Annotated in this window: 53 protein-coding genes (2 of these 53 only partly in view); 27 read left to right on the plus strand and 26 right to left on the minus strand. The window is 65.6% G+C overall.

The genetic code is table 11. The features are described 5' to 3' along the window. Together DFR50_RS08930 and DFR50_RS08935 are read right to left on the minus strand one after the other, a co-directional pair. A protein-coding gene (locus DFR50_RS08930; RefSeq protein WP_113888851.1) for a cytochrome b/b6 domain-containing protein crosses the window boundary here: on the minus strand, positions 1–152 show its 5' end (the start). It extends 730 nt beyond the left edge of the window; only the first 152 of its 882 coding nucleotides appear in the window; its start codon is at positions 150–152; its stop codon lies off the left edge, out of view. Positions 153–223: 71 nt separating this feature from the next. Next, the gene (locus DFR50_RS08935; protein WP_113888852.1) at positions 224–475 is read right to left on the minus strand and encodes a pentapeptide MXKDX repeat protein; all 252 of its coding nucleotides are present in this window, start codon (positions 473–475) and stop codon (positions 224–226) included. 366 nt (positions 476–841) lie between these two features. On the opposite strand from DFR50_RS08935, the gene DFR50_RS08940 reads away from it, so the two are divergent. The 3 genes from DFR50_RS08940 (at position 842) to acs (ending at position 3657) form a co-directional block, all read left to right on the plus strand. Continuing rightward, the gene (locus DFR50_RS08940) at positions 842–1132 is read left to right on the plus strand and encodes a YciI family protein (RefSeq protein ID WP_113888853.1); all 291 of its coding nucleotides are present in this window, start codon (positions 842–844) and stop codon (positions 1130–1132) included. Positions 1133–1139: 7 nt separating this feature from the next. Continuing rightward, complete coding sequence (locus DFR50_RS08945; RefSeq protein ID WP_113888854.1) at positions 1140–1553, plus strand: EVE domain-containing protein; 414 nt, start codon at positions 1140–1142, stop codon at positions 1551–1553. A gap of 157 nt (positions 1554–1710) precedes the next feature. Further along, positions 1711–3657: an acetate--CoA ligase gene (gene acs, locus DFR50_RS08950; RefSeq protein ID WP_245427499.1), complete on the plus strand. Its 1947-nt coding sequence runs from the start codon at positions 1711–1713 to the stop codon at positions 3655–3657. 75 nt (positions 3658–3732) lie between these two features. Here acs and DFR50_RS08955 read toward each other — a convergent pair whose 3' ends face one another. Next, complete coding sequence (locus DFR50_RS08955; RefSeq protein WP_113888856.1) at positions 3733–4398, minus strand: response regulator; 666 nt, start codon at positions 4396–4398, stop codon at positions 3733–3735. A 112-nt stretch (positions 4399–4510) separates the two neighbouring features. Next, positions 4511–4987: a tRNA (cytidine(34)-2'-O)-methyltransferase gene (locus tag DFR50_RS08960; RefSeq protein ID WP_113888857.1), complete on the minus strand. Its 477-nt coding sequence runs from the start codon at positions 4985–4987 to the stop codon at positions 4511–4513. Positions 4988–5276: 289 nt separating this feature from the next. Here DFR50_RS08960 and petA point away from each other — a divergent pair, with 289 nt between their 5' ends. The 5 genes from petA to DFR50_RS08990 all read left to right on the plus strand — a co-directional run bounded on the left by petA (position 5277) and on the right by DFR50_RS08990 (position 9676). Next, the gene (gene petA / locus DFR50_RS08970) at positions 5277–5798 is read left to right on the plus strand and encodes a ubiquinol-cytochrome c reductase iron-sulfur subunit (protein WP_113888941.1); all 522 of its coding nucleotides are present in this window, start codon (positions 5277–5279) and stop codon (positions 5796–5798) included. A gap of 65 nt (positions 5799–5863) precedes the next feature. Further along, the gene (locus DFR50_RS08975) at positions 5864–7105 is read left to right on the plus strand and encodes a cytochrome b (protein WP_113888859.1); all 1242 of its coding nucleotides are present in this window, start codon (positions 5864–5866) and stop codon (positions 7103–7105) included. 29 nt (positions 7106–7134) lie between these two features. After that, complete coding sequence (locus DFR50_RS08980; protein ID WP_113888860.1) at positions 7135–7962, plus strand: cytochrome c1; 828 nt, start codon at positions 7135–7137, stop codon at positions 7960–7962. A 130-nt stretch (positions 7963–8092) separates the two neighbouring features. After that, the gene (locus DFR50_RS08985) at positions 8093–8971 is read left to right on the plus strand and encodes an S-methyl-5'-thioadenosine phosphorylase (protein ID WP_113888861.1); all 879 of its coding nucleotides are present in this window, start codon (positions 8093–8095) and stop codon (positions 8969–8971) included. Between the two features lie 168 nt (positions 8972–9139). Then, the gene (locus DFR50_RS08990; RefSeq protein WP_113888862.1) at positions 9140–9676 is read left to right on the plus strand and encodes a YqhA family protein; all 537 of its coding nucleotides are present in this window, start codon (positions 9140–9142) and stop codon (positions 9674–9676) included. A 113-nt stretch (positions 9677–9789) separates the two neighbouring features. Here DFR50_RS08990 and mdlC read toward each other — a convergent pair whose 3' ends face one another. Next, positions 9790–11394, minus strand: coding sequence for a benzoylformate decarboxylase (mdlC, locus tag DFR50_RS08995; RefSeq protein ID WP_113888863.1), 1605 nt, complete (start codon positions 11392–11394; stop codon positions 9790–9792). Positions 11395–12119: 725 nt separating this feature from the next. Between mdlC and DFR50_RS09005 the strand changes: the two genes are divergently transcribed. Beyond that, positions 12120–12533 carry a response regulator gene (locus tag DFR50_RS09005; protein WP_170153119.1) on the plus strand — a complete coding sequence of 138 codons (414 nt, stop codon included), beginning with the start codon at positions 12120–12122 and terminating at the stop codon, positions 12531–12533. Positions 12534–12633: 100 nt separating this feature from the next. Here the strand turns inward: DFR50_RS09005 and DFR50_RS09010 are convergent, their stop codons facing one another. From DFR50_RS09010 to DFR50_RS09030, 5 genes are all read right to left on the minus strand, one after another. Beyond that, entirely contained in the window at positions 12634–13500 is an 867-nt protein-coding gene (locus DFR50_RS09010; protein ID WP_113888866.1) for a D-psicose 3-epimerase, read from the minus strand. A 29-nt stretch (positions 13501–13529) separates the two neighbouring features. After that, positions 13530–14279, minus strand: a complete 750-nt coding sequence (locus tag DFR50_RS09015) for an ATP-binding cassette domain-containing protein (protein WP_113888867.1) — start codon at positions 14277–14279, stop codon at positions 13530–13532. Then, positions 14276–15259 (minus strand): ABC transporter permease, encoded by a 984-nt coding sequence (locus DFR50_RS09020; RefSeq protein WP_113888868.1) that lies wholly within the window; start codon positions 15257–15259, stop codon positions 14276–14278. Before DFR50_RS09020 ends, DFR50_RS09015 begins: the two co-directional genes overlap by 4 nt. A gap of 91 nt (positions 15260–15350) precedes the next feature. Continuing rightward, positions 15351–16328, minus strand: a complete 978-nt coding sequence (locus DFR50_RS09025; RefSeq protein ID WP_113888869.1) for a sugar ABC transporter substrate-binding protein — start codon at positions 16326–16328, stop codon at positions 15351–15353. A gap of 25 nt (positions 16329–16353) precedes the next feature. Beyond that, positions 16354–17397 (minus strand): LacI family DNA-binding transcriptional regulator, encoded by a 1044-nt coding sequence (locus DFR50_RS09030; RefSeq protein ID WP_210208839.1) that lies wholly within the window; start codon positions 17395–17397, stop codon positions 16354–16356. A gap of 299 nt (positions 17398–17696) precedes the next feature. On the opposite strand from DFR50_RS09030, the gene DFR50_RS31315 reads away from it, so the two are divergent. Then, positions 17697–17900, plus strand: coding sequence for a hypothetical protein (locus DFR50_RS31315; RefSeq protein ID WP_147262705.1), 204 nt, complete (start codon positions 17697–17699; stop codon positions 17898–17900). Positions 17901–18560: 660 nt separating this feature from the next. Here the strand turns inward: DFR50_RS31315 and DFR50_RS09040 are convergent. The 8 genes from DFR50_RS09040 to DFR50_RS09075 all read right to left on the minus strand — a co-directional run bounded on the left by DFR50_RS09040 (position 18561) and on the right by DFR50_RS09075 (position 25545). Beyond that, positions 18561–19073: an HPP family protein gene (locus DFR50_RS09040; protein WP_170153120.1), complete on the minus strand. Its 513-nt coding sequence runs from the start codon at positions 19071–19073 to the stop codon at positions 18561–18563. 56 nt (positions 19074–19129) lie between these two features. Further along, a complete protein-coding gene (locus DFR50_RS09045) occupies positions 19130–20398 on the minus strand; it encodes an MFS transporter (RefSeq protein ID WP_245427502.1) in 1269 nt (422 codons plus the stop codon). Positions 20399–20462: 64 nt separating this feature from the next. Then, positions 20463–21206, minus strand: a complete 744-nt coding sequence (locus tag DFR50_RS09050; RefSeq protein WP_113888874.1) for a 2-keto-4-pentenoate hydratase — start codon at positions 21204–21206, stop codon at positions 20463–20465. A gap of 67 nt (positions 21207–21273) precedes the next feature. Beyond that, positions 21274–22173, minus strand: a complete 900-nt coding sequence (locus tag DFR50_RS09055) for an alpha/beta fold hydrolase (RefSeq protein ID WP_245427504.1) — start codon at positions 22171–22173, stop codon at positions 21274–21276. A 61-nt stretch (positions 22174–22234) separates the two neighbouring features. Beyond that, entirely contained in the window at positions 22235–23017 is a 783-nt protein-coding gene (locus DFR50_RS09060; protein ID WP_113888875.1) for a glucose 1-dehydrogenase, read from the minus strand. Positions 23018–23093: 76 nt separating this feature from the next. After that, on the minus strand, positions 23094–23420 hold the full coding sequence (locus DFR50_RS09065; protein ID WP_170153121.1) for a DUF1330 domain-containing protein: 327 nt from the start codon (positions 23418–23420) through the stop codon (positions 23094–23096). A gap of 98 nt (positions 23421–23518) precedes the next feature. Continuing rightward, on the minus strand, positions 23519–24625 hold the full coding sequence (locus tag DFR50_RS09070) for an enolase C-terminal domain-like protein (protein ID WP_113888877.1): 1107 nt from the start codon (positions 24623–24625) through the stop codon (positions 23519–23521). Next, the gene (locus DFR50_RS09075; protein ID WP_113888878.1) at positions 24625–25545 is read right to left on the minus strand and encodes a ketopantoate reductase family protein; all 921 of its coding nucleotides are present in this window, start codon (positions 25543–25545) and stop codon (positions 24625–24627) included. Before DFR50_RS09075 ends, DFR50_RS09070 begins: the two co-directional genes overlap by 1 nt. Before the next feature lie 237 nt (positions 25546–25782). On the opposite strand from DFR50_RS09075, the gene DFR50_RS09080 reads away from it, so the two are divergent. From DFR50_RS09080 to DFR50_RS09140, 12 genes are all read left to right on the plus strand, one after another. Then, positions 25783–26397: a TetR/AcrR family transcriptional regulator gene (locus DFR50_RS09080; RefSeq protein WP_113888879.1), complete on the plus strand. Its 615-nt coding sequence runs from the start codon at positions 25783–25785 to the stop codon at positions 26395–26397. A gap of 242 nt (positions 26398–26639) precedes the next feature. Further along, positions 26640–28028, plus strand: coding sequence for a glutathione-disulfide reductase (gor, locus tag DFR50_RS09085; protein ID WP_113888880.1), 1389 nt, complete (start codon positions 26640–26642; stop codon positions 28026–28028). Positions 28029–28437: 409 nt separating this feature from the next. Beyond that, a complete protein-coding gene (locus DFR50_RS09090; RefSeq protein ID WP_113888881.1) occupies positions 28438–29208 on the plus strand; it encodes an enoyl-CoA hydratase/isomerase family protein in 771 nt (256 codons plus the stop codon). 213 nt (positions 29209–29421) lie between these two features. Further along, positions 29422–30792, plus strand: a complete 1371-nt coding sequence (locus DFR50_RS09095) for a sugar ABC transporter substrate-binding protein (RefSeq protein WP_170153122.1) — start codon at positions 29422–29424, stop codon at positions 30790–30792. Between the two features lie 127 nt (positions 30793–30919). Beyond that, positions 30920–31951, plus strand: coding sequence for an ABC transporter permease (locus tag DFR50_RS09100; protein ID WP_147262707.1), 1032 nt, complete (start codon positions 30920–30922; stop codon positions 31949–31951). Positions 31952–31971: 20 nt separating this feature from the next. Next, a complete protein-coding gene (locus tag DFR50_RS09105) occupies positions 31972–33675 on the plus strand; it encodes a sugar ABC transporter ATP-binding protein (protein WP_113888884.1) in 1704 nt (567 codons plus the stop codon). Positions 33676–33922: 247 nt separating this feature from the next. Next, entirely contained in the window at positions 33923–34630 is a 708-nt protein-coding gene (locus DFR50_RS09110; protein ID WP_113888885.1) for a glutathione S-transferase family protein, read from the plus strand. Between the two features lie 450 nt (positions 34631–35080). After that, positions 35081–35815 (plus strand): haloacid dehalogenase type II, encoded by a 735-nt coding sequence (locus DFR50_RS09120; protein ID WP_113888887.1) that lies wholly within the window; start codon positions 35081–35083, stop codon positions 35813–35815. Between the two features lie 498 nt (positions 35816–36313). Next, entirely contained in the window at positions 36314–36901 is a 588-nt protein-coding gene (locus DFR50_RS09125) for a DJ-1/PfpI family protein (RefSeq protein ID WP_113888888.1), read from the plus strand. A 236-nt stretch (positions 36902–37137) separates the two neighbouring features. Continuing rightward, positions 37138–37872, plus strand: coding sequence for a FadR/GntR family transcriptional regulator (locus DFR50_RS09130; protein ID WP_170153123.1), 735 nt, complete (start codon positions 37138–37140; stop codon positions 37870–37872). Positions 37873–38175: 303 nt separating this feature from the next. After that, positions 38176–38814 (plus strand): Clp protease/crotonase-like domain-containing protein, encoded by a 639-nt coding sequence (locus DFR50_RS32000; protein WP_170153124.1) that lies wholly within the window; start codon positions 38176–38178, stop codon positions 38812–38814. Between the two features lie 42 nt (positions 38815–38856). Next, positions 38857–39561, plus strand: coding sequence for a glutathione S-transferase C-terminal domain-containing protein (locus DFR50_RS09140; protein ID WP_113888890.1), 705 nt, complete (start codon positions 38857–38859; stop codon positions 39559–39561). A gap of 266 nt (positions 39562–39827) precedes the next feature. Here DFR50_RS09140 and DFR50_RS09145 read toward each other — a convergent pair whose 3' ends face one another. The 3 genes from DFR50_RS09145 to DFR50_RS09155 form a co-directional block, all read right to left on the minus strand. After that, positions 39828–41510 (minus strand): tetratricopeptide repeat-containing sulfotransferase family protein, encoded by a 1683-nt coding sequence (locus tag DFR50_RS09145; RefSeq protein WP_113888891.1) that lies wholly within the window; start codon positions 41508–41510, stop codon positions 39828–39830. 205 nt (positions 41511–41715) lie between these two features. Continuing rightward, entirely contained in the window at positions 41716–42744 is a 1029-nt protein-coding gene (locus DFR50_RS09150; RefSeq protein WP_113888892.1) for a hydroxyacid dehydrogenase, read from the minus strand. 80 nt (positions 42745–42824) lie between these two features. Next, positions 42825–44282: an NAD-dependent succinate-semialdehyde dehydrogenase gene (locus tag DFR50_RS09155; protein ID WP_113888893.1), complete on the minus strand. Its 1458-nt coding sequence runs from the start codon at positions 44280–44282 to the stop codon at positions 42825–42827. A gap of 384 nt (positions 44283–44666) precedes the next feature. On the opposite strand from DFR50_RS09155, the gene DFR50_RS09160 reads away from it, so the two are divergent. Next, positions 44667–46340, plus strand: coding sequence for an electron transfer flavoprotein-ubiquinone oxidoreductase (locus DFR50_RS09160; RefSeq protein WP_113888894.1), 1674 nt, complete (start codon positions 44667–44669; stop codon positions 46338–46340). Positions 46341–46476: 136 nt separating this feature from the next. After that, a complete protein-coding gene (locus tag DFR50_RS09165; RefSeq protein ID WP_147262708.1) occupies positions 46477–46887 on the plus strand; it encodes a hypothetical protein in 411 nt (136 codons plus the stop codon). Here the strand turns inward: DFR50_RS09165 and DFR50_RS09170 are convergent. From DFR50_RS09170 to DFR50_RS09185, 4 genes are all read right to left on the minus strand, one after another. After that, positions 46871–47437 carry a GNAT family N-acetyltransferase gene (locus DFR50_RS09170; protein ID WP_113888896.1) on the minus strand — a complete coding sequence of 189 codons (567 nt, stop codon included), beginning with the start codon at positions 47435–47437 and terminating at the stop codon, positions 46871–46873. The two genes, DFR50_RS09165 and DFR50_RS09170, sit on opposite strands and share 17 nt — an antisense overlap. Before the next feature lie 708 nt (positions 47438–48145). Continuing rightward, on the minus strand, positions 48146–48892 hold the full coding sequence (locus DFR50_RS09175; RefSeq protein ID WP_113888897.1) for an enoyl-CoA hydratase-related protein: 747 nt from the start codon (positions 48890–48892) through the stop codon (positions 48146–48148). A 36-nt stretch (positions 48893–48928) separates the two neighbouring features. Then, entirely contained in the window at positions 48929–49321 is a 393-nt protein-coding gene (locus DFR50_RS09180; RefSeq protein WP_113888898.1) for a CoA transferase, read from the minus strand. A 124-nt stretch (positions 49322–49445) separates the two neighbouring features. After that, positions 49446–50483, minus strand: a complete 1038-nt coding sequence (locus tag DFR50_RS09185) for an HAD family hydrolase (RefSeq protein WP_245427509.1) — start codon at positions 50481–50483, stop codon at positions 49446–49448. A 271-nt stretch (positions 50484–50754) separates the two neighbouring features. Between DFR50_RS09185 and DFR50_RS09190 the strand changes: the two genes are divergently transcribed. The 3 genes from DFR50_RS09190 to DFR50_RS09200 are packed head-to-tail and all read left to right on the plus strand — an operon-like array spanning position 50755 to position 55806. Next, positions 50755–51882 carry an HlyD family secretion protein gene (locus DFR50_RS09190; RefSeq protein ID WP_113888899.1) on the plus strand — a complete coding sequence of 376 codons (1128 nt, stop codon included), beginning with the start codon at positions 50755–50757 and terminating at the stop codon, positions 51880–51882. Further along, a complete protein-coding gene (rbbA, locus tag DFR50_RS09195; protein ID WP_113888900.1) occupies positions 51879–54620 on the plus strand; it encodes a ribosome-associated ATPase/putative transporter RbbA in 2742 nt (913 codons plus the stop codon). Before DFR50_RS09190 ends, rbbA begins: the two co-directional genes overlap by 4 nt. A gap of 1 nt (position 54621) precedes the next feature. Beyond that, on the plus strand, positions 54622–55806 hold the full coding sequence (locus tag DFR50_RS09200; RefSeq protein WP_113888901.1) for an ABC transporter permease: 1185 nt from the start codon (positions 54622–54624) through the stop codon (positions 55804–55806). Positions 55807–56274: 468 nt separating this feature from the next. Here the strand turns inward: DFR50_RS09200 and DFR50_RS09205 are convergent, their stop codons facing one another. Next, a protein-coding gene (locus DFR50_RS09205; RefSeq protein WP_210208840.1) for a TetR/AcrR family transcriptional regulator crosses the window boundary here: on the minus strand, positions 56275–56349 show its 3' end. The gene runs 462 nt beyond the window's last position; only the last 75 of its 537 coding nucleotides appear in the window; its start codon lies beyond the right edge, outside the window; it ends in the stop codon at positions 56275–56277.

Consider the following 56349-nt stretch of genomic DNA (forward strand, 5'->3'; position numbering starts at 1 on the left):
GCCAGGAAGATCTGCAGGCCGCTCATCAACAGGACCGTCACGCAGAGCGCGTTGATCCAATGGGTGAGGCGTGTCGCCAGCGCGTGGCGGTACACCAGCCTCCGGCGCGAAGCCTCAGGCGTTTTCGATTGCGCCGCAGTAACGATCGTCATCGGATGAGTCCTGGGCTGGCCGCGTTGGAAAGCCCGCCCCGAGATGCCGCGGGGCGGGCTCGACGTGCGCCTTACTTGGCGGGCTTCATCGGGTCGGCCTTCATGGCGTCGCCCTTCATCGGGTCGGCCTTCATGGCGTCGCCTTTCATCGGGTCGGCCTTCATGGCGTCGCCCTTCATCGGATCGGCCTTCATGGCGTCGCTCTTCATGGCGTCGCCCTTCATCGGGTCGGTCGCCATCTTGTCCTGAGCGGCGGCGGCGCCGGCGAAGGCGAACGCGCCGAGGAAGGCGAAAGCGACGGTGCGGTTGATCTTGGCGTTCATGGCGTCGTGCTCCTGAAGTGTGCGCAAACGGAACCGTCCGTCCGGCCGTTCTGGCCGTCAGCGTCTCCGCGGCGCGGGAAGGGTCTCGCCCTTCGTCGACGTTTACGAAGCGAGCGGGGCGCTTGTTTCGGGGCGCCCCGGAAGGTCTGCGCAATTTCTTCGATCGACGGGGGCTTTCGGCTCGAGGGCAGGGTCGTCGGCCCGGCGAAACGCCGATGACCAAGGCATAGCCGCGCCTCGCGCGCCCCGGCGGCGGAGCGCCGCCGCTTCCGAGGGCGCGCCGTCCCGCTCCTCGCGTGGCCACGCCGGCGGCTTGGCGCCGGCCGCCGGGTCGCGTAGCCTCGTTGCGCCTTGCGGAGTGCAACCATGCTGTTCATCGCCACCTGCGTCGACAAGCCCCGAAGCCTCGAGACGCGCCTCGGCAGTCGTCCGGCGCACCTCGCGTTTCTCCAGGGCCTCGGCGTGAAGGTTAAGGCCGCGGGCGCGATGCTGGCCGCGGACCTTCAGACGCCGGTCGGCTCGATGCTGATTGTCGAGGGCGACAGTCTGGCCGAGATCGAGGCGATCCTCGCCGACGACCCCTATGCGCAGGCCGGCCTGTTCGAGCGCGTGACCGTGACGCCCTGGCGGCAGGCGGTCGGCCAGCCGATCGCGTGAGCGCGCCATGGCGCACTGGCTGTTCAAGAGCGAGCCGTCGGTCTGGTCGTTCGAGCGGCTCGCGGCCTGCGGCGCCGACGGCACCGACTGGAGCGGGGTGCGCAACCATTCCGCCAAGCTGAACATGCAGGCGATGCTGGTCGGCGAGCAGGGGTTCTTCTACCATTCCAACGAGGGCAAGGCGATCGTCGGGATCGTCGAGGTGTGCAAGGGCTACCGGCCGGATCCGACCGACGCGTCGGGAAAATTCGGCATGGTCGACATCCGCGCCGTGCGGCCGCTGCCGCGTCCGGTCACGCTCGAAGCGGCGAAGGCGGACGCGCGTCTGGCGGGCATGGCGCTGGTTGTCAACGCGCGCCTGTCGGTGCAGCCGGTGACGGACGCCGAATGGCGCCTGGTCTGCGAGATGGGCGGACTGTAGGTCTATCGTCGCCATCCGAACTGCGGCGTACGGAATGGCTAAGACCAAAGCAGCACCGGACGGCGGCTTGTTTGGCCTCGCCGGCTTGGGCATAAACTTGCGTCAGCGCCAGCGCGTCGGCCCGCCCGGCGCGCGATGGTTTTATGGGAGGAACTCCGTGTCCGAAGTCCACGTTTACGACGTCCCCGACGAATGGGCCAAGCGCGCCTGGATCGACGACGCGAAGTACCGGACGATGTACAAACAATCCCTGGACGACCCGGAGGCGTTCTGGGGCGAGCACGGCAAGCGGATCGACTGGTTCAAGCCCTACACCAAGGTCAAGAACATCTCCTGGGACATCCACAACGTTTCGATCAAGTGGTACGAAGACGGCGAAACCAACGTCGCCTACAATTGCGTCGACCGGCATCTCGAGAAGCGGGGCGACCAGGTCGCGATCATCTGGGAAGGCGACAACCCCAACGAGCAGCGCCTGATCACCTACCGGGAACTCTCCGAGGAGGTGAACCGCTTCGCCAACGTGCTGCACTGGCACGGCGTCAAGAAGGGCGACCGCGTCACCATCTACCTGCCGATGATTCCCGAAGCGGCCTTCGCGATGCTCGCCTGCGCCCGGCTGGGGGCGATCCACTCGGTGGTGTTCGGCGGCTTCTCGCCCGACGCGATCGCCGGGCGCATCGAGGACGCGCAGTGCGCGGTCGTGATCACGGCCGACGAGGGCCTGCGCGGCGGACGCAAGGTGCCGCTCAAGGCCAACGTCGACGCCGCGCTCAAGAAGACGTCGACGGTGAAGCACGTGCTGGTCGTCAAGCGCACCGGGGGCGAGGTCGACTGGACCCCCGGCCGCGACGTCTGGTACCACGAGGCCGCCGCGCGCGTCTCGACCACGTGCCCCGCCGAGCCGGTGAACGCGGAGGACCCGCTGTTCATCCTCTACACCTCCGGCTCGACCGGCACCCCCAAGGGCGTCGTCCACACCACCGGCGGCTATCTCGTGTTCGCGTCGATGACGCACCAATACGTGTTCGACTACCACGAGGGCGACATCTACTGGTGCACCGCCGACGTCGGCTGGGTGACCGGCCACTCCTACATCGTCTACGGCCCGCTCGCCAACGGCGCGACGACGCTGATGTTCGAAGGCATCCCGAACTATCCGTCGATGAGCCGGTTCTGGGAAGTCATCGACAAGCACAAGGTCAACATCTTCTACACCGCGCCGACCGCGATCCGGTCGCTGATGGGCGCGGGTGAGGAGCCGGTGAAGAAGACCAGCCGCGCCTCGCTGCGCCTGCTCGGCTCGGTCGGCGAGCCGATCAATCCGGAAGCCTGGGAGTGGTACCATCGCGTCGTCGGCGATCACCGCTGCCCGATCGTCGACACCTGGTGGCAGACCGAAACCGGCGGCATCCTGATCACGCCGCTGCCGGGCGCCACCAAGCTGAAGCCCGGCTCCGCGACCCGGCCGTTCTTCGGCGTCATCCCGGAGGTCGTCGACGGCGCCGGCGCCACGCTCGAAGGCGCGACCGAGGGCAACCTGGTCATCGCCGATTCGTGGCCCGGACAGATGCGCACGGTCTACGGCGACCACGAGCGGTTCGTGAAGACCTACTTCTCGACCTATCCCGGCAAGTACTTCACCGGCGACGGCTGCCGGCGCGACTCCGACGGCTTCTACTGGATCACCGGCCGCGTCGACGACGTCATCAATGTCTCCGGCCACCGCATGGGGACGGCGGAAGTGGAGAGCGCGCTCGTCGCCCACCCCAAGGTCTCGGAAGCCGCGGTGGTCGGTTATCCGCACGACATCAAGGGCCAGGGCATTTACGCCTACGTCACCGTGATGGAAGGCGTCGAACCGACGGAGGACCTGCGCAAGGAACTGGTCGCCTGGGTGCGCAAGGAAATCGGACCGATCGCCTCGCCCGACCTCATCCAGTTCGCCCAGGGGCTGCCGAAGACCCGCTCCGGCAAGATCATGCGCCGCATCCTGCGCAAGATCGCCGAGAACGAGTACGGCGCGCTCGGCGACACCTCGACGCTCGCCGATCCGGGCGTGGTCACGCAGCTGATCGACAACCGGCAGAACCGCAAGGGGTGAGCGGCGGGAGCGCGCGGCGCGGCCGCGCGCTCGCGGGGCGCGCGGTCGGGACGCCGTCCCGCTGGAGGGGCGGCGTCAGGAGGCGATCGAAAGCTCCTGCGCCGACTCGATCTTGGTCGCCAGGATGACCGCCTGTGTGCGGCTCTCGACCCCGAGCTTCTGCAGGATCGCCGACACATGCGCCTTCACCGTCGCCTCGGAGACGGTGAGCTCGTAGGCGATCTGCTTGTTCAAGAGGCCCTGCGACAGCATCATCAGCACGCGGATCTGCTGCGGCGTGAGGGTCGCGAGGCGCCGCGCGAGCGCGCTCGACTCGCGGTGGCCTTGCGCGTTCGGATCGAAATCGGGCGGCGTCCAGCGGCCGCCGTCGAGCACCTGGGCGATCGCCTCGCGCATGGTCTCGAGCGAGTTCGACTTGGGAATGAAGCCGGAGGCGCCGAACTCGAGGCAATGGCGGATCACCGCGCGATCCTCGTTGCCCGACACGATGACGACCGGCGTGGACGGCCGTTCGGAGCGGAGGAACAGGAGACCCGAAAACCCGCGCACGCCGGGCATGTTCAGATCGAGCAGCACGAGGTCGGTGTCGGGAGTGGCTTCGAGGGCGGCCGCCATGCTGTCGAAATCGTGCGCGACGGCGATCTCGGCGCCGGGCGCGGCGCCCAGCACGGCCTCGCGCAAGCCTCCGACGACCAGCGGGTGATCGTCGGCAATCAAAACCCGCACTGTTCCTGAGTCCATACCACCCTCCCGCCGCATCCCAGCCGGCCGGACCGGCGCTTATCGCCTGACAACACTTCATTGACACGGCTTCGTCATCGACGAAAGTCGAATTCCTAAGACCCGCCCGAGTCTACGGCAGTCCGTCGATCTGGCGAAGCGCCTCGACCAGCGCGATCGCCGCGGCGATCCCGACGTTCAGCGATCGCAGCGGGGGGCGGATCGGAATCCTGAGGCGCGCGTCGGCGGCGGCCGCGACCTCGTCCGGCGCTCCCGCCGATTCGCGCCCGACCAGCAGGATGTCGTGGGCGCGGAAACCGAAGTCCCAGAGCGCCGTTTCGCCCTTGGTGGTCAGAAGCGCCAGCCGCCGGCCGCTCGCCTTGCGCCAGGTCTCGAATCGGTCCCAGGAATCGTGCCGCGCGACCGACACGGCGTCGAGATAGTCGAGCCCGGCGCGGCGGAAGCGGCTGTCGCCGATGCGAAAGCCGGCCGGTTCGATGATCGCCGCGTCGACCCCGAGGCAAGCGCAGGTGCGCAGCATGGCGCCGGCGTTCTGCGCGATGTCGGGCTGGTAGAGGGCCAGCAGGAGCCGGGCGGCCGGCCGGTTCATCGTTCGTCGCCTCGCCGCGCGGGACGGACGACGGACCGGACCGGCCCGGCCGCGGCGCCCGAAGCCCGACGAAAGACAAAGAGCCGCGGCGTTTTGCTCCTATGGACATCGACTTGGATCGATGCGAAAAGCCGCGCCAATCGTCGACCGACGCCGCGCTGCGCCAGCCGATTGACGCTGACGACGCGAGGCGCGTTCGTTGGGCGGTCGTCGTCGTCTTCGAAGGCCGCCAGGGAACGCAAGAAGCCCGAATCGGCGCGCACGTTTTTGAAACTCCTGGGGGTTGGACTTGACCGCCGCTACCACGACACAGGCACCGAATCGCAGAGATTTTCTATACCTCGCCACCGGCGCGGTCGGCGCGGTGGGCGTCGCGGCCGTCGCGTGGCCGTTCATCGATCAGATGAATCCGGACGCCTCGACCCTCGCCATGGCCTCGACCGAGGTCGATATCGCGGCGGTCCCCGAGGGCCAGATCCTGACGATCAAGTGGCGCGGCGGCCCGGTGTTCGTCCGGCACCGCACGAAGAAGGAAATCGAGGACGCGCAGAACGTCGAGCTGAGCGAACTGCGCGACCCGCAGACCGACGCCAGCCGCGTGCAGAAGCCCGAGTGGCTGATCGTCGTGGGCATCTGCACCCATCTCGGCTGCGTCCCGATCGGCCACGAGGGCAAATACGAGGGCTGGTTCTGCCCCTGCCACGGCTCGGTCTACGACACCTCCGGCCGCATCCGTCAGGGCCCCGCGCCGCTCAATCTCGCCGTGCCGGAGTACAAGTTCCTCACCGACACGAGGCTGAAGATCGGCTGACGCCGGTTTGACGCCGCCCCGAGCCGCATCCTGACCTTCGCGCAACGCCTTTCCGAGAGCCATCCATGAGCGGTCCTTCGACCTTCGTCCCCAAGAGCGCGATCGGGCGCTGGTTCGAGTCGCGCCTGCCCATTATGGGCCTGGTCCACTCGTCGTTCATCGCCTTTCCGGTGCCGCGCAACCTCAACTACATGTGGACCTTCGGCGCGATCCTGGCGTTCATGCTGATCGCCCAGATCATCACCGGCGTCGTGCTGGCGATGCACTACGTCCCCTCGGCGACGACGGCCTTCCAGTCGATCAGCCACATCATGCGCGACGTCAATTACGGCTGGCTGATGCGCTACATGCACACCAACGGCGCGTCGCTGTTCTTCCTCGCCTGCTACATCCACATTTTCCGCGGCCTCTACTACGGCTCCTTCAAGCCGCCGCGCGAACTGCTCTGGATCATCGGCGTCATCATCTACTTTCTGATGGCCGCGACCGCCTTCCTCGGCTACGTGCTGCCGTGGGGCGCGATGAGCTTCGCCGGCGCGACCGTGATCACCAACCTCGTGACCGCCATTCCGTTCGTGGGAACCGGCATCGCGCACTGGCTGTGGGGCGGTTTCGCGGTCGGCGGCCCGACCGTGAACCGGTTCTTCTCGCTGCACTATCTGTTGCCCTTCATCATCGCCGCCTTCGTCGGGCTGCATGTCTGGGCGCTGCATGTCACCGGTCAGAACAACCCGGACGGCGTCGAGGTGCAGAACGTCGATCGCGACACGGTCCCGTTCACGCCCTACGCCACGATGAAGGACATCTTCGCCGTCTCGGTCTGGCTGATCCTTTACGCCTGGCTGATCTTCTTCATCCCGAACTATCTGCTCGACGCCGACAACTACAACATCGCCAACCCGCTGGTGACGCCGGCGCACGTCGTGCCGGAATGGTACCTGTTGCCGTTCTACGCGATCCTGCGCGCCATCCCCAACAAGCTCATGGGCGTCGTCGCGCTGTTCGCCTCGATCGCGATCCTCGCCTTCGTTCCCTGGCTCGACCGCAATCCGGTCAAGTCGGCGAAATACCGCCCCGCGTTCCGGTTCTTCTTCTGGGTGTTCGTCGTGATCTGCGTCCTGCTCGGCTGGATCGGGTCGCAGGAGCCGGGCGACGCGATGACGCTGGTGGCGCGTATTCTCACCGTCGGTTATTTCGGGTTCTTCCTCGTGATCATGCCGATCCTGAGCTTCGCGGAGAAGACCAGGCCCATCCCGGCCTCGATCGCCGACGCCGTGCTGGCGAAGAAGCCGGTCCCGGCCGAGTGAAACGCGATCGATCCCGAGGGACAACCACGATGATTCGCTTCGACACCAAAGCCCTTGCCGCGGCCGCGTTCGCCCTTGCGCTCGCAGGCGGGTCCGCCCTGGCGCAGGAAACCGCAGAACAGCCGAAACCCCCGCGCGAGTCGTGGAGCTTCGGCGGGACGTTCGGCACTTACGACAAGGCCCAGTTGCAGCGCGGCTTCCAGGTCTACAAGGAAGTGTGCAGCAACTGCCATGCCCTGAGCATCCCGTTCCGCACGCTGGGGCAGCCGGGCGGGCCCCAGTTTTCGGAAGATCAGGTGAAGGCGCTCGCCGCGAGCTATCAGGTCACCAACGAGGAGCCGAACGACAAGGGCGAGATCTTCAAGCGCCCCGGCACGCCGGCCGACATCATCCCCCGTCCCGAGGCCTATCCGAACGATCAGGCGGCGGCCGCGGCGTTCGGCAAGGCGCCGCCGGACATGAACCTGCTCGCCAAGGCGCGCAAATGGGAGCGCGGGTTCCCGTGGTTCGTGTTCGACGCGCTGCCCGGCCTGCAATACCAGGAGATGGGGGCGGACTACATCCACGCCATCGTGACCGGCTACACCCACCCGGACGATCCGCAGTGGAATCTCTATTACCCCGGCCACAAGATCGCCATGCCGCAGCCGATCACCGACGGCGCGGTCGAATACACCGATGGAACCCCCAAGACGGTCGACAGCTACTCCCGGGACGTCGCCGCCTTCCTGAGCTGGGCCGCCGAGCCCAATCTCAACGAGCGCAGGCGGATCGGCCTCGGCGCGATGATCTTCCTGTTCGTGCTGGCGGGGCTGCTCTACGCCACCAAGAAGAAAGTGTGGGAGTCGGCCCACTGACGGGCCGCTTGCTTCAGGCTGGAACGACGCCCGCGGTTCCGCCGCGGGCGTTCGCGCATCGGGAGACCGATGTCGTCCGCATCCTCCGGCGGTCGGGCCGTTCGGGCGGAAAGGGAAAGGGAAGCCGGAAATGACGAAGGCGATTGTCGGAGTGATCGGCGGCTCGGGCGTCTATCATCTGCCCGGACTGACGGACTTGCGCGAGGAGGCTGTGACCACGCCGTGGGGCGAGCCCTCGGACGCGCTGCGCTTCGGCCGGATCGGCGACACCGAGGCGGTGTTTCTCGCCCGCCACGGCAGGGGCCATCGGTTCTCCCCCTCGACGATCAACTACCGCGCCAACATCGACGCGCTGAAGCGCGTCGGCGTCACCGACATCATCGCGCTGTCCGCCTGCGGGTCGTTCCATCGCGAGCTCTATCCGGGGATGTTCGTCCTGATCGACCAGTTCGAGGACCGGACCTACCTGCGCCAGTCGACCTTCTTCGGAACGGGGCTGGTGGCGCATGTGTCGATGGCCCATCCGATCGCGCCCCGGCTGCGCCGCCGCCTCGCCGCGGCCGCGCAGGCCGAGGGCGTCGCGTTCAAGGATGGCGGGACCTATCTCTGCATGGAGGGTCCGCAGTTCTCCTCGCTCGCCGAATCGCTCGGCTATCAGGCGCGCGGCGCCGACGTCATCGGCATGACCGGCGCGACCGAGGCCAAGCTCGCGCGCGAGGCGGAGATCTGCTACGCGACCGTCGCCATGGTGACCGACTACGACTGCTGGCACGAGGAGCACGACAACGTCGACGTCGCGGCTGTGATCAAGGTGATGAACGACAACGCCGAAAAGGCGGCGAGGCTGGTCGCCCACGCGCTGCGGGACTTTCCCGCCGAGCACGAGCCGTGCCCGATCGGCTCCGACCGCGCGCTGGACTACGCGCTCATCACCCACGCCGAGGCGCGCGACCCGGAGCTCGTCCGCAAGCTCGACGCGGTCGCGGGCCGGGTGCTGCGGCCGGCGTAAGGCGCGCCTTCAGGCGCTGGCCGGGGCGGCCTGGACGGCCGCCGCCTCGGCGGCGGCGCGAGCCGCGCCGCCGCTATGCTGCGCCTGCGAACGCCGGCTTGCGCGAGGGAACGCCTTCGCCCTATGAAAGGCCGGGCGCGGGCTTTTTGTGGCGGGGGAGAGGGGGCGATGTTCAGAACCTGGTTCGAGCGCTTCCTGTTCGGCTGCCGCTTCCTGCTGACGCCGCTGTATTTCATCCTGGCGATCAGCCTTCTGGCGCTGCTCGCCAAGTCGGGCATCCACGTCTACGAACTGGTCAGCCACCTGTCGCAGCTCAGCGACGAGACGGTGCTCTTGTCGGTGCTGGGCATCGTCGACATGACGCTGTCGGCGTCGCTGGTGGTGATCGTGTTCATCTCCGGCTACACCAATTTCGTCGCGCCGGTCGAGATGCGGCCGGACGACGGGCGGCCGCACTGGATCGCCGAAATCGACTTCGGCGAGCTGAAGCTCAAGCTGATGGCGTCGATCGTGGCGATCTCGGCGATCAAGCTGCTCGAAGGCTTTATGGACATCGCGCGCGAGAGCGATCGCGAGCTCGCCTGGCTGGTCGGCATTCACATGACCTTCGTCGTGTCGGCCGTCCTGCTCGCGGTCGCCGATCGGCTCGGCCACCGCTCGCGCACGACCCCGAATCACCGCCTCCCAGCCGTCGAGGGCGACTGAAGGCGGTGGGCGCCGCTCGCTGGTTTTGGCTCCTGAACCGGTTCGACGCCGTTGAGCGCGCCCCTCTCCAGCCCGGCTGGAGAGAAGGGGGCGCGCCCGCGATCCCGCCCGCGCTACCCGATCAGCGGCTTCAGCTTGCGGGTGATCGGGACCACCAGCACCGTGACGCCCTCGAAGGCGAGGGCGGCTGAATAGGCGGAGGCGAGCTCGTCGAGCGTCTCCACGCGCGCGCTTTCCGCGCCGTAGCCGCGGCCGAGCGCGACGATGTCGATCCCGGGAAGGTCGAGCCCGGGCACGTTCGGCGTCTTCTCGAGCTCGGCGAACTCCTTCAAAATCCCGTACTCCTGGTTGTCGAGCACGACCACCACCAGCCGGGCCTTGCGCCGCACGGCGGTGTACAGGGCCTGGAGCGAATACTGGAACGAGCCGTCGCCCATCAGCGCGACGACCGGCCGGTTGCGCTCGGACCGGATCTCGCCGAGCGCCAGCCCGACCGCGGCGGGCAGATTCCAGCCGAGCCCGCCCGAGGCGAAGGTGTAGAAGCAGTCCTCATGGTCGATGCGGAACACGTCCTGCATGTCGGGGACCACCGAAGGGGCTTCCTCCGTGAGGACGAAGTCGTCCGGCGTGCACGCGCGAAGGACCTCGAGCACCGCGTGCGGCAGCATCGGCCTCGCCGTCCGGTCGGCCTCGGCCGGCTGTGCGCGCTGGGGCGCGGAGCGCGTCGCAGTCCGTTCGCCGACGCGCAGGTTCAGCTCCTCGAGCGCCAGCCCGGCATCGCTGATCAGGCTGTCTCCGACCGCGGCTTTGGCCGCCGCCGACGGGTCGTCGGTGATCTGCAGCAGCGCGGCGCCCTCCGGAAGGTAGGCGCCCGGCACGAACGGGTAGTAACGGAACACCTGCGCGCCGACGACCAGCACGAGGTCGTGCCCGGCGAGCTGTCGCGACAGAGGCCCGATCGCCGGCGCCAGCGCGCCCTTGAACAACGGATGAGTCTCCGGGAACGGCGTGCGCTCGGCGAAGGGCGCGGTCCAGACCGGGGCGTCGAGCTTTTCGGCGAGCGCGATGCCGGCGTTCCAGGCCTGGCTGCGCGCGATGTCGGATCCGTACACCAGAACCGGGTTCTCGCTGCTGTTGATGCGCGCCGCGAAGTCGCGGATGCGGCTCGGGTCCGGCCCCTGGCGCACCGCGACGGTGCGGAAGACGTCGACCTCCGGAATCCGCTTCTCCCAGTCGTCCATGGGAAGCGACAGAAACACCGGCCCGGCCGGCTGCTGCATCGCCGTCGCGTAGGCGCGCATGAAGGCGGCCGGCACGTCTTCGGGACGCGGCGGCTCGTAGCTCCATTTCACCCACGGACGGGCGAGCACGGTCGGATCGATGTTGGTGAGGAGCGGCTCGATCAGCAGCATCTGCCGCGTCTGCTGCCCTGCGGTGATGATCAGCGGCGTCTTGTTGAGACTGGCGCTGACGATCGCGCCCATGGCGTTGCCGGTTCCCGCCCCGGTGTGGAGGTTGACCAGAACGGGCTTGCGCAGGCTCTGCGACAGCCCGTCGGCGACGGCCACCGCGCTCGTCTCCTGCAGCGCCAGCACGTAGTCGAAATCGGAGGGAAAATCGGCGAGGAACGGCTCCTCCGTCGAGCCGGGATTGCCGACGATGGTGGTCAGCTCCAGTTTCCGCAAAAGGTCGAAAGTGATCTCGCGAACGGTGCGCATGGGTTCCCCTGCTACAGATGTCGTGGCGGCCGGACACGCCGGCGGTTCAGGTCCTGAGCGACTGTGTTCCCCGAAGGCCGATGGGATGGATCGGCTGGAGGCCGAGGCGTGAATGGCAGAAGCGCCTGACGGCCCCATGACCGCGAGCGCTCGCCCTCACGGGATCATGGCGGAAGGCTCGCTTCCGTTCCCGGCCGCTTCTGTTGCAATGCCGCGAACGCGCCGCGTGCGCGCAACCCGCCGCTCGCCGAATCGACAGCCGCGCGCCAGTCGTCGCGACCGGGCGCGAAAACGTCGCCCCGTCGCCGCGCTCCCGTCCCTCGCCTCGAATGGCGGGTCGGAATAGGCCGACTGCACGATCAGGGCGCCGGGATGCGCCGTGCGAAGCATGAACCGCCCTTTCGACTGACGCGTTTCCCTCCGGCGCGCCCGGGCGCTCTGGAAAGACGACTTTGCCGGGTCGCGGTCGACTTTTACGGGGCGCTCGCGGCCGTGTCCAGCGTTCGCCGGTTGGAACCGCGCCGACCAGGACGTGACGCTGCGGAGAAGGTCGTGTCTTTCGGGGTGATCCGGCTCTTCGCCTATGGGACGATCATAGTGCCGCTTCCGCCGATGAGGGACGGTCGTCGCGAGAACCGGTCCGCGGTTAAACAATAGCTTGGTTTTCAAGACGGGAACATTCGTCGCGCCGTTGCGTTGTGGCTTGGATGCGCGAGGGGGATCCGGTGCCGGACAGCGATTCTGAAATTCACGCTCCTCCACAGACGATCCTCTTTGTGGAGGATGAACCGCTGGTCCGGATGGACATGGCCGAGTTCCTGCGGGAGTGCGGGTATCGCGTCCACGAGGCGGCCAATGCGGACGAGGCGCGGGAAGCGCTGCAAGCGAAATTCGCAGTCGATCTGGTGTTCACGGACATCAATCTGCCGGGCGAGATGAATGGCCTCGAGCTGGCGGAATGGATCTCGAACCATCGCCCCGGGGTGAAGACGGTGACAACGACGGGCGGTCCGGTCGGGAGGGATGGTCCGCCAGGGGGACGGGCTTTTCTCGCCAAACCGTATACCGGGCGGGCTCTGCTCGATTGCGTGAAAGAGGCGCTGAAGTCTGCTGACGACAAGCCGGACCGAGGCGGTTGACGCTTTCCCGCAGCCCGCGACGGTCGACGACGGGGTCCGGCGCTCCGGGGGAGCGAACGGCCGCCAGTCGGCTCGCCGGGTTCGGGTTCGGCTTGCGCCGTCAGCCCAGCACGTAGCGCGAGAACGCCACGGCCTGCCGCGCGGCTTCGTCCATCTGCGCTTCGTTCGCGTCGTCGCTGAGATCGCGCCAGACCTTGATGTCGCTGCCGACGCCGCCGCCCATCTTGACGAAGGGCTCCATCACGACTGCGCCGCCGTAGCCGATCTCGCGCAGCGCCGAGCCGATCTCGTGCCAAGGCAGCCGGCCCTTGCCGGGAACGCGGCGATTGTTCTCGCCGGTGTGGAAATGGCCGAGCAGCGGGCCAGCCGTCCGGATCGCCTCGGAGAAGCCGTTTTCCTCGATGTTCATATGGAATGTATCGAGCATCACCTTGACGTTGGGCTTGCCGATTTCGCGAACGAAGGCGACACCCTCCTCGGCGGTGTTGAGGACATGGTTCTCGAACCGGTTCAGCACTTCGATGCACAGGTTCACGCCGAGGCCGGCGGCGAAGTCGGCGAGGCTGGAGATGCCTTCGAGGCCGCGCGCCCGGTCGCCCGCCTTGTCGACGGGCTTCGAATAGTCGATCGGCCAGTAGGAATGCAGGGCGCCGCCGATTATGTGAATATCGAGTTTCGCCAGGTTCCCGAGCGTCTCCTCGAAGAAGGCGCGGCCCGCCTTGCGGATCGCCGGGTCGGGCGACGACAGGTTCTTCTGCGGGGACGGGCCGAGCCCGGCGGTGAGCGTGATCCCGTTGCCCCTGGCGGCGCGGCCGATCTCGGCGATATGAGCGGGCGCATAGCCGTTGAGGTGATGGGCGGCGATCTCGAGCACGTCGAAGCCGAGTCTCGCGACCTTCTCCACGTACTTCAGGCAGTCGGCGCTCCATTCGCGCTCCCAGTACGAGTAGTAGATGCCGAATTTCATTCCTGTCTCCATCGTGATCGGGAACGCGGTCAATGCGCCGCGGCGTCCGTCGCGCCGACGATGTGGGCGACGACGGCGTTCATGCTGGTGTCGCGGGTCGCATCGTCCGCGATCACCGTCCCCTGGCGCAGGACGACGATCCGGTCCGAGACCGAGAACACGTCGGTCAGGCGATGGCTGATCAGGATGACCGCGATGCCGTGACTTTTCAGCGTGCGGATCAGGTCGAGCACGTGCTCGACCTCGCGCACCGCGAGCGCGGCGGTCGGCTCGTCCATGATCACCAGCTTCGGGTTGAAGGTGAGCGCGCGAGCGATCGCGACCGACTGCTGCTGGCCGCCGGACAGCTGCCCCGTGACCTGCGCGACCGACGGGATGCGCGCGCCGAGTCGGGCGATCATCGCCTCGGCCTCGGCGCGCATCCGCTTGGTGTCGATCAGCGGCAGGCCGAGAACCGAGCGCGTCAGCTCGCGCCCGAGGAAGATGTTGGCGGCGACGTCGCGCATGCGCGCGAGCGCCAGGTCCTGGTAGATCATTTCGATCCCGGCCCGGCGGATCGCGCCCGGGTCCCGGCCGATCAGCGAGGCGCCGTCGAAGCGGATGTCGCCGCCGTCGATGGCGTAGACGCCGGTGATCGTCTTCATCAGCGTCGACTTGCCGGCGCCGTTGTCGCCGACCAGCCCGACCACCGACCCCGCCTCGACCGAGAAGCTCACGCCGCGCAGGGCGTCGATGGCGCCGAAGCTCTTGCGGACCCCGCGAAGGTCGAGAAGGCTCATCGCCGCCAGCCCTCGCGGCTGTTGATGCGGTCGAGCCAGACCGCGAGGATCAGCACGGCGCCGATGGCGATCTGCTGGTAGAACGGCCGCACCGCGAGCAGGTTCAGGCCGTTCTGCAACACCCCCATGATCAGCGCGCCGATCAGCGTGCCGGCGACGCTGCCGCGCCCGCCGAACAGGTTCGTGCCGCCGAGGATGGTGGCGGTGATGGCGGTGAGCTCGTAGCTGAGGCCCGCCGTCGGCTCGCCCGAATTGATCCGCGCCGCGAAAAGGAGGCCCGCCAGCCCCGAGAGCAGGCCCGAGAGGGTGTAGAGCAGCACCTTCATCCGCTCGACGCGGACGCCCATGGCGCGCGCCGCCCCCTCGTTGTCGCCGATCACCTGCGCATAGATTCCGAAGCGGGTGTGCGCGAGGACGACATGGGCGACGAGCGCGGTGAGCAGCAGGACGATCACCGGCACGGGCACGCCGAACGGTCGTCCCTGTCCGAGCCAGGTGATCTCGGGCGGGAGCCCGTAGATCGAGACGCCGTCGCTGAGCACGAGCGCGAACCCGCGCGCAACCCCGAGCATGCCGAGCGTGACGATGAACGGCGGGATCGCGCCCCGGGTGACCAGGAAGCCGTTGACGGCGCCGGTGAAGGCGCCAGCGGCGAGACAGCCGAGAATGCCGACCCACCAGGGCCAGTCGAGAGTCGAGGTCAGGATCGCCCCGACGACGCCCGACAGCGCCAGGATCGAGCCGACCGACAGATCGATGCCGGCCGACGAGATCACGAAGGTCATGCCGATCGCCAGCACCCCGAACACCGACGTCGACAACACGATGTTGAGGATGTTGGAGACCGAGAGGAAGACGTTCGACAGCGCCGCCATGATCCCGGAAAGGACGATCAGGACGACGATCGATTCCAGCCGCAGCGCCGCGCCGCCGGCGAACCGGGCGCGCCAGGATGCCGCGGGGCTTGCAGTCGAGGCCATGGGGGAAGGGTCTCCGGGTCCGGTTCATGGGGAGGCCGCCCGTCTCGGGCGCCCGGGGCGGCGAGACGCCGCCCCTCCCAATCGCCGCCGCCTACTTCACGTACTGCATCAACGGGTCCTTGTTCTCCTCGATCGCCTGCTTGGTCAGCACCAGCGTCGGCACGTAGGTCATCTCCGGAACCTTGTCGCCGGCCAGCACCTTCTTGACGCCCTGGACCGCCTGCATGCCGACCAGGAAGGGCAACTGCGCCACCGAAGCGTCGAGCCGTCCGGCCTTGATCGACTTGACCGCGTTCGAGTTGCCGTCGACGCCGATCACGATCACCTTGTCCTTGCCGGCCGCGCGCGCGGCCTCGAGCGCGCCGAGCGCCATGTCGTCGTTGGCGGCGAAGATCGCGACGAGGTCGGGACTGCGCTGCAGCGTGTCGTTGGTGATGTTGGCCGCCTTCAGGCTGTCCCAGTCGCCCGGCAGCGACGCCACGATTTCCAGTCCGGGCGCCTGCTTCTTGAGTTCGGTGGCGAAGCCGACCGCGCGCTTCTTGCCGGTGATGTTGCCCGACAGCCCCTCGATCACCAGCACCGGACCCTTGGCGTTTTTGCCGAGCTGGCTCGCGAGCCAGTCCGCGCCCTTGGCGCCCGCCGCCTCGTTGTCCGAACCGATGTGGAAGGCGACGTCGACGCCGGCCTTGGCGGTGATGGCCGGGTCGAGATTGTTGTCGAGGTCGACCACCGGGATCTTCATTTCGTTCGCCTGCTTGAGGCACGGCAGCAGGATCGTCGAGTTGATCGCGGCGGTGATCATCGCGGCCGGCTTCTTCTGCAGCATGGTGTTGCAGGCGTTGAGCTGCGGCTCGGCCGCCTGGTCGGATTCGACCGCCTGAAGATAGATGTCGACGCCCTCGGCCTTTCCGGCCGCGTCGACGCCCTTCTCCATCGCGCCCCAGAAGGGGTTCGACAGCGTCTTCATCAGGACTCCATAGGTGGGCTTGTCGTCGGCGAACGCCGCGACAGCCGTCAGCGCCAACGCCAGCGCGGCGGTCGAGGCCGCCGCAAGACCCTGTTTCCGCATGCTTACCTCCCAGTTCTCGACGGTATCAATGAGCCTTCGCCGCGGCCTTGAGCTTCGCGCGGACCGGCCCGGTGGATTCCCGAACCTTGAGGGCGCAGGCGAGCAGAACGCGTTCCGGCGGGGTTGCCGCGTCGCCGCCCATGCGCCGCGTCAGCAGCGTCCAGGCCGAGGCCGCGAAGCCGTCGACCGGCTGGGCGACCGTGGTGAGATAGGGGCGCAGCGCCAGCATCCAGTCGAAATCGTCGAAACCGACGATCGACACGTCGTCAGGGATTTCGAGCCCCAGATCGCGCGCGGCCTTCAGCGCCGCGAGGGCGCAGACGTTGGTCAGCGCGAAGATCGCGGTCGGGGGGGCGGGGCGGCTGAGCTCCGTCTCGATTGCGCTCCTCAGGTTTTCCAGATCGTGGCCGCCGAACACGAGCCGTTCGCGTCCGTCGAGTCCGGCTTCGGCGAGCGCCCGGCGGCAACCGGCGATGCGCTCGGCGAGGTTGCGCAGGTGCTGCGAGTGGGTGAGCACGGCGATGTCGCGATGGCCGAGGCCGATGAGATGGCGCACGGCTTCGTAGCCGCCGGTCTCGCAATCGGCGCGGACGGTGTCGAACTCCGGCGAGTCGGCGCCGCGGTCGAGCAGGACGGTCGGCGGCAGACGCAATCCGTGCGCGCCGAGGGCGGCCATCGAGACGTCGCTCGCGGGCACGGCGATCAGGCCGTCGAGGCGCCGGCCGATCAGCGCGTCGATCCGCCGCTTCTCGATCGCGGCGTCCTCGCTGGTCGAGGCGAGCAGGAGATCGTAGCCGTCGCGCTCGGCCAGGGCCTCGACGGCCTGCACGAGGCTGGCGAAGAAGACGTTGGTGACGTCGGGAACGACCATGCCGACGAGGCGGGTCGAGGCGCCCCGCAGCGCGCTCGCGGCGCGGTCGACCCGGTAGCCGAGGTCGGCGACGGCTTCGAGAACGCGGCGGCGGCTTTCCTCGCCCACGGGACGATTGCCGTTGACGACGTTCGAGGCGGTCGCGACCGACACCCCGGCGCGCGCGGCGACATCGCGGATGGTGGGCGGCTTCCCCACAGGCGTCTCTCCCATGCGACCGGCTGCCCCGATCTGTTGGTCTGTCGTCATCTATAACGTTCTATATCTTGGCCGGAGCTGCCGTCCTTGTCAAGCCGCTCAGACTTTCGGCGCATGCGCCATTCGTGGAATTCTTGCGGTGGATCAATGCGCCCGGCCAGCCGCCATGCAAATAGCCGGGCTGGAGAGCGTTCTCCGGGGGCGGAAACGGCGCAAGGGCCGGAAAAGGCCGACAGCAGCCGAGACAATGAAGCGGCCGGGGGCGCCGGTCGCATCGACCATCCGGGAGGAATGAAAACATGTCAGATTGGAAAGTCGTTTACCGGGACCACCTCGACTGCGACAGGACGAGCCGCAGCGTCCCGAGCAAGGAAGCCGCCCTCAATCAGGCGAAATGCCTGTATCTTCAAAAGCGCGCCGAGATCTACAAGATCGAGGGGCCCGATGGCGCCTTCCTGCCGAGGGAGGAAGTGATGCGCTGGCTGTCCGTGAACAGGCGGTAGCGGAACTCGCCGGGCCGGCCGATCGAGGCTTCGGTCGCCCGACGCGCCCGGCGCTCCGGCAGGCGTTCGAAGAGCGCGCGGCCGGCGCGGCGACAGACCCCCAGAGCCTCCGCCCCGCGCCCCTCGCGCTCGAGGGCTTCGACCAGATAGCCGAGCGCGTCCTCGTCGGCCGGCTGGTTTCGACGGCGCGGCGCAGGCTCGCGGCGGCCTCGCCGCATTCGCAACAAAGCTAGGTGACGCCGAGGTCGCGGTGCGTCCGTGCGTTCAGCGGGTCGGGCCGGATGATCTTGGCGATCCGGCTCAAGCTCCTCAAGCCCGCCGGCGTCGTCCGCATCAGCGCGCGCGGCATCAAGTTCGCGCTCGCCTCCGCGTGCCCTTGCGCCGACGAATGGCGCCTCGCCGCCGCCCCTCTCAACCCACCCGCCTGAGGCGCCGCCGCGACGCCAAAAATACCGCGGCCCCACGGCCCACCGGAGACCTCGAACACCCTCGCCATCCCGCGCGGACGGCGCATCGGCAGCGCGCGCTCATGACCCTGGCAAACCGGAGCCACCGTCACCACAACCAAACAGCTGCAGCACTATGAGAAATGCGAGCCAGCCCGCTCGGTCGCCTCCACAGCTCCCGCGCGGGCGATCTTAGCCAAAGCCGAAAGCGACCTTACAGCCAGCTATCCGGATACTTTTGCTTCAGCCATAGTCTTTGGTAAGAAATCTTCCCCACAAGAAGGGTCACCACGCCGATCGCCACGGGATCCACCATGAAGGACCATGACGCATGCGTCGAAATAGCAATGAGTGGCGTAGCGCCAGCGGGCGAGTGCACTGTCTTCGTGATAATCATCAAACAAAGGACAGTCGCAACCGCAGTGGACATGACCGCGATGCTGTCGCCTAGAAGGTGGAAAAAGATCAGACCGGTCGCTGCGCCGACAAAATGTCCGCCAATCAAGCTGCGCGGCTGAGCCATCGGACTGTCCGACGCGCCAAAAAGAATAACGCATGAACCGCCCAGGGAGAATAAAATGAATGGACGATCCGCCAAGTGCAGCATGCTTGCAATTCCCAAGATTAACGCCGTGGTGACCCATGCGCCGAGCACATCTGGACGTTGTGGCTCAAGACCCTTCATCTTGTATTGGTGATCGCGATCTGGTTTCTTGAGGGCTTTCACAATCGTCTCGTGCACAGCGCGAAACCCATACAACAGCCACACATCTCGCGCAGTCATCACCTAAGCGTCCGGCGTGTCGTTCGGTCCCACGCGGCGCCGTCGCCGCTTTGTCGCCGCTCCGCCAGCAACCAGATGAGACCGGCGACCGGCAATGCGACGCCGAGCGACGACACGCTTTGCCAGCCGCCTGTCGCGTACGCCCATCCACCCAGCGCGGAGCCGGCCGCGCCAGCAAGGAAAAAGAACGCCATGTAAAGCCCGTTGAGTCGGCTTCGGTACTCGGGTTCGGTCACGAAGATCGACCTTTGACCAACGATGAAGTTCACCGTCATCCCACTGTCGAGCACGATGGCGGACACGACCAGGAGGCAGAAGGCGAGACGGGAGTTTTCGACATGAACCAGCGTCAGCAGGAACCCCGCCGCAACGGCCATCATGGCGCCGCCGGTCGCCAGGCGGGTCCATCCTCTGTCGGCGAGTCGACCCGCGATCGGGGCCGCCAGCGTCCCGCCGCAACCGCCCAGAATCGCAAACAGCGCGACCCCGCTCTGGGAAAAATGAAGGCCGGGTCCAGTGAGCCGCATCGGAATCGTTGTCCAGAACAGGCTGAAAGCTCCATATAGAAAACACTGATAAATCGCCCGCTGACGCAGGGTCTGCGACTTCAACGCCAGTCGGCTCATCGACGCCAGCAACGCAACGTAGGTCAATTTCGACTCGGGCATCCGCTTTGGCAACCGTAATGCAAGCCAAACCGTCAAGGCGAGCATGAGGGCTGAGGCTAAAAGAAAGACGCATCGCCAATTTGAAACAGACGCAATCCAGCTCGAAACGGGACGCGAAAGCATGACCCCCGCCATGAGTCCGGTGGTGACATTGCCGACCATCGTTCCTCGAGTCTCAGGAGAGGCCATGTGAGAAGCATAGGGAATTAAGATTTGTACGCCAACCGAACCAAGCCCGATCAGTAAGACAGCAGGCAGGAACGACGCCGCGTCCGGGGACCAAGCCGCCGCCGCCAGCGCGAGGGAAGTTATCCCGACCATGCTCGTGACGAGGATGCGGTTTTCGATCAGGTCGCCAAGAGGAACGATCAAGAATAGACCGGCGCCATAGCCAACTTGCGTCAAGGTGACCACGAGCCCGCTCGCCTCGGGCGGCAGACCGATCGCTCGCCCGATCAATCCAGCGAGCGGCTGCGCATAGTACACGTTCGCCGCGATCAGCCCGCAGGCTGCCGCCAGGAGCCACGTCAGGGACCGCGAGGCGGCGAGTTTTGCCACGTCGTCGGGCTTGAGGGTTAAGATGTCGCCCGCCCGTTCCAAAGAAGAGCCTCCCGCTATCGCGTTGATCCGCTGCCGCCGCCAGGCGACGGTGAGACGGGGCTCCTCAAACGACGTCACAGTGGACGCGCAGGCTGCCGCCACGGACCTCGACATGGTCGCCCGGACCGACAGGATGGATTCCGAGCGGCGTTCCGGTCAGGATGAGATGTCCCGGCAACAGTGCGCCCCCGTAGCGCTTCAGGTTAGCCTCGAGCCATTGCAGGGACGCGGCCGCGCCTCCGGTCAAACTCCAGAGCGGCCCCTGATCGATCGGTTTGCCGTTGACCAGAACGCTCAGGCTCGGCATTGCCCCCTGTCCGAGCGCGTCGACCCCCGCCGTCTCGTCCGGCAGCACGACGCCGGCGTTCAAGCCATTGTTCACAATGAGCTCCGACAAAGTCTTCGGCTCACTACGAAAGACAAGATTGTGAAGCTCAATGACAGGAAAGACAGCTGCGATCCTCCCGTCTGCGCCTATTCGCGCCGCCATCTCTCCTTCGATTGCGAGGTTGGCGAACGACGAAGCGTCGAGCGCTGCACCGGAACGGCGGAGCTCACTCTCGAACAAGACCGCGTGAATTGGACCGCGGAGGCCGAACTGCCGCTCGATCTCCGCGCTCGTACACCCGACCTTAAAGCCAGCAATCTTATCCCCGTCCTGGACCCTCAGGCGAGTGACCTCCGTTTGAACGCGGTACGCTTCGTCGAGGCTGAGCGAGCCGTGTCGTTCCCCGAAGTACGTGCCCGGCGACTGACGGCGATAGTCTGCAATCTGGCGCGCTGCGAGGTCCTCGATGGCTATATCCATGTGTTCCTCGGCAGTTTCGTCAGCATTCGCTGGGAGGTCGACGACTTGGCTTGTCTCGAATCTAGCGCTACGTGGGGTTAGGCTCGGCCAGGAATTCGAGGATGATCTTGTTGAACTCAGCAGGTCGTTCGTCCGGAACCCAATGCCCACAATGTTCAATCACCTCGCCACGAACGTTCGAGGCCAGTCCGGCCATGCCCTGGCGCACGATGTCGCCGAGGAAACCGTCTCCCCCGATCGCGAGCACCGGCATGGTCAACGGGGTTTTCGAAGTTTCCTTGTTGTGCTCGGCGTCAATGAAGTGCGTCCGATAGTAGTTGAGCGCTCGCAACCCTCCGGGGGCGGAGTAGCAGCGAACATATTCATCCAGGTCTTCCTCGGGAATGGCGCCCGGAACATAGGCGAAGTTGTTGTGGAACCAGCGGAGATACATGCGCTCGCGGCCCTCGATCAGCGCTTCGGGGATGTCTTCCGCGTCATGGAATGCAAGGTGCCAGACCTTGCGTCCCAAGCCGTCGGTGGCGAAAGGATGCTGCATGCATGCCTCGTATCCGAAGCCCGGCATGATCATTTCCACGATGGCGAGTTTGGAGACGAAGGCGGGATGAGCGGCGGCCAAGGCGTAAGCGACCGCGCCACCGAAGTCATGACCGATGACGACCGCCCGTTTCAACCCGAGGTGCTGGAGGAGCTGCCAGATATCCTCGGCCATCGTGCGCTTCTCGTACCCGCTCAACGGGCGTTCAGAGTCGCCCACGCCCCTCATATCGGGCGCGATCACCAAGTATTTTTCCGCCAGCGCAGGAATGACGCTCCGCTTCCACTCGTACCAGGTCTGGGCGAAACCATGCAGCAGCACGATGGGCTCGCCTTGCCCCGCGGTCACGTAGTGCAGGAGAACTCCGTTCGCCCTGTGCATCCGATGGTTCATGATTGTTGTGGTTGCCGTCGGCGTAAGCGCATTCATTGTGTTCCTCCTCGTCATCTGTTTGTTTATCATGCTCAGAGAGTTCTGTCGGAGCATTCGATTACTGTAGTATCATCCCACCATCCACTTGAATGGATTGCCCAGTCATGTAATCGGAGTCGTGAGACGCCAGGAAAGCGGCGATTCCTGCGCAATCTTCCGGCACGGACACACGTCCAAGCAGGATGCCCTTGCTGAACTCCTCCATGCCCTGCCCGACGCGCTCAGTGCGGCCAAACTCGATCATGTCGCTATCGAGTTTGCGCCAGAGTTCGGTGGCAACGATCCCTGGACATATGCCATTGACGGTAATTCCGTATGTCGAGAACTCACGCGCCCCTGCCTGGGTCAGGGCGACGACGGCGAACTTGCTCGCGCTGTAATGCGAAACGAGCGCGAAGCCCTGCTTGCCAGCGACCGAGGCCGTATTGATGATCTTGCCCGGCGTCTTCTGGGCGATCATTTGCTTGGCGGCTTCCTGCATGCCCACCAATACGCCAAGGCCGTTGACCCGCATGACCAGCTCCCAGTCCTCCTCTGTGACGTCGAGGAAAGGCTTGGCCTTGGCGACGCCCGCATTGTTGAACATGACGTCGAGCTTCCCGAAGCGAGCGACCGTTGTTTGGATGGCGTTCTGAACGGCGTCGCGCTTGGTCACGTCGCAGTGAGCGGCAAAAGCGGCGCCCCCGGCATCGACAATCTCCCGGACAGTCAACTCAGCGACCTCGAGATTGATGTCTGCAATGCAGACCGAGGCGCCTTCCGCCGCCAGGCGAACCGCCATCGCCTTTCCGATACCCATTGCGCCCCCGGTGACGACGCAGCTTGTGTCTTTTAGTCTCATCTAAGGTCTCCCACCAGAGCCAAACCAATCTGACAGCCAATCGTTGGGATCGGCTGTCAGTATGTCTCAGTTTTCTCTAGCTGACTTTTAGGATATCGGCCCCTTCATAAAGGGCCCAGACATAGTTTTTGGTGCCATCTTCCCTGAGATGCTTATTGTCATAATTCTTGGGATGATTCCAAAACCTACGTACGTCTTCTTCTGTCTTGTAAGTTGCGATAATACACCAACGCTGTCCGCCGCCGATCGTCGTGCCAGGAAAATGCACCGGCACCTCCGGGGTTCGACGCCCCATCACCACGAGGTCGCCACCGAGCTCCTGCACAATTGGACCCGCAGTTGTGAGGTACTTGCGATAGACATCCTCGTCTTTCAGGTCGAATAGATTCAATGCATAGAACATTTTTTCTCTCCTCTCCTTGTACTCCATACATTGATATGGAGTTGCTCCATCGCAGCCGCGATGGAAACCAGCATAAGCGCTCCTCCTGCGCCTTCTTTTTATCCGTTGTTTAGCGCAAACCTTGCTACCGCTTCCTCATTCCAACGGAGCCCGATGCCGGGTCCAGGAAGTGGAACGGCCTCTCCGTCGATCACCTCGAGGGGCTGTTCAAGGATCGGGGCGGCCCAATCGACGAACTCCAGCCAATGCGCGGTCGGCGTCGCAGCCAGCAGGTGGACGCTGACCTCAGGGAAGAGATGCGACGACACCTCCCGCCCATAGGCCGCCGCCAGACCCGCAGCGCTGCGCCAGCCGCTCACGCCGCCGATACGATCGAGATCAAGCATGACGTAGTCTGAGGCCGCCGCCTCAAGCGACGCCGACATCGGGCTCAGACCGAGGAAATTCTCCCCCGCTTGGATCGGCGTCTTCGTCGCCTTGGCGATCTGCGCCGCATGGCGATAATCGTCGTGTCGGATCGGCTCCTCGATCCAGTAGACGCCTTCGTCGTCGAGAGCGCGGCACCTTTCCATGCCCTCGGCAAAGGTGAGCGCCTGGTTGAAGTCGACCATCAGAAGAGCTTCGCCCGGGATCTGCGCCCTCACGGCGCGCACCCTTGTCAAATCTGCGCCGAGATCCGATCCCCCAACCCGAAGTTTGACGGCGCGAAATCCTTCCGCCAGAAGCTCTTCAGCCTCGTCCGCTGCGGCCTTTGCAGGCATGAGGCCGAGACCGTTGCTGTTGTAGGCGTCAATCGGTTTGGGAGCCGAACCGAGAAGCGTCGAAAGCGGCAGTCCCGCTGCAATCGCCAGCGCATCCCAGGCGGCCACGTCGATTGCGGATGCGGCCATTGCAAGGGGGCCCGCCAGGCCCGGCAGCTTGAAACGACGCCCGAGCCACCGACTCAGGGACAGCGGCTCGACCCGAGCGCCGGCCAGAGCCTCGCTGAGACTGCGGAAGATCGGCTGAAGGGAGCGGGCGATCGAGACGTGGTAACAGAAGGCATACGAACGTCCTGTGATCCCTTCTTCCGTCTCCAAGTCGAGCAACAGCAAGGGAGCGGTATCGATCGTCTCAACGCTGGTGCCGAGTGGGCGGGCCATTGGCACCGCGACTGGCCGAGCCACAAGGGATCGAAGCGTGAGGGAGGAGGTTCCCGCCCGCATCAGCGCCGTCCCTCAGACGAGAGCGCCAGAATATCGGCGATCGCTCGATTGAGCGGCGTCGCCGCCCCGACGGCGGCTCCGAGCCTTACGACGCCCCCACTCAGCCAAGGAGTCTCGAGCCGGTTTCCGCGTTCCATGTCGACAGCCATCGACGATGTCATCGTTTCCGGCAGAGTGTCGCAGAACGCGAGGCGGCTTTCGGCGTAATCGGCAGCGAGCCCGACGCCTCTGGCGCGCCCGACCTGAACAACCTCGCGCATGACGTCCAGGAGAAACGCGCGCGTCTGCGGATTTGAGCGGATCGGGCCGATCGTCGCGCGCATCGTGGCCGTCGTCGCTGAGAGCCCGACCAGAAAAACGAACTTCTCCCAAATCGCGCGCTGGATATCTCCACTCAGCTCGGCTTCGATGTTGGCCCGTTTGCACGCTTCCAGGAAAGCCTGGCATCGGGCCGAACGCCTGCCGTCGTACTCCCCGAATACAAGTCGCTGCATCGTTCCGGTATGAGCGATGACGCCCGGTTCAGCGATTGATGCGGCGATATAACTGACGCCGCCGATGATCGCGTCGTCGCCGAGAACGCCGCGCAGAATATCGTCTTTGTCGACGCCGTTCTGGAACGATACGACGGCTGTTTCGCCCGAAACGAGAGGAGCCACGGCGCGTGCCGCCGCCTCGGTGTCCCACAGCTTGACCCCCAGGAGGACGAGGTCCACGCGGCCCAATTTTCGCGCGTCATCGCTGGCGACGACCTTTGGCAGGTGCAGATCGCCGAGCTGGCTCCTGATCCGCAACCCATCTTTCAGCAGCGTCGCGAGAGTCGCGCCCCTCGCGATGAAGACGACATCCGCGCCCCCTTTGGCGAGTCTGCCGCCGAAATAGCCGCCGACGCCCCCGGCCCCCATGATTGCGATTCGCACCGGATCTCCTCCCAATCGTCTTATCATTCTTGAATACTGATTCAAAAACTCCGTGTCAAGAGGCCCTGGGCCGCCTCAAAGCCAGAACCCACGCGGGCTGCAAGAGTGAGTTTGGAGGCCTGGATCTCATGCAAACCAGGGTCCAGCTCGACCTGCCGCGGGCGCGCGGCCGCCCGTTGACTTTCCAACGAAAATCGCGTAACGGGCAGCCTCGTCAATGAGAATGTGCGCTCAGTAATGGCTCGCCCCAAGCAGTTCGACCCCGAGATCGCCCTCGATTTGGCGGTCGACATTTTTTGGGAGAGCGGATTCGAGGCGACGAGCATTGAAAGGCTTTGCCGCCGCCTCAAGCTCAACCCCGGCAGCCTTTACGGCGCCTATGGGGATAAACGCGCGCTTTTCATCGCTATTCTCGACCGCTACGTCGACAAGGTTTCCCTCGAAGCGATCCAACGGATTTCCGGGAGCCCGTCGGGAATCTTAGGAATAGTCAACTATTTCGACTTTCTCATCGAAGCCATCCTCGGCGGCAAACGCCGTTGGGGGTGTCTGATCACCAATTCGCTGATCGAACTCGCGGCCCGCGAGCCCGAGATTGCGGCGAAGGTGGAATTGCACTTCACTCGGTTGGAGACTGCCTTCGCCAGCGCATTGGCGCGCGCGCAAGCCGCAGGTGAGTTGCGGCCCGGATTTGGGCCCGAGTCGGCGCCGTACTTCGTGTGCCTGGTGCAGGGCCTCAACGTGCTTGCACGGACGAAGCCGACGCGCGCGCGGTTAAGGGCGATTGTCGACGTGGCGCTGGACCCGCTCCGCGACGGTGCGGCTCTGCTGAGTCCCAAATCTGTCGCTTGACCGGTCTGCCTCGGCCAGATACTCATCAGTCGTCTGATGACTTTCGGCGCGGACCAGCGAGCGAGGGCATGCCAAAACGTCTGAATCCGACCCACGATCCCGCCGAATCGCTCGCGGCGACACATCCGCATCAGCGTCCCCCAGCGGAGGGCGACGAGGCGGTTGTGGCCGCGACTTGGAGAGCGTTCAGCGCCGGTCGCCGAAGCAGGCGCTTCGTCACGCCGTCTCGATAGATCGCTAAGATGACTGGCGTCTCGAGCTTTCCCGTCGACCTGTTCGTCATTGGCGCCGGATCGGGCGGCGTGCGCGCGGCGAGGATCGCCGCCGGCCATGGGGCGCGCGTGATGATCGCCGAGGAATTCCGCATCGGCGGCACATGCGTCATCCGAGGCTGCGTGCCCAAGAAGCTGCTGGTTTACGCCAGCCGCTTCGCCGACGATTTTTGCGACGCCCGCGGCTATGGTTGGAATGTCGGCGAGACCAGCTTCGATTGGCTGGCCATGGTCGCAGCCAAAGAAAAAGAAATCAGCCGATTGTCGGCAATCTATCGCGAAAATCTCGAAAAGGCCGGCGTCGACCTCGTCGAAGAGCGCGCCGAGATCGCGGCGCCGCGATCGGTGCGGTTGGCCAGCGGGCGTGTGATCAACGCAAAACACATTCTCATCGCCTCTGGCGCCACGCCGGAACTGGCGCCGTCGATTCCGGGCCTCGAACACGCGATTACCTCGAACGAAATCTTCGATCTGAAATCGTTCCCAAAGCGCCTGATGATCGTTGGCGGCGGTTACATCGCGGTCGAGTTCGCGTCGCTATTCGCTAAGCTCGGAGCCAAAGTCACGCAGGTGATGCGCGCGAGCAACATTCTTCGCGGTTTCGACGAGGATATGCGCGTCGGATTGGCGGAAGAGCTCGGCCATTCGGGTGTAACGTTCGCCACTGGCTGTTTGCCGACGCGGATCGAAAAACGGGCGGGAGCGCTCGACGTCGCGCTGTCGAACGGCGACAACCTCGTGGTCGATCAGGTTCTTATCGCCACAGGGCGTCGGCCAAACACGGCCAAGCTCGGACTGGAGAGCGTGGGGGTGGCCACTGATGCGCACGGCGCCGTCAAAGTCGACGACGGCTCAACGACCAATGTCGCGACCATTCACGCCGTGGGCGACGTCACCAACCGTATCAATCTAACGCCGGTCGCGATCCGCGAAGGGCAGGCCTTCGCCGATCGCGTTTTTGGCGGCAAACCGGGCCTCGTCGATCATGACTGTGTGCCGAGCGCGGTGTTCACTACGCCCGAAATCGGAACAGTCGGCTTGACGGAAGCGCTGGCGCGCGAGCGTTACCAGGTTGTCGACATTTATCGATCGCGTTTCCGGCCTTTGAAGGCGGCGGTTTCGGGTCGCTCGGAGCGCACGGTCATGAAGATCGTCGTCGACGGAACGTCCGATCAGATCCTCGGCGCCCACATTCTCGGCCATGAAGCAGGCGAAATGATCCAACTTCTGGCCATCGCAGTGAAGATGAAAGCGACCAAAGCCGACCTTGACGCAACGATGGCGGTTCACCCCACCGCCGCCGAGGAGCTCGTCACAATGCGCACTCGCACAGCGCGCTTCATCCACGAACGCGACTGAAGCGAGCGATCGCCGTCGCCGCTCGCGCGGTTCTTCGACGCTCGAACGCGCCATGGCGTCGGCCTGGTCTCGGAAGGTAGCGAGCCCACGGCTTTCCCTGGCGCCTTGCGCGGCGTGATCCCACTGACCGTAAACCAAAATCAGATCGGCGGTCGATCTCTGACCTGCTGTCGCCCGGCTGGGCGAGGCGGCCGCGCTGGGCGCGTCGCGGCATCGAGACATTTTGAACGAAAGAAGCCGCTGCGCCTGGCCGCGCCGGCGCGAGCGGATTGACACCATCAAAAGCCGCCGCTAACGTGATGTCATCAGTCGTCTGATGAATGCGAAGCACGCAGACGAAGTTAGACGGGAAGGGTGGGTCTCCGTAGGAGAAGCCTGTCTCCTTCGCCAACACGGGAGGAAGCGAAGCATGCGTGAGTTCAAGGATTACGCCGAAAAATACTCGCACATCCGGATGGACCGTCGAGACGGCATTTTGGAGATAACTTTCCACAGCGACGGGGGGACCCTGGTTTGGGGCGGCGGGCCGCACGGGCAGTTGGGACCGGCCTTCCACGACATCGCCCAGGATCGAGAAAACAGACTCGTCATCATGACGGGCACGGGCGACGCCTTCATCGAAGAGATCAACGCCGAGATCCTTGGCGAGCGGTTGCCAAAGAACAAAATCACGCCGATGACCTGGGATCACATCTACAGCGACGCCAAGCGCCTGCTGATGAACCTTCTCGACATCGAGGTTCCGATCATCGCTGCGGTGAATGGCCCGGTTAACATCCACGCCGAGCTCGCCGTGTTGAGCGATATCGTCCTGGCCGCTGATCACGCGACGTTCGCCGACGCGCCTCACTTTCCAAACGGCCTCGTCCCGGGCGACGGAGTTCATGTGATCTGGCCTTATCTCCTGGGAAGGAACCGCGGCCGTTATTTCCTCCTGACCGGCCAACGGCTGTCGGCCCAAGAGGCTTTGCAACTGGGCGTCGTGAGTGAGGTCATGCCGGCCAACAAGCTGTTGCCGCGCGCCAGAGAATTGGCCCGGCAAATTCTCAACCAACCTCCTCTGACTGTGCGCTACGCCCGGGTGGTGATGACGCAAGAGCTCAAGAAACTCATGCTCGAACACCTGAGCCACGGGCTCGCCCTGCAAGGTCTGGCCGCCAACGAATATTGGCCCAGCTAGTTCATCACGAAAAGGTAAGCGACGACCGCTCGCCGGTTGTCGATGGCCATCCTCGATTCCTGCGGCGGCATAAGAAGGGGGGGCACAGCCCCTCCCGCAGACGCGAAGCCCGCGAATACGACCTGGCGCCCGAATTGTCGGCGGGCTGGGCTCGCGCGACCGGGCCAAAGGTCATCGGGAACTCGATCTCCGACCAAAGAAAGTAAGACCGCAATGAAGCGGGAGATCGAGCCGGCAAAGACTGGACATGCGCTGCAGTTCGCGGCGACCGCGCAGCCAGTCAAATTCTATCGGGAGGAGACTAAACGGATGAGCGACACTGAGAACAGAGACGACATGGTCCAACAGTACCTGGAGGACTTTATCCCCAAGGGGCGCCGCGGCGACATCGAGCATCTCGCCGGCGAGGTCGTCAAAGGCGCAACGTCCCGGCGCAACTTCCTGACCCGGGCCGGTTCACTCGGCGTGGGGGCTACAGCGGCTTCGACGATTCTGACGGCGTTGGTCACCAGTGCGCCGAAGGCGTCGGCGGCGACCTCGGGCTCCGCAGAGGCGGGAAAGATTGCCGACAAATACAAGAACCTCACGATTGGCGTCCCGGTATACGCCTTCGCGGATGAAAACCAGATTACCATCGCCAATCAGATGCAAGCAGCGGCCCAGGCCGCCGGTTTGAACTGGAAGTTCCTGTTGCAGGACGTAGCGGGTAGCGTGACGACGGCTGGGCAGGTGTTCGACAGTTTTGTCACCAGGGGCGTCGACGTTATCATAGATATTGTTATTCCGCCGCGGCTTGTCGCAGCGCAGATGGCAAAAGCTAAAGAGAAAAAAATACCAGTCTTTGGGATTTATACGTTCGGCACCAATTATCCCGACATGGTGCTTGACTATGGCGGCGTGACCTCGGTCGAATCAAGCTTCGTCAGCAGCTATATGTTGTTCGATCAGCGAATTCGCCACCCCGGTAAGAAGAAGATCAAGCTCGGAATCATCGACTCGCAGCTCGACGTCATCAAGCCTCGGCGCGGGGCCCTCGACGGCCTGTTGAGCCTGGCGATCAACAACGACTTCGAAGTGGTGCAGGTCATTCCCGATGTCGACCCGGCGAACACAGTGCAAGTGGCGACCCAGGTGACACAGGCGATTCTCACCAAGAATCCGGATGTCGACTGTCTGTGGGTGAGTTGGTCGCCGGCGCCAGTCCCGGTTGCGGCGGCGGTCGAACAGGCAGGAAAGGGCGACTCGTGCAAGGTCTATGGGCTCGTCGCCCAGAGCGCTGGCATACAGCTTATCAAAGAGGGCAAGAGTCCGCTGGTCGCAACCTCGTGGGTCGACTTGGTCTGGGTCGGCTGGGGCATGGTTGATCTCGTGCTCAAGCACCGCTCGGGCAAGCCGGTGGACCGTCTCGCGCTGCTTTCGACCAACGCTGTTCCGTGTGTCTGTATCGACCACGCCGAAGCGAACTCGTCAAATATTCAAATGGTGGATGTGTTGGGCGGAAAGCAGATTCCGACCTGGGTGTTTGCCCAAGGTTCGTACCGCGATCGGTTTGTCGCGTCTTGGAGCGAAAGTTATTCCTCGTAGTCAGCGAACTGCGCGCGCCCGGCTCTCCAGAGCGGGGCGCGCTGGCGGCAATCATCGGTAACGCCGTCGACGACGCGAAACGAGTCGGTTGAAGACGGCGAACGACTGTCAGGGGAGCGGGGACACGATGACGATTCCAAGCGAGCGCACCACTCTTGCTTCTGCGCAGACCCGGATGGCCGACGCATCGAGCGCGCCGTCGGACAAAGCTCGGCGAACCGCTTTGGAGATGATCGCGCCGCTCGGCGTTCCGATTATGACGCTTGGCATGGTTGTTTACTTCGGTTTCGCCACGACGGGGTTCTTGTCGATCGGCAACATCACCGACGTTTGCGCCAATTCTGCGCTGCCGGTCATCGTTGCCGTGGGGCTGACCATCCCGCTGGTGATGGGGGAGTTCGACCTCTCGATTTCAGCGCTTGCTGGTCTCGCCACCGTACTCTACGCGCAACTGGTGGCCAAGGAGGGGGTAGACCCTGCAATCGCAATCCTCGTCACGCTGGCCGCCTCGCTCGCGGCGGGGGCGTTCAATGGCTTTATGATCGCTTATGTCGGTCTGCCTGCCCTCGTTGCGACAATAGCGATGTCGTCGTTCCTGGTCGGCATGCAGTTTTATGTCTCCGGCAGCGTCCAGATCTATGGCGGATTCCCCGAGACGCTCGTCGCCTTCAGCCGTTCCAACATCGGCCCCGTCCCCACTTTGGTGATCGTCGCGGCGATCATCGTTCTTGGCGCCTGGGTCCTCCTCGAGAAAAGCGTATTTGGTCGACAGGTCAAGGCGGTTGGCGGGAATGCCGAGGCGGCTCGCCTCGCTGGCGTGGACGTCCGGCGAACGCGGGCGCTCGGCTTTATCCTCTGCACGTTCGCGGCCAGTATCGCCGGCATCCTATTCGCCAATAAACAGGCTGTGGCTTACCCGCTCGCGGGCCTCGACGTCCTGCTGCCGTCGTTCACGGCGGCCTTTATCGGCGCAGCAACCTTCCGCTTCGGCGAATTCAACATCTTTGGCACAGTCGTGGGCGTCCTGGTCACCCAGATCGCGGCGAATGGCCTGATTTTGCTCGGGGTGCCGAACTATACGACCTATGTCTTCCAGGGTGTGATCTTGCTGGTCGCGCTGATCTTCGCCCGCGTCGTCGCGTTGCGGGGGACGAATTAGGGTGATGGGAGGCATTGGCCATGACCAGCGATAGGGTGGAAGACAGGCGTCGTCCGGTGGTCCCGGTCCTCGACGTCAGGGAACTCTCGAAGCGCTATCCGGGGACACTGGCGCTCGACCGGGTCTCACTGCACGTGGCGCCAAACGAGATCTTGGGGCTCGCGGGACACAACGGCGCCGGGAAGTCGACGCTGACGCGAATGCTCACGGGCGCCGGAAGGCCCGACTCGGGCGACATGCTTCTGGACGGCCAGAGCATCAGGTTCCGCAGCCCGGACGACGCGATCACACACGGCGTTGCTCAGGTCCCGCAGCCGCTCATGATTATTCCGAACCTGACCGGTAGGGAAAACCTGCTGCTCGGGATGCACACCAGACTGTTTCGGCCGGGTCGCGAGAACGGCGAGCAACTGTGGTTCGGCGGGAGCAAGAGCGCGGTGGCCGCTGTCGAGCTGATGGCCGAGCACCTGCACCTGACAAAGATCCTGAACGTAAAAGTTGGGCGGCTCCGTCCGGTGACTCAGCGCCTCATCATGATCGGTCGCGCGCTTTTACGGAACCCGCGGCTGATCATCCTCGATGAGCCGACGGCGAATCTGGCGACGCCTGAAGTGGAGTTGCTGTTCTCGATTATTCGTCCTCTGGCGCGGGACCGCGCCAGCGTCATTTACGTCACCCATCGACTCGACGAAATGCTCGACTTGTGCGACCGCGTCATCGTGATGCGGCAAGGACGGGTCATCGCCGAGAAGGACGCCAGGATCCTCGACAAGAAGGAACTCAGCGGCCTCATCACCGGCGCAGATCTGTCGTCGAAAATAAAGACACTCGTGGCTGACGTCGACATCCATGGTCAGGTCCACGCCGGCGGGCCGTCGGCCGACAGGTCAAAAACCCCTCACGCCGGCGAAGAAGTCCTGTGCTGCGAGGATCTTTGTGCGCTGCCAAGGACACGCGGCGTCGACCTCAGGCTCCATCGGGGCGAGGTGCTCGGCATCGCCGGTCGCGACGGGTCGGGACGCACGAGCTTGTTGCGAACCCTTTGGGGCGATCGCCAGGTGACCAGCGGTCGCATCGTTGTCCGGGGCGTGCCGACTCGGTTGGCGAGCCCACGCGACGCAATCAAAGCCGGCTTCGCGTATTTGCCGGAGGAACGGGCGGCGAATGCTGTGTTTCCGTTGGCGAGCGTCGCTGCAAACGCGACGCTGCCATGGCTGTCGCGGTTCGCCGGGCCGGGCGGCCTCATGCGCGCACGTGAGGAGATTTCCAGCGTTTCAACGCTCTTGAAACGTCTCGACGTGCGACCGCTCAAAGGAGCGGCCTACGCCAGGATAGGGGCCTTCAGCGGCGGTAACCAGCAGAAGGTGGTGATCGCGCGCTGGCTCCTGGGCGGGGCGGACATTTTTCTGTTCGACGAGCCGACGCAAGGCATCGATGTGGGCGCTCGGGAGCAAGTCTATGAGGTCATCCGCGAACTCGCCTCGGATGGAGCGGGGATCATCGTCGTATCCTCGGAAGCGGAGGAACTGGCGCGTTTGTGCAGCACCGTGCACCTGATGCGCGACGGCGCTGTCGTTCAAACGCTCGCAGGCGACGACGTAACGGAATCGGCGATCTCGCTTGCAATCGTCGCAGGGGAAATCGAAATCCCCGCCGCCGAGCCGTGGGTCGGGGCAGGCCGGGCGCGCGTCAGCGGACGATCGCCTCCGGACGCCGCCATATGATCGAGCGACGCGCCGCCCGCGGGAACGACGACAAAGTCGGAAGGCCCGCCCCCGCTTCGGATAGGTCCTTGACATCGCGGAAACCGATAGTCTCGGACTCGGCGTCGCAGATTGTTCTGCGCGGAACGCCATCGCACTTGCGAGAACCGAGTTTCCGCTTCGATCTTTGTCCCGCTCAAGCTTCGGCGCGCGGCCTCACGGTGGTCCCGCGCATAAATCCAAAACGATAGCCCGATAGGAGAGCCCCGTGATCCGTTTCTATTTCCATCCGACGCCAAATCCCGCCAAAGTCGCGCTTTTCCTGGAGGAGACCGGCGTGGCCTATGAAGTCGTTCCGGTCGACACGAGCAAAGGAGAGCAACATACGCCAGCCTTTCGCGCCATCAATCCGAATGGCAAGTTGCCAGCGATCGTCGACACCCAGGGGCCCGGCGGCCGCGAGGCGAAGGTGTTCGATTCGAGCGCTATCCTTCTCTACCTCGGCGAAAAGACAGGGCGCTTCATGGGCGCCCCCGCCGATCGTCCTGAACTGCTTTCCTGGCTCTTCTTCGTCGCGACGGGGATGGGCCCATTCTCGGGCCAGGCGGTGCATTTCCAGCATGCCGCTCCCGAAAACATCCCGTATGCGGTGAACCGATATCGACGCGAGGTTGAACGGCACTATCGTGTCTTGGATGAGCGTCTGAGCGGACGCGATTACATCGTCGGCAACGAATATTCCATCGTCGACATGTCCGCTTGGGGCTGGCTGGATCGGGCGCCCAGAGTGCTGCCCGGCAGCGCTGACCCGGTTGCCGCCTTCCCGAACCTCAAGCGCTGGTTCCAAACGGTTGACGCGCGACCCGCGGTGGCGCGCGCCCGCGCCGTCGGCACGGATCACGCCTTCAAGAAGGAGATGGACGAAGAGACGCGGCGGGCGCTCTTCCCATCGAACTATCCGGCGATCACGAAGTGAGTCAGCGCCCCGCTTTCGCATTGCTCGGCCGCCACTAGATCCGACTGGAGCCGGCCGACAACAGCGGAAAGACAGCGCGATGGCTCAGCCGCAGAGCCTGGTGGGGGCCGGCGCCCTCGGCGCTGAGCAGAACGATCCGCGGCCGCCGCAGGTGCTTCTGCGGCGCGTTGCGGTCCTGGACCGGAGCGAGGAGCCGATCAACGTCGGCAAGCGCGACGGAAATGGAAACGCCAGAGCGCAGCCCGCAGGCTCGCGCGCCGCAAGTCCACAAGGAATCTCCCCCGGGATTCCCAGTCAGACGCGATTGATTAGCCGGAACCATTGTGGACATCGGCTTCGTCGCTTCGATCCCGACGATTTGGATTTAGCGTCGTCGCTGGCGGCATGGCGGCGAGATGGCGGCGGCCTCGCGCCAGGCTGGCGACCGTTTCCGATGGAGAGGAGTTCCCGATGACAATTCGCGCGTTGGTATTCGATGCATACGGCACGCTCTATGACGTGCAGTCGGTGCGCGGCCTTGCGACTGAACTCTGCGGCGACAAAGGCGATTTCATTACGCAGGCGTGGCGATTGAAGCAACTCGAATACACGTGGCTGCGCGGCCTAATGCGGGCGTATGAGGACTTCTCAGTTGTCACCCGTGCCGCGCTCGAGTTCGCGTTGGATAGGGCCGGCGTCACGCCGACACCTGCGCTCTGTGAGGAGTTGATGGCGAAATACCTCGATCTCGACTTGTATCCGGAAGCGCGCCAGGCGCTGGCGGCGCTTTCCGGGTATAAACTCGCGATCCTTTCGAACGGCAGCCCCGACATGCTCGCTGCGCTCGTCGAGGGGTCGGGGATCGCTCCTTTTTTTGCGGACGTGATCAGCGTGGACAGGGCGAAGACCTTTAAGCCCGACCCGAGGTGCTATGACCTCGTGGCGCCGGCGCTCGGCGTCGAGAGGCACGAGGTGTTGTTCGTTTCGTCAAACAGCTTTGATGTCGCGGGCGCGAAGCAATTCGGGCTCAAGGTCGCCTGGATCGATCGTGTTGGTCGCGCGCCCCCACCGATGAACTCCGATGTTGGCCCCGCGGAATTCTACCGGTTGCTGCGCGGCGGCCCCGAACGGCTCGGGCAGGACGCGGACTTTCGGATCGGCTCCCTCACCGACTTGCAGGGAGTCCTATCCGGTTTGGCGAAGTGAGTCGGGGAGGCGGGCCCGCTGTCGCCTCAGCCATCGTCTTCGACGGGGCCCGGGCGCCGGCGCGCGGCATCCGGATCGGGGGCTGTCGCTTTGTCTGCACAGCCTCGAGTGGACAGGAGGGAGGGTCGATTGCCGCCTCGGTCGTCGACGGCGCGCCGCCCCGGCGCCATCGTCACCGCGACCGAGGTTCGGCCGGCCACGAAGGAACAGGCCGGTCGCGGGTCCGGGTCGGCGGGCGCAGGCGGCCGAACAAGACCCTCCTGGGAATCCGCGACGGCCACGATCGACAGCGGCGACTGCGTGGCCCGCGCGGCCGGAGGCCCTGTAGCGCGCGAGCGTCGTCGCAACAGGGCGCGCTGGGCGACAAATTTGTTTTGCACGGGGTCTGCATGAAACTTTGATGGAAAGCGGGAGGCTTGACGTCGGGGCGGCGCCGCATTATTAATTCATCAGTCGTCTGATGACATGTCATGTGTCGGCCGACAAAGGGAGTGAGCGATGCCGAAAGTTTTGATTCTCACTGGCGATGCCGCCGAAGCGCTCGAAGTGATATATCCGCATCAACGACTCACGGAGGAGGGCTATGAGGCGGTTGTGGCCGCTTTGTCTCCGAAGTTGTTGCAATTGGTGGTCCACGAAATGGTGCCAGGCAACGACACTTTCGTCGAAAAACCGGGCTATCATTGGCCGGCCGACGTAGCGTTCTCCGATGTTGACCCATCGGACTATGCTGCGATAATCATCCCCGGGGGGCGCGCTCCTGAGTATATCCGCAACAATCCAGACTTCATTCGCATCGTTCAATACTTTTTCAAAGAGAACCTGCCGGTGGCGCACTTGTGCCACGCCTCCATAGCGCTGGCCACGGCCGGCGTTTTGAAGGGGCGTCGTATCGCCGCGTTTCCTGAACTGAAATCCGATGTCGAGGCGGCGGGCGCCGAATTCGTGAATGCTGAGGTTGTCGTGGACGGACCCATGGTGTCGGCTCGCGCGTATCCGGACCACCCCGCCTGGATGCGAGAATTCATGCGGGTGCTTCGCAAGCGGTCGCCGGTTGCCGTGCCGGTCGCGACGGCAGCCGAATAGAAGAAGATGTTCCGGCGCCTCCGACCCTTGTGTGGTCGGAGGCCAGAGGGAAATTGATTCGCGCAGCACTTGTTGGAATCGTCAGGGTCGGCTTATTGAGATCAAGCAATGCGGCATCCCCGGCCGTTTTGTGATGATTATTTGACGCCCCCCGTTCATGGCAGCGGGGCCGACGATAGGCGGTTGCGATGAATCATGTGAATGAACGTTTGGAGCCGCGGCGGAGTTTCCGTCCCGTGAGACGCGCGCAGCTCGTCGACGAGGTCATAGAGCAGTTGCGGCTGCGGATCAGCTCGGGGGACTTTAAGGTTGGCGACCGATTGCCCGCGGAGACGGTCCTTGTTTCCGAGCTGGGCGTCGGTCGAACAACCCTTCGGGAAGCAGTCCGTGTTCTCGAGCACGCCGGACTGTTCGAGGTTCGTCAGGGTTCGGGCACCTACCTCCGGTCCAGCACCGACGCCAAAGCCTTGGCTCCCCGATTGCGCCACGCCCGCGTTCTCGACGTCCTCGATGTCCGACGCGCGCTGGAGATCGAAATGACGCGAATGGCGGCGGCCTACCGGACGGAGGCTGCTCTGGTCGCTCTGAGGGACTCGTTGGAACGTATGCGGCGCGGCATGGAATCGGGCGATCAACGGGTCTTCATCGACGCAGAGATGGAAATATACCGCGTCATCGCCGCCGGCACTCAAAACGCGATCATGATCGAGATCTATGGGCTGTTTTCCGAAGCGCTGCGGCTTGCGCTCACTCAGATCATCGCCATTCCTGGTGTGATGCCCGATTGCTTGGCCCGTCACGAACAGCTGTTCAAGGCGATCGAGGCTCGGGACGTGGATAAAGCCGAAGCCGTCGCAAAGGCCCATTTGGGTCGAGTGACACGGCTGGTCCAGGAGGTCTTGGGCGATGCGCGTGTCGACGAAGCCGGCAAAAAGGACGCGCAAGCCGTCCAGCCGCTGCGGGCTCCCTGATCCTCGAGGAGTGTCTCTCGCGGGCGCTCACGCAGCCGTCGGGCCTTGAGCTCAGGGCGATAGACGCTGTGGCGGACGTTTGGCGGGCGGCTCGATCGGCGGCAACCCCACGTCGCCTCTTTTTCGCATCTGCGCCGCCTCGGTTCGTATCTCGATTCGATCGTTGTGCCGGCTGGCCTGATCACCGGTGATTGACAGGGACGAAATCGAGGCCTAGTCATCAGACGTCTGCTGAATTAGTGATCAGGCAGGATCGTGCTCTCTTGGAGAAACATCCGTCGGTCGCGGACGTGGGAGGCCAGGATGGACCGAACGGGCGCGATTCTCGAGATTACTCTTGATGGTAACGGAGGCGATCTGGTCTGGGGTGGGGGGCCGCATGGTCAGCTCGGGCCCGCCTTCCACGATATCGCACAGGATCGAGAAAATAAGCTCGTTATCATGACGGGATCCGGCGACGCATTCACTGAACAGATCGATGCCGAAATACTCGGTGAGCGGCTACCCAAAAATAAGGTAACGCCGTTAATTTGGGGCCATATACACGCCAAACGCTTGTTGAGGAATCTTCTCGACATCGAGGTTCCGATCATCTCCGCGGTCAACGGGCCGGTCACGGGGCAACGGCTCTCAGCGCACGAGGCGCTTCAACTCGGGGGCAGTGAAATCATGCCCGCGGCAAGGCTGACGCCGCGTGCTCGGGAACTCGCTCGGCCAATTCTGAATCAGCCGCCTCTCACTGTCCGCTCGGCTCGGGTCGCGATGATCAGGAACTTAAGCAACGCCTGCTGGAACATCTCAGTCATGCTTGGCTCTCCAGGGCCTCGCCGCGAATGCGCGCGCGCAACATGGGGAAAGACTGTCGGTTCAAAAGAGGTGTTGACGAGAAAACAAGGCGCGCTCTGTTTCCTTCCAATTACCAGCCATAAGCGCAATGCCTAAACCCACTGAACGTCCCCTCGGACAAACAGGAGCGACTGAACAATGATTGATTTGTATTATTGGCCCACGCCAAATGGCCATAAGATAACACTCTTCCTTGAAGAATCTGGTGTCAATTATCACATTCATCCAATTGATATAAGTGCTGGCGATCAATTCAAAGCCTCGTTCCTTCAGATATCTCCCAATAACCGGATGCCCGCGATTGTTGATAGCAGCCCTGCAGACGGCGGAAAGCCTGTCAGCGTGTTCGAATCCGGCGCCATCCTGTTATATCTCGCCGACAAGACCGGGTTGTTCCTGCCTGATGATCTTCGCGGCCGCAAAACCACTCTGGAGTGGTTGTTCTGGCAGGTTGGTGGTCTCGGACCGATGGCAGGGCAGAATCATCATTTCGGCGTTTACGCCCCGGAAAGAATTCCCTATGCGGTCGACCGATACGTGAAGGAGACAAACCGTCTTTATGGGGTCCTGGATCGAAGGCTCGCTGATCTGCCCTTTATCGCGGGATCGAGCTACACAATCGCCGATATGGCCATTTACCCTTGGATCGTTCCATGGAAACGCCAGCAACAAGTCTTGTCAGAGTTCCCCAATCTTGAACGTTGGTTCGAGGCCATTCGCCAACGACCCGCGACCGTACGCGCTTATGCGAAGGGTGAACCCTATGCGAGCAGGCCGGCCGTCACGGAGGAGGGCAAGAAAATCTTGTTCGGTCAAACGTCGGCGCGGCCGATCGGGACCTGAGGCAGGACGCCCGATCCTTGGCCAGTTTTGGACGCCGATTGACACCGATCCCGCCCATGGTCGCTTTCCGCCGGCATCGAGCATGGGCGCGGGAACACTGCGCCGTGAGCCGATCGCATCGGCGGCAAGCGTCGAAGTTGAGGTGTCCGTGTTCGATTTGTTCTGCGCTGCGCCAGACTTTGCGCCGCCGCGCTTGCGCGCAGCCTTCGCTCGTCGCCGCGACATGACGCCGCCGCGATCCTGGCCGACACGGGGGGTGCGGTTAGCTAATGCATCTCGACCGGCGCCAGCGCGCGCAACGCGCCGAGCCACGGCTCATAGCGCCGCCAGCGCTGCATCGATGTCGCGTAAACCGGCTGGCGCGCCTGCCAGCGGCTCGCGGTTCTGACGACCCGCGGGTTTCGCTCCGGCGCGAGGCAGGCGTCGTTCCAATCGAGCCCGAGAAAGGCCACAAGCCGGCGTGTTTGCGCCTCCCGATCGACGACCAGCGCCTCGTAGTCGACTTCGATGAAGCGGTCGGGCGGAAGAATTCTGCGCCAATGGTCCATCAATCGCTCGTACTGACGATAATAAAACACGAGATCCCCGCGTTCCCAGGCGTATTCGTGGCCAGCCCAGAAATTAGTGAAGTAGTTCGAAAGACAGGTGTCGATCGGGTGGCGACGGCAATGAATGATGCGCGCTTGCGGAAGCGCGAGCCGCACGAGCCAGAGCAACTCGAAATTGCGAGGCATCTTGTCCGTCACGCGCAGCGCTTTCGGGCCGAGGCCGCGCAGGAGCGACAGATACGCCTCCGCGACCTCCGCCATCGAGTCCCTTCGGATCGGAATGACGCCGGCCGCCTGCCAGGTCGCCAGCCGATCTGCCCAAAAGGGCAGTTCCCCGCCGGGCGCGACCGTCGGGTGCGACGACAGGATCTGCTCGACGAGGGTGGTGCCGGACCGGGGCATGCCGACCACCAGGACCGGCAGATCGTCTTCGGGCCGGGCAGGCCTCGCCAGCAACGGCGCCGCCCGGTCGAGCGCCTCGGCGGTGAAGCTTTGCAGGGTGCGATCCACCCTGGCGGCGCAGTCCTGCCGATTGAAGCGGATGGAGCGCGCTCTCAGGCTGTTCCCCGCGTCGTAATGCCCGATCGCCCTGGCGTGCTCGCCGAGGTCGTCATAGGCTTTGCCGAGGCCGAAATGGATCGCCAGGCGCGCCAACGCCGGAAGGGTCGGCCGGTCGAGCGCCGCCTCCATCCGCCGCAGGAGGGGTCGGTCCTCCTCTGTCATGCGCTTGATGTCGGCGAGCGCCGGGAAGGCGGTCGGCGTCTCCTCGACCCCGCGGGCGAGCAGCCGCTCCGCCGCTTCGAACCTGCCGAGGTCGGACAGGAGCTTGCCGATCCGATGCACGGTGTTGGCGCGCCGGGGCGCCAGCGTCGCCAGAGTTTGAAGGTCCCTCTCCGCCTCCCCGCTTCGCCCCTCCTTCATCAGCGCCTTGACGGCGTAGAAGCCTCGGTCGGCTTCGTCCTGCGCCGAGCGGCGCAAGGCGTGACAGACCTCCAGAGCCTCCGCCTCGCGCCCCTGGCGCTCGAGGGCTTCGACCAGATAGCCGAGCGCGTCCTCGTCGGCCGGCTGGAGTTCGACGGCGCGGCGCAGGCTCGCCGCGGCCTCGCCGCATCGGCCGCAACAAAGATAGGTGACGCCGAGGTCGCGGTGCGCCCGTGCGTTCAGCGGGTCGAGCCGGATGATCTCGGCGACGACGGGAATCGCCTCCATCCAGCGCCCGGCGAACCATCGCTTCTCCGCCTCGAGCGACAGCGCCCGCAGTCTTCGCCTCGTCTCGGGCGAAAACGCCGGGGCCGGGGCCGGGCCGGGCGGCGCAGCCGCGCTTTCGGTTCCCCCGCGCGCCCGCGGGTCGTCGCGAACGTCGTTCGCCCCGGCGAGGTCCGATGCGCCGATCCCGCCCATGGTCGCTTTCCGCCGTCATCGAGCCTGGGCGCGGGAACACTGCGCCGCGAGCCGATCGTACCCGCGGCGCGCGTCGAAGTTAAGTTGTCCGTGTTCGTGTTGTTCTGCGCTGGCGCAGACTTTGCCCCGCCGCGCTTGCGCGCAGCCTTCGCTCGTCGCCGCGACCTGACGCCGCAGCGATCCTGGCCGACCCGGGGGGCGGCGGCTAACTCCGCTCGATCGGCTTCGAGCGCGAGCGGGCGACCGTCTCGCGCTGCGCCCTGCGGCAGGAGAGCGGCGGCAGTCCGCGCAGGATCAGCTCCGCGTCGGCGACCGTCTGGCGGCCGATTTCGAGCAGCGAATCCGTCATCGCGCCGGCCCGGTGCGGCGACAGCACCAGAGCTTCGACCCTGCGCGCCGGATCGTCCGGCGGCGCCGGCTCGACCGGGAAGACGTCGGTCGCCGCGCGGAATTTTCCATCCTCGATCGCGCGCAAGAATTCCGGGAAATCGACCACCCCGGCGCGGCTCATCAGCAGCATGACGGCGCCGGGCGTCACCCGATCGAACTCCCGCTTGCCCAGGAACCCCTGGTTCTCGCTGGTGACGGAGGCGAACACGACGATCGCCTGCGATTCTGCCAGGATCTCGTCGAGCGAAGCGGCCTCGACCCCGAAGCCCTCCATGAAATGCGCCGACACCCACGGATCATAAGCCTTCACCGTGCAGCCGAACGGCCGGACGAGCGGAACGAAGGCGCGCGCGAGATCGCCGAAGCCGATCAGGCCGACCCGCGCCCCGTAGAGCGAGAAGCAGCCCGCGGCGCCGTCGAGCAGCCACTTCTCGTCGCCCCTGCGCATGGCGCGGTCGGCGGTCGTGATCCCGCGGCAGAGGTCGATCAGCAGCCCGAGCGTCATTTCGGCGACGGGCCGCGCGAAGGCGGAGCTCGGCGCGAGCACGTGGACGCCGCGCTCGAAGCAGACGTCGTAATCGACGTTCTGAAGAAAATTGGTTTCGACGTTGATGATGGCGCGCAGTTTTTGCGCGCGGGCGAGGCGTTCCCCCGGCATGTCGCTCTGGCCGATCAGCAGCGCCATTTCCGGCAGGAGCGCCTCGAACCGCTCCGCCGGCATGCGACCGGGCCCATCGTGCGCCGCGAGTTCGCCGAGGGTCTCGAGACGCCGCCACAGCGCGGGGTCGAAGATCTCGGTCAGGCCGCGCGGCTGCGGATCGACCACGATCAGCGGTTTCGTCATGTTCTCCTCCCGCACACGTCCCCCCGACCCGGATCGCTATCGAGGCGCTCGAGGCGCCCCGTCCGGTTGTCCCTCGCGGACTATGGCGCCGCGAGGCCGCCCATCAGCATGTATTTCATCTCGAGGTATTCCTCGACGCCGTGGCGCGAGCCCTCGCGGCCGATCCCGCTCTCCTTGACGCCGCCGAACGGCGCCTCGGCGGTCGAGATGATGCCCTCGTTGATGCCGACCATGCCGTATTCGAGCCCTTCGGCGACCCGCCAGACGCGGCCGATGTCGCGGGCGTAGAAGTAGCAGGCGAGGCCGAACTCGGTGGCGTTGGCCATGGCGATCGCCTCGTCCTCGGTCTTGAAGCGGAACAGCGGCGCGACCGGGCCGAAAGTTTCCTCGCGCGCCACGGCCATATCGGGGGTCACGCCCGCGAGCACGGTCGGCTGATAAAAATTGCCGCCGAGCGCCTTGCCGCCGACCACGATCCGCGCGCCCTTGGCGAGCGCGTCGGCGACGTGCTCCTCGACCTTGGCGACCGCCGCCTCGTTGATCAACGGGCCGGTCGTCACGCCGTCGCCGAAACCGTCGCCGACCTTGAGCGTTCGCACGGCCGCGGCGAGTTTGTCGGCAAAGGCCTCGTAGACGCCGTCCTGCACCAGCAGGCGGTTGGCGCAGACGCAGGTCTGGCCGGCGTTGCGGTACTTGGACGCCATCGCGCCCTGGACGGCGGCGTCGAGGTCGGCGTCGTCGAACACGATGAACGGCGCGTTGCCGCCGAGTTCGAGCCCGAGCTTCTTGATGGTCGGGGCGCACTGCGCCATCAGCGTTCGGCCGACTTCGGTGGAGCCGGTGAAGGTGAGGCCGCGCACGATCGGATTGGCCGTCATCTCGGCGCCGATCTCGCGCGAGGACCCGGTGATCACCGAGAAGACGCCGGGCGGCAGGCCGGCGCGCTCGCCCAGTTCGGCGATCGCCAGCGCCGAGAGCGGCGTCTCGGACGCGGGCTTGCACACGAAGGCGCAGCCGGCGGCGAGCGCCGGCCCGGCCTTGCGGGTGATCATGGCGTTGGGAAAATTCCACGGCGTGATCGCCGCGACCACGCCGAGCGGCTGCCTGATCACGATCATGCGCGCGTTGGGCCAGGGCGAGGGGATCGTCTCGCCGTAGATGCGCTTGGCTTCCTCGGCGAAGAACTCGATGAACGAGGCGCCGTAGGCGATCTCGCCGCGCGATTCGGCGAGCGGCTTGCCCTGCTCGGCGGTCATGATGCGCGCCAGGTCTTCCTGGTTGTCCATCATCAGGGCGAACCACTTGCGCAAGATCGTGGCGCGCTCCTTGGCGGTTCGCTTCGCCCACAGCTTTTGCGCCGTCTCGGCGGCCTCGATCGCCCGCCGCGTCTCCGCCGCGCCGAGTTTCGGGACCCGCCCGATCACGCCGCCGTCCGATGGGTTGGTGACCGCAAGCGTCGCCGCGCCGCCGATCCATTCGCCGGCGACGTAGCATGTGTCCTTGAGCAGCGTGGGGTCTGTCAACGCCAGGGTCGTCATTCGCAAGGCTCCTGTCCCGGGCCGCCGCGGCGCCGCGGCGGGGACGTTGGTTGAGGAAAACCGGCCGCCATGCGTCGAGGGCGGCGATTCTGGCCCGGGACAGTGGGGCGCCGGAAGGCGGCGCGCAACGTTTCTTCTGTCGGCCCCGTCCACGGCGACGCTCGACCCGTTCGTTCGGATGGGTTTTCCGCAGGCGCGATTTGCGGCAGATCTCGACAAGCGGGGAGGCGAGCGGGGCCTCGAAAGAACGGATCGCCGCCTCTGGAAAACGGTTTAGACATGAACTATCTTGCCGTGACACGGATGCATCGCGCCTTTAGGAAGGCATGACGAAGGTTTCACAAGCGGGTGACCGGGCCGGACCGCACGAAAGACGAGGGAGCCATGACGCCGAAGGACATTCTCGATAAGTTCGGGCCGCGGGAGTCGATGGCCTACGACGTGGTGGTCGTCGGGGCCGGGCCTGCGGGGCTGGCGACCGCGATCCGGCTGAAGCAGCTCGACCCGGCGCTGTCGGTGGTCGTCCTGGAGAAGGGCTCGGAGCCGGGCGCGCACATTCTCTCCGGCGCGGTGATGGACCCCAGGGCCCTGACGGAACTCTTTCCCGACTGGCAGGCGCGCGGCGCGCCGCTCAACCAGCCGGTCGTCGGCGACGACGTGCTGATCCTGTCCGAGACGGGGTCGCGCCGCATTCCGGATTTTCTCGTCCCGCGCAATTTCCACAACAACGGCTGCTACATCGTCCGGCTCGGCTATGTGGTGAAGTGGCTCGCCGAACAGGCCGAGGCGCTCGGGGTCGAGATCTTCCCGGGCTTCGCCGCCGCCGAGATCCTCTACGCCGAGGACGGCTCGGTGCGCGGGGTCGCGACCGGGAACATGGGGATCGGCAAGGACGGCGAGGCCAAGGACGCGTTCCAGCTCGGCATGGAGCTGACCGGCCGCTACACCATCTTCGCCGAGGGCGCGCGCGGCCAGCTCGGCCGGCAATTGCTCGACCGCTTCCGCCTGACCGAGGGCAAGGACCCGCAGACCTACGCGATCGGGATCAAGGAGCTGTGGGAGGTTCCCGACGAGAAGGCGGAGCCCGGCCGCGTCATGCACACCGCCGGCTGGCCGATGGGCAGGGGCGCCTTCGGCGGCGGCTTCCTCTACCATCTCGAAGGGAGCCTCGTTTCGGTCGGCTTCGTCATCGGCCTCGACTATGCGAATCCGTGGCTGAACCCGTTCGAGGAGATGCAGCGCTGGAAGACGCATCCCGCCATCCGCTCGCACATCGAGGGCGGCAAGCGGCTGAGCTACGGCGCGCGCGCGATCAACAACGGCGGCCCGCAGGCCCTGCCGAAGGTCGTGTTCCCGGGCGGCGCGCTGGTCGGCTGCGACGCGGGCTTCATGAACGCGGCGCGCGTCAAGGGCAGCCACGCGGCGATCAAGAGCGGCATGCTGTGCGCCGAAGCGCTGGCGGAAGCGCTCGCCGCCGGCCGCAGCGGCGACGAACTCGACGCTTACCCGGCCCTCTTCCGCAAGAGCTGGCTCCACTGGGAATTGCAGCAGAGCCGCAACTTCAAGCCCTGGTTCAAGAAGGGGCCGCTGGTCGGCGAACTGATGACCGGCGTCGAGCACTGGCTCTTGCCGAAGCTCGGCGTTGCGTCGCCGCCCTGGACGATCCACGTCGCCAAGCCCGATTACGCCTGCCTGAAGCCGGCCTCGGAATGCCCGAAGATCGACTACCCCAAGCCCGACGGCAAGCTGACCTTCGACCGGCTGGGGTCGGTGTTCATCGCCAACGTCGCCCACGAAGAGGACCAGCCGCCGCATCTGACGCTGAAGGACGCGACCGTTCCGGTCGCGGTGAATCTCGCCCGTTTCGCCGGGCCCGAGCAGCGTTACTGCCCGGCCGGGGTGTACGAGTTCGTCGCCGACGAGACGGGCGCGGAGCGCCTGGTGATCAACGCCCAGAATTGCGTCCACTGCAAGACCTGCGACGTCAAGGATCCCACCCAGAACATCGTCTGGGTCGCGCCCGAAGGCGGCGGCGGCCCGAATTACTCCGGCATGTGAGGCGCGCGAACGGCGGATCCGTCATCCTCGGCTCGAGCGCCGCGGCCGCGTTCGGGCAGGCTGGCGGCGCGCCGCCGGGCGCGGTATCGTCCGGCGGGTTCCAGAAGATGCACGCTTCGGCGTCGGGGGTCGGATCATGACAATCACACGCGGCTTGGGTCTTGGCGCGCTGCTCGTCGTCGCGTGCGGTCATGCCGGCGCGACCGAGATGGACGGTCGGCTGTCCGGCGCCTGGGCGACCTCACAGGCCGACTGCCAGAAGCTGTTCGTCCGCGGCGGCGGCGGCTACACCTTCCGCCAGCCGGTCGACCAGTTCGCCCAGGCGGCGATCATCACGCCGGGCACGGTCGTCCTGCCGAACCAGACCTGCCAGGTCACGGGCGCGACCCAAGACAATGGGCTGACGAAGCTCGAGTTTCAGTGCAAGGACTCGATCAGCTACACCACGCAGTCGGTCGAGATCGAGGTCAAGTCCAGCTCCTCGATGATCTACCGGCCGAACGGCGATAAGACGCTGGACACCGCCCTGATCAAATGCGGGATGTGACCCCGGGCTCGGGTGCGGAGGATCCCGCGCCGGGGAACAGCATCGTGACGTGAACAGTCGTTCCTTCGCGGCGCGTGCTGGTGATCAGGCCGCTGTGCTCGAACACGGCGAGCATCGAGGCGTTGTCGGACAGGACCTCGGCGGTGAACTCGGTTATCCCCGATTCGCGCGCCACCGCCGTGATGGCGTGCATCAGCACCGCGCCGAGACCATGGTGCTGAAAGTCGTCGACGACCGAGAAGGCCACCTCGGCCTTGCCCGGCTCGATGACCACGAACCGCGCCCCGCCGACGATTCCCGGCGCGCCGTTCCGCTCGGCGACCGCGATCAGGACGACGTGATCGACGAAATTCACGTCGAAGAAGAAGTGCTCCTCCTTCTCGGAAAAGTGGCGCTTCACCGCGAAGAAGCGATGGTAGAGCGTGTCGGCGCTCGCGTGCTCCATCAAGTCGATGATTTCCTTGCGGTCTTCCGGCTTCTGGGCGCGGATTTCCACCGTGCTGCCGTCGTGGAGCGTTTCGATCACGTGGTATGTCTTGGGATTGAACATGTCGGGCGTTCCCCCCCCTCGCCAAGGCCCCCGGCGTCCTGCCGCGATGCCGCCGCATTTATGCAGAGATCGGCCGGAACCGCCAGACGCGGCGCATCTCTGCGGACGGGGCGCGGCGGTTGGCCGCGCTTTCGGTCTACCGACACGGGGAAAAGCCGGGCGCGGTCGCCTTCGAGCGGCGCCGGCCGCTCGAACGGCTGCGCCCTCGAACGCCCGGCGGCTTTCCGACCGGCACGTTCGCGATGTCGGCCGGTTTTGAGCCTTTTCAAGGGTTTGCGCGGGATTTTCCGGGCGACTCTCACTCCCGAGCTGGCCCCGAGTCGCGGCGGTCGCGCCGCGCAACGGGAGGGCGCCCGCCCCGGGCGCCCGGGGGGCGGGACGCCGCCCCTCCCAATGCGCGCCCTGTCCGCTCCTCGCGAACGGTCGGCTCGGAAGACGCCGGCGACCCGACCATCGCCCCGCTCGTCGAGCGCGGCGCGTGGCCAACGGTCGCGTCTTCAGGCGCGCGGAAGGCGCGAGCCCGCGCAGGGTCTGCTTCTGGATGTCAGACAGCCGGGCGCTTTGGCCGGAAGCGATGCACGCCCAATCGAAACACCATAGTCCATGTTTCTCTTTTTCGCAACGAATTGTCCGCCGAGCGCTCTGCGTCGTCACCCTTCGCCGCCGCATCCGAGCCCCGAGGCTCGAAGTCATCGTCCGGAGGACGGATCATTCCTTCGGCGCGGCGCCCGAGGGGAGCGCGTTCGCCGCGTACACCGACCAACGCACCCCCTCGAGGTATTCGGCCCGTTCCGGACTGATCGACGCCGCGCTGAGCAACGCGCGGGCCTGCGCCTTGAACGCCGCAATCGACTCGCGGTGACGGCCGGCGATCGTCTTGGCCATGGCGTAGGTCCGCGTCTCGAGTTCGGGCGCCGGGACGAGATGATTCAGGAGGTTGACCCGCAGCGCCCGCTCGGCGTCGACCGGGTCGGCGGTCGCCGCCATTTCCATCGCGACGTTCGGGGGCAGGCGCGCGACGAAGCGTTGCACGCCGGACAGGTTGTAGGGCAGGCCGATCCTGGCCGGCACGAAGGCGAAGCTCGCGTCCGGATCGCCGAGCGCGATGTCGCAATCGAGCGCGAGATCGCACGCGCCGCCCCAGACCGAACCGTCGATCATGGCGATCACGGGACCGGGAAAGTCGCCCACGGCCCGAAGCAGTTGCTCGAGGGGGTCGCGCCAGGCGAGCGGATCCTGGCCTCGGGGCGACAGTTCGCCGAGGTCGTGACCGGCCGACCAGATCTTGTTCTTGCTCGCCGCGCGCAGCACGACCACGCGCGCGTCGGCGCGCATGGCGCTCAAGGCGGCGATCGCCTCGGCGATCAAGGCCGCGCTGAGGGCGTTGCGGCGGCCGTAATTGTCGAAGGCGATCGTGCCCACGCCGTCGGCGAGGTTCGACTGAATGAGCGCCATCTGCAAATCCCTTCACACGACGTGTCCAACGGTTGATCAGCGTCGGCAGCGCGGCGCGGTCGCCGTCGCCCACGGGCGGCGCGCGCCGCTTCGCCGGATCGGCCACGCCGGACATCCTGAACGGGTTCCCCGCGACGGTCGACTCGCCGATCGCCGGGTCGTCGGTCGAGACCAGCCTGTCGCGGGCCGGAGGTCCTCGAAGATCGCGCGATCCGCCGGCCGCTTCAGGTCGAGGGCGATGCTCTCTCCTTGTCGCAATCGATCGCCGCGAAGGAGGGGGACTTTCCGGTCTCGAACGGCCCGAAGGCGCGCGTCGCCTGCGCCGGGACGCTCGACCTTGATCGCCCGCGCGCCGAGCTGGGCGAGACTCATCGCGCAGAACGGCCCTGCAAGCACGCGCGACAGGTCGAGAACCGTGACGCCCTGCAACGGTCGGGCAGAGGGATCCGGGGATGGCTTGGTTGTTCACTCCGGGTTTGCCGCTCGTGTGATTGCGTCGATTCGAGAAGAAAGCAATGGAGCAGAGGCGGATCTCCGCAGACGCCGGCGCCTCTTATCCTCCGAACGCAAAGATGCGCTTCCAGTCGTCCTTCATGCTGACGACGACCCAGCCGTCCCTTTTCGCCTGGTCGTCCAGGGCCGCGGGGAAGCTCCCGACGCGTGTGTCGGGCAGTCCGCGCGCCGGCCCGTAGGCGTATTCGCGCTTCGCGTCGTCGTGCAGCACCAGCATCATGAGGCGCGCGCCGCCGCCCGACTTCACGTATTCCAGCATCTCGCGGTCGCCGGTCGAGTTGCCGAACGCGGCGTGCGGCCGGCGGCCGATCTCGAGGTGGATGCCCTCGGGCTTGCCGGCGTGGTCGTCGTTGAGGAGCAGCTTCGGCTCCTTGGTGAGGATCGGCCGGCCAGCCTTGTCGTAGCCGAATTGGGTCCCGAGCGCCGACCCGACCACCTGCTCCGGCGGAATGCCGTACACCCGCTGCGAATAGACGCGCACAAAATCCTGTCCGCCGCCGGTGACGATGAAGGTCTTGAAGCCGTTGGCGCGAAAGAGGCCCAGAACCTCCTGCATCGGCTGGTAGACGAGGTCGGTGTAGAACCGCTTCCAGCGATGGTCGTGGGCCGCCTCGATCCACGCCTTGGCCTCGGCCGCGAACGTCTCCACGTCCATTCCCGTGAGGGTCGCCGCCGCGATCGTTTCGAGGTCGCGCAGCGAAAGCTTGCCGATCCTCTCGAGATCGCCGGTCAGCGCCGTCCTGAACGGCTCGACTTTCGCCAAATGGGGATTCGCCTTGACCAAACCCGGCACGCGGTCGAGGCAGTAGACGACCTGCGTGTAGATCGGGTGCTCGACCCACAGCGTTCCGTCCTGGTCGAACGCGGCGATGCGGTCCTCCGCCGGGACGAAATCCGTGCTCGCCGGATCGGTGGCGGCGCGGAGAAAAGCCAGGATCGCCTGCTTCGCCGGCCTGTCGTTCCACGACGGCAAGGGCGCCGCCTCGTCGGCGCGCGCGCCCGACGCTGCGAAAAGCGCAGGCAGCGCCGACAGCGCCGGCAGCGCCGCGAGCCCGCCGAGCACGTGGCGTCGGCTCACGCTTTTCCACTCCGTTAACGACATGACCGAATCTCCGTTTGCCTGACCCGCCGGCAGGAGCGCCGCCCGCAAGGCCGGCGACCTTCGCGGCGGGATCGAAACCGGAATAGCAGGAAGTCGTGTCGCCACGCGTTCGCGTTGCGGGCCGCTCGCGCCCCGCGCGCCTTTACAGGACTGCCGCGCTTGCCTAGTAGAGTCGAAGTTCGACCGGCAGGGGCGGCGCCTGAGAACGAGGCGGGGCGCGGGCGGCAAGACAGGTTCGGAGGTCTCCATGAGAATCGTTCGACGCTCACTCGTCGTCGCCGCGCTCATGGGCGTCGCGCTGCCGCTCTCGGCGGAAATGGGCGGGTCGTTCGCGCCGGTCTCCGAGGCGCAGGCCCAGGGCTTCATCAAGGACCTGATCGCGCGCCTGCGCGGCGAGACCCTGCCCGCCGGCATCGTCAAGTCCAACGGCCGCATCGAGGCCACGCAGGTCGACGTGTCGTCGAAATACGCGGGCCGCCTCGCCGAGGTTCTGGTCGAGGAGGGGTCGAACGTCACCCAGGGTCAGGTGATCGCCAAAATCTCGTCGCCGGAATACGAGGCGCAGCTTCGCGCGGCGCAGGCCAGCGTGCAGAGCGCCAAGGACGCCCTGATCGCCGCCGAGGCGGAGATCACCTCGCGCGAGAGCGCGCTCGAATTCGCCAGGTCCGATTTTCAACGCGGCCAGGAGCTGATGAAGACCGGCTTCATCACCAAGCAGGTGTTCGAGCAGCGCAAGCGCAACTTCGACTCGGCCGTCGCGGGTGTGGCGAGCTTCACGTCGCAAAGGGATCAGGCCCAGTCCAAGATCAAGAACTCGGAAGCGGAGGTCGAGCGGATCGAATCGATCATCCACGACCTCACGCTTGTCTCGCCGCGCAACGGCCGGGTCCAGTACCAGCTCGCGCGCGCCGGCGAAGTGGTCGCGGTCGGCGCCCCGATCGTCACCATTCTCGATCTCACCGACGTCTACATGACGATCTTCCTGCCCGCGGCGGACGCGGGCCGGGTGACGATCGGCGACGAGGCGCGCATCGTCCTCGACCCGATCCCCGACCGCATCATTCCCGCCAACGTCAGCTTCGTGGCCGCCGACGCCCAGTTCACGCCCAAGACCGTCGAGACCAAGGACGAGCGGGCGAAGCTCATGTTCCGCATGAAGCTGAAGATCGATCCCCAGGTCCTCCAGGCCTATTACACGCGGGTGAAGACGGGAATCCGCGGCATGGGCTTCGTGCGCACCCGCGCCGACGTCGCCTGGCCCGCCGACCTCGCGGTCAATATTCCCAAGCCGAAAGCGCCCGACGACGCCGCGCCCGCCGCCGCGCCGCAGGTGGCCGCGCCCCAGGCCACGGACAGCCAGACGCCCGCAAAATGACCGGCGAGCCGATCGCCCGCGTCACGGCCGTCTCGCACCGATACGGGACGACGGTCTCGCTCGACGACGTCTCGATCGACATCCCGTCGCGAATCATGGTCGGCGTCATCGGCCCGGACGGCGTCGGCAAGTCGACGCTGCTCGGTCTGATCGCCGGCGTGCGCCGAATCCAGCAGGGCGAGGTCGTCGTCTTCGACAAGAACGTCGGCGACATCCGCAACCTGACCGAGATCCGCGGCCGCATCGCCTACATGCCGCAGGGCCTCGGGCGCAATCTCTACCCGACGCTCAGCGTGTTCGAGAACATCGACTTCTTCGGCCGCCTGTTCGGCCAGGACGAAAAGGAGCGGCGCGGCAGGATCACCGAGCTTCTCACCGCGACCGCGATGGAGAAGTTCGAGGGACGCCCGGCCGGGAAGCTATCGGGCGGCATGAAGCAAAAGCTCAGCCTGTGCTGTGCGTTGATCAACGATCCGGACCTCCTGATCCTCGACGAGCCGACGACCGGCGTCGATCCGCTGTCGCGCGGCCAGTTCTGGGACCTGATCAACTCCATCCGGGCGCGCCGCCCGCAGATGAGCGTCATCGTCGCCACCGCCTACATGGACGAAGCGGAGCGCTTCGACTGGCTGATGGCGATGGACGACGGCAAGATCATCGCGACCGGCGACCTGAACGAGCTGCTCGCCAAGACCGGCGAGAAAAACCTCGACGACGCCTTCATCGCGCTGATGCCCGAGGCCAAGCGCGCCCTGCACCAGAAGGTCGTGGTGCGCCCGCGGGTGGTCTCGGCCGACGAGACGCCGGCGATCCAGGCCGAGGGGCTGACGCGAAAATTCGGCGACTTCGTCGCCGTCGACCACGTCAGCTTCAAGATCCCGCCCGGCGAAATCTTCGGCTTCCTCGGCTCCAACGGCTGCGGCAAGTCGACGACGATGAAGATGCTGGTCGGCTTTCTGCCGGCGACCAGCGGAACCTGCCAGCTGTTCGGCCAGCCGATGGGCTCCGACGACATGCAGGCGCGGCGCAACGTCGGTTACATGACGCAGGCCTTCTCGCTCTACGGCGAGTTGACGGTCCGCCAGAATCTCGAGCTGCACGCCGAGCTCTACCACCTGCCCAAGGACAGGGTCGGCCCGCGGATCGCCGAGCTGCTCGATCGCTACGATCTCGAGGCCTTCGTCGACGCGCGGCCCGACCGGCTGCCGCTCGGCATCAAGCAGCGGCTTCAGCTCGCCGTCGCCGTGCTGCACGAGCCGGCCATTCTCATTCTCGACGAGCCGACCTCCGGGGTCGACCCGATCGCGCGCGACGCCTTCTGGCGCACGCTGATCGACCTGTCGCGCGACGACGGCGTGACGATCTTCGTCACCACCCACTTCATGAACGAGGCGGAGCGCTGTGACCGCATTTCGCTGATGCACGCGGGCCGCGTGCTCGCGGTCGGCGCGCCCTACGACCTGGTCCGCGAGCGCGGCAGCGCCTCGCTCGAGGACTGTTTCGTCGGCTATCTCGCGGAAGCCGCCGGGATCGACATGGCGAAGGCGGCGACGCCGCCGGTCGAGGCGATTGTGGCGGAGGCCGCGCCTGTCGGGCCGCCGAAGCGGTTCAGCCCCGGGCGGCTCTGGGCCTACGCGCGGCGCGAGACGGTCGAACTGCTGCGCGACCCGATCCGCCTCGCCTTCGCCGTGATCGGCCCGATCGTCCTGATGCTGGCGTTCGGCTTCGGCATCTCGTTCGACATCGAGAACCTGAAGATGGCGGCGTTCGACCAGGACCAGACGCCGCAGAGCCGCGAGTTGCTGCAGGGTTTCGAGGGCTCGCGCTACTTCTCGGTGCAGCCGCCGATCACGTCGGACGAGGAGGCGCAGCGCCGCCTGAAGAGCGGCCAGACCCAGATCGTGGTCGAGGTGCCGCCCGGCTTCGGCCGCGATCTGCTCAACGGCCGCAAGCCCGAGGTCGACGTCACCGTCGACGGCGCGATGACCTTCCGCGGCGAGACGGCCAGGAACTACGTCGCCGGCGTGATCAGCAAGCAGGGCGAAGAGCTGAAGCGCGAGGTGCTGCGGCCGGGCGCGCCCAACACATGGAGCAACGACGACATCGAGGTGCGCTTCCGCTACAATCAAGCCTTCCTCAGCGTCAATGCGATGATCCCCAGCATCTTCATGCTGATGCTCTGCCTGATCCCCGCGATCATGTCGGCGATCGCGATCGTGCGCGAGAAGGAGACCGGCTCGATCGCCAACTTCCGCTCGACGCCGATCACCCGGTTCGAGTTCCTGATCGGCAAGCAGCTGCCCTATGTCGCGATCGCGATGATCAACTTCTTCGTGCTCTACCTGATGTCGGTGTTCATCTTCGACGTTCCGGCCAAGGGACCGTTCCTGGTGCTGCTCCTGGGCACGCTGATCTACGTGATCGCGACCACGGGATTCGGCGAGCTGATTTCGTCGTTCACCCGGTCTCAGGTCGCGGCGGTGTTCGCCACCACGATCCTCGCGATGGTGCCGGCGATCAACTTCTCCGGCATGCTGGCGCCGGTCTCCTCGTTGTCCGGCGGCGCGCGGGTGATCGGCCTCGCCTTCCCGTCGTCGTGGTATCAGCAGATTTCCGTCGGCGTGTTCGCAAAGGCGCTCGGATTCGCGGATCTGTGGCCGAACATCGCCGCGATCGCCGCGATTGCGCTGGTGTTCATGATCCTGTCCCTCATGTTGTTGCGCAAGCAGGAGGCGTGAGATGCCCGACGTGCCCTCCGCCGCGCCGCCGCGTTTTGTCCAGCGCAAGCCGCTGACGGTTCTCGATCACCTCTCGAACGTCTATCATCTGGTGATCAAGGAGCTGCGCAGCATCCGCGCCGACCCGGTGATGCTGTTCCTGGTGCTCTATTCGTTCTCGATCTCGGTCAACACGGTCGCGACCGGCGCGGTGACCGAGGCGACCAACCTGTCCGTCGGCATCGTCGACGAGGACGGTTCGACCCTGTCCCGGCAGATCGCCGAAGCGCTGAAGGCGCCGACGTTCCAGCCGCCGGTGCAGATCCGGGCCTCCGAGATCGACCCGCTGATGGACGAAGGCAAGCTCCTGTTCGTCGTCGAGATCCCGCCGAACTTCGAGGCGGACCTGCGCGCCCAGCGCCAGACCGGCGTGCAGATCAACGTCGACGCGACCGCCGTCGCCCAGGCCGGCAACGGCGCGAGCTATCTCAGGACAGCGATCGCCAACGAAATCCAGCGCTTCCTCTCCGGCAAGGACGCCTCGACCGCCGCTCCGGTCAATCTCGTCGTGCGCGCCGCGTTCAACCCGAACCTCAAGACGTCCTGGTTCTCGGCGATGACGCAGGTCATCAATCAGATCACCATGCTGACCGTGATCCTGACCGGCGCGGCGCTCATTCGCGAGCGCGAGCAGGGCACGGTCGAGCATCTTCTCGTCATGCCGATCGTGGCGCCGGAGATCATGATCGCCAAGATGATCGCCAACGCGCTCGTCATTCTCGTCGCCGCGACCCTGTCGATCCAGTTCGTCGTGCACTGGTGGATCGGCGCGCCGATCAACGGCTCGCTGGGCCTGTTCATCTTCGGGGCGGCGATCTATTCGCTGGTGGTGGCGGCGCTCGGCATCATGCTCGGCACGCTCGCCACCACGATGGGGCAGTTCGGCCTCCTCGCCATCCCGGTCCTGATGGTGACGCAGCTTCTCTCGGGCAGTTCGACGCCGATGGAGAGCATGCCCGTCTGGCTGCAATATATCGTCCAGACCGTCAGCCCGACGCCGCATTTCGTGGCGTTCGCGCAGGCCGTGCTGTTCCGGGGGGCGGACATCACGCTCGTCTGGCGCGATATCGTCGCGATGGCCGTGATCGGGGCCGTCTATTACGCCGTGGCGCAGTCGCGGTTCAGACGGGTCATCTTCGGCGGATGACGCCGTCCCAGGTCCCGGCTGCCGCGGAGCGCGCGTCCGCTGCGGCCGCGCCCGGCCGGCGCCGACCCGGGGCGCCGGCCTTACGCCGCCGCCTCCCGCTCCATGTTCCGGACGCGCAGCGGCCGCCGAGTCGCCGCTTTCGCCGCCCCGGGCTCGCCGTCCACCCTCACGCGCGGTCGATCGTCCGCGAACCATCGCGCGAGCGGGAGCTTGACGTCGTGGAGGCAGCGCCGCGCGAAGGCGAAACGCTCTCCCGGGAACAGGAGCTGGTCGAAGGATGCGAACTGCTTCGGGCGAGCCTTCGAAGCGCGGCGCAGCGTCCTCCGCGCCGCCCCGCGCCCGCCGTAACTCCGGCGAAAGCGCTTCTCTCCCCAGCGCAGGCCGCTACGCCCTGCCGTTCACGACGAATCGGTCGCGACTGCCGCGCCCGGCCGTCGCCCGAACAAGCGGGCGCGACCGGGCCGCCGGCTACTGCACGGACGCGTTCGGCCTCGTCTGCGCCGAGCGGACGAGGATCTGCTCCGCCATGGTGCGGGCCTGGCT

The organism is Roseiarcus fermentans (assembly GCF_003315135.1).
In the GTDB taxonomy this organism is placed as follows: Bacteria; Pseudomonadota; Alphaproteobacteria; order Rhizobiales; family Beijerinckiaceae; genus Roseiarcus; species Roseiarcus fermentans.

What these genes read in the sequence shown, in the direction of transcription:
- DFR50_RS09025 (WP_113888869.1), bottom strand. Translation starts at nt 16,328, where the DNA reads ATGCGGAAACAGGGTCTTGCGGCGGCCTCGACCGCCGCGCTGGCGTTG.
- DFR50_RS32000 (WP_170153124.1), top strand. Translation starts at nt 38,176, where the DNA reads ATGGACCGAACGGGCGCGATTCTCGAGATTACTCTTGATGGTAACGGA.
- DFR50_RS09070 (WP_113888877.1), bottom strand. Translation starts at nt 24,625, where the DNA reads ATGCGGGCGGGAACCTCCTCCCTCACGCTTCGATCCCTTGTGGCTCGG.
- DFR50_RS09015 (WP_113888867.1), bottom strand. Translation starts at nt 14,279, where the DNA reads ATGAGCCTTCTCGACCTTCGCGGGGTCCGCAAGAGCTTCGGCGCCATC.
- DFR50_RS09010 (WP_113888866.1), bottom strand. Translation starts at nt 13,500, where the DNA reads ATGAAATTCGGCATCTACTACTCGTACTGGGAGCGCGAATGGAGCGCC.
- rbbA (WP_113888900.1), top strand. Translation starts at nt 51,879, where the DNA reads ATGACCGGCGAGCCGATCGCCCGCGTCACGGCCGTCTCGCACCGATAC.
- DFR50_RS09090 (WP_113888881.1), top strand. Translation starts at nt 28,438, where the DNA reads ATGCGTGAGTTCAAGGATTACGCCGAAAAATACTCGCACATCCGGATG.
- DFR50_RS09055 (WP_245427504.1), bottom strand. Translation starts at nt 22,173, where the DNA reads ATGAATGCGCTTACGCCGACGGCAACCACAACAATCATGAACCATCGG.
- DFR50_RS09165 (WP_147262708.1), top strand. Translation starts at nt 46,477, where the DNA reads ATGACAATCACACGCGGCTTGGGTCTTGGCGCGCTGCTCGTCGTCGCG.
- DFR50_RS08980 (WP_113888860.1), top strand. Translation starts at nt 7,135, where the DNA reads ATGATTCGCTTCGACACCAAAGCCCTTGCCGCGGCCGCGTTCGCCCTT.
- DFR50_RS08985 (WP_113888861.1), top strand. Translation starts at nt 8,093, where the DNA reads ATGACGAAGGCGATTGTCGGAGTGATCGGCGGCTCGGGCGTCTATCAT.
- DFR50_RS09080 (WP_113888879.1), top strand. Translation starts at nt 25,783, where the DNA reads ATGGCTCGCCCCAAGCAGTTCGACCCCGAGATCGCCCTCGATTTGGCG.
- DFR50_RS09160 (WP_113888894.1), top strand. Translation starts at nt 44,667, where the DNA reads ATGACGCCGAAGGACATTCTCGATAAGTTCGGGCCGCGGGAGTCGATG.
- DFR50_RS31315 (WP_147262705.1), top strand. Translation starts at nt 17,697, where the DNA reads ATGTCAGATTGGAAAGTCGTTTACCGGGACCACCTCGACTGCGACAGG.
- gor (WP_113888880.1), top strand. Translation starts at nt 26,640, where the DNA reads ATGACTGGCGTCTCGAGCTTTCCCGTCGACCTGTTCGTCATTGGCGCC.
- DFR50_RS09105 (WP_113888884.1), top strand. Translation starts at nt 31,972, where the DNA reads ATGACCAGCGATAGGGTGGAAGACAGGCGTCGTCCGGTGGTCCCGGTC.
- DFR50_RS09060 (WP_113888875.1), bottom strand. Translation starts at nt 23,017, where the DNA reads ATGAGACTAAAAGACACAAGCTGCGTCGTCACCGGGGGCGCAATGGGT.
- DFR50_RS08940 (WP_113888853.1), top strand. Translation starts at nt 842, where the DNA reads ATGCTGTTCATCGCCACCTGCGTCGACAAGCCCCGAAGCCTCGAGACG.
- DFR50_RS09065 (WP_170153121.1), bottom strand. Translation starts at nt 23,420, where the DNA reads ATGTTCTATGCATTGAATCTATTCGACCTGAAAGACGAGGATGTCTAT.
- DFR50_RS08955 (WP_113888856.1), bottom strand. Translation starts at nt 4,398, where the DNA reads ATGGACTCAGGAACAGTGCGGGTTTTGATTGCCGACGATCACCCGCTG.
- DFR50_RS09155 (WP_113888893.1), bottom strand. Translation starts at nt 44,282, where the DNA reads ATGACGACCCTGGCGTTGACAGACCCCACGCTGCTCAAGGACACATGC.
- DFR50_RS09050 (WP_113888874.1), bottom strand. Translation starts at nt 21,206, where the DNA reads ATGGATATAGCCATCGAGGACCTCGCAGCGCGCCAGATTGCAGACTAT.
- DFR50_RS09125 (WP_113888888.1), top strand. Translation starts at nt 36,314, where the DNA reads ATGCCGAAAGTTTTGATTCTCACTGGCGATGCCGCCGAAGCGCTCGAA.
- DFR50_RS08960 (WP_113888857.1), bottom strand. Translation starts at nt 4,987, where the DNA reads ATGAACCGGCCGGCCGCCCGGCTCCTGCTGGCCCTCTACCAGCCCGAC.
- DFR50_RS09020 (WP_113888868.1), bottom strand. Translation starts at nt 15,259, where the DNA reads ATGGCCTCGACTGCAAGCCCCGCGGCATCCTGGCGCGCCCGGTTCGCC.
- DFR50_RS09200 (WP_113888901.1), top strand. Translation starts at nt 54,622, where the DNA reads ATGCCCGACGTGCCCTCCGCCGCGCCGCCGCGTTTTGTCCAGCGCAAG.
- DFR50_RS08975 (WP_113888859.1), top strand. Translation starts at nt 5,864, where the DNA reads ATGAGCGGTCCTTCGACCTTCGTCCCCAAGAGCGCGATCGGGCGCTGG.
- DFR50_RS09100 (WP_147262707.1), top strand. Translation starts at nt 30,920, where the DNA reads ATGACGATTCCAAGCGAGCGCACCACTCTTGCTTCTGCGCAGACCCGG.
- DFR50_RS08945 (WP_113888854.1), top strand. Translation starts at nt 1,140, where the DNA reads ATGGCGCACTGGCTGTTCAAGAGCGAGCCGTCGGTCTGGTCGTTCGAG.
- DFR50_RS09095 (WP_170153122.1), top strand. Translation starts at nt 29,422, where the DNA reads ATGAAGCGGGAGATCGAGCCGGCAAAGACTGGACATGCGCTGCAGTTC.
- DFR50_RS09150 (WP_113888892.1), bottom strand. Translation starts at nt 42,744, where the DNA reads ATGACGAAACCGCTGATCGTGGTCGATCCGCAGCCGCGCGGCCTGACC.
- DFR50_RS09145 (WP_113888891.1), bottom strand. Translation starts at nt 41,510, where the DNA reads ATGGGCGGGATCGGCGCATCGGACCTCGCCGGGGCGAACGACGTTCGC.
- DFR50_RS09190 (WP_113888899.1), top strand. Translation starts at nt 50,755, where the DNA reads ATGAGAATCGTTCGACGCTCACTCGTCGTCGCCGCGCTCATGGGCGTC.
- DFR50_RS09175 (WP_113888897.1), bottom strand. Translation starts at nt 48,892, where the DNA reads ATGGCGCTCATTCAGTCGAACCTCGCCGACGGCGTGGGCACGATCGCC.
- DFR50_RS09120 (WP_113888887.1), top strand. Translation starts at nt 35,081, where the DNA reads ATGACAATTCGCGCGTTGGTATTCGATGCATACGGCACGCTCTATGAC.
- DFR50_RS08935 (WP_113888852.1), bottom strand. Translation starts at nt 475, where the DNA reads ATGAACGCCAAGATCAACCGCACCGTCGCTTTCGCCTTCCTCGGCGCG.
- DFR50_RS09140 (WP_113888890.1), top strand. Translation starts at nt 38,857, where the DNA reads ATGATTGATTTGTATTATTGGCCCACGCCAAATGGCCATAAGATAACA.
- DFR50_RS09170 (WP_113888896.1), bottom strand. Translation starts at nt 47,437, where the DNA reads ATGTTCAATCCCAAGACATACCACGTGATCGAAACGCTCCACGACGGC.
- mdlC (WP_113888863.1), bottom strand. Translation starts at nt 11,394, where the DNA reads ATGCGCACCGTTCGCGAGATCACTTTCGACCTTTTGCGGAAACTGGAG.
- DFR50_RS08990 (WP_113888862.1), top strand. Translation starts at nt 9,140, where the DNA reads ATGTTCAGAACCTGGTTCGAGCGCTTCCTGTTCGGCTGCCGCTTCCTG.